This window comes from Cognataquiflexum aquatile (assembly GCF_003316845.1).
In the GTDB taxonomy this organism is placed as follows: Bacteria; Bacteroidota; Bacteroidia; order Cytophagales; family Cyclobacteriaceae; genus Cognataquiflexum; species Cognataquiflexum aquatile.
In genome coordinates, this window is record NZ_QMIK01000008.1 from 57,672 (window position 1) to 115,342 (window position 57,671).

At 41.8% G+C, this 57,671-nt stretch carries 49 protein-coding genes (2 of these 49 cut by a window edge); 25 read left to right on the forward strand and 24 right to left on the reverse strand.

The window, feature by feature from the left end:
* Positions 1 to 804, reverse strand: the start of a protein-coding gene (locus DQW11_RS19780) for a carbohydrate-binding protein (protein WP_113925853.1). It extends 1,338 nt beyond the left edge of the window; the window shows 804 of its 2,142 coding nt (coding positions 1–804); its start codon is at positions 802 to 804; its stop codon lies beyond the left edge, outside the window.
* A gap of 279 nt (positions 805 to 1,083) precedes the next feature.
* Between DQW11_RS19780 and DQW11_RS19785 the strand changes: the two genes are divergently transcribed.
* Both DQW11_RS19785 and DQW11_RS19790 read left to right on the forward strand, forming a co-directional pair.
* The gene (locus DQW11_RS19785; protein WP_113925854.1) at positions 1,084 to 2,040 is read left to right on the forward strand and encodes a DUF1295 domain-containing protein; all 957 of its coding nucleotides are present in this window, start codon (positions 1,084 to 1,086) and stop codon (positions 2,038 to 2,040) included.
* Between the two features lie 179 nt (positions 2,041 to 2,219).
* The gene (locus DQW11_RS19790) at positions 2,220 to 2,765 is read left to right on the forward strand and encodes a DsrE family protein (protein ID WP_113925855.1); all 546 of its coding nucleotides are present in this window, start codon (positions 2,220 to 2,222) and stop codon (positions 2,763 to 2,765) included.
* On the opposite strand, the gene DQW11_RS19795 is transcribed toward DQW11_RS19790, so the two are convergent.
* The 6 genes from DQW11_RS19795 to DQW11_RS19820 form a co-directional block, all read right to left on the reverse strand.
* A complete protein-coding gene (locus DQW11_RS19795) occupies positions 2,762 to 3,361 on the reverse strand; it encodes a ribonuclease HII (RefSeq protein ID WP_113925856.1) in 600 nt (199 codons plus the stop codon). The two genes, DQW11_RS19790 and DQW11_RS19795, sit on opposite strands and share 4 nt — an antisense overlap.
* Positions 3,336 to 6,008 (reverse strand): MGH1-like glycoside hydrolase domain-containing protein, encoded by a 2,673-nt coding sequence (locus DQW11_RS19800; RefSeq protein ID WP_113925857.1) that lies wholly within the window; start codon positions 6,006 to 6,008, stop codon positions 3,336 to 3,338. The genes DQW11_RS19795 and DQW11_RS19800 overlap by 26 nt, the downstream gene beginning before the upstream one ends.
* A 225-nt stretch (positions 6,009 to 6,233) precedes the next feature.
* On the reverse strand, positions 6,234 to 7,370 hold the full coding sequence (locus tag DQW11_RS19805) for a glycosyltransferase family protein (RefSeq protein WP_113925987.1): 1,137 nt from the start codon (positions 7,368 to 7,370) through the stop codon (positions 6,234 to 6,236).
* A gap of 1 nt (position 7,371) precedes the next feature.
* Positions 7,372 to 8,220, reverse strand: coding sequence for a UDP-2,3-diacylglucosamine diphosphatase (locus tag DQW11_RS19810; protein WP_113925858.1), 849 nt, complete (start codon positions 8,218 to 8,220; stop codon positions 7,372 to 7,374).
* Between the two features lie 165 nt (positions 8,221 to 8,385).
* Positions 8,386 to 9,729 carry a sensor histidine kinase gene (locus DQW11_RS19815; RefSeq protein ID WP_113925859.1) on the reverse strand — a complete coding sequence of 448 codons (1,344 nt, stop codon included), beginning with the start codon at positions 9,727 to 9,729 and terminating at the stop codon, positions 8,386 to 8,388.
* The gene (locus DQW11_RS19820; protein WP_113925988.1) at positions 9,719 to 11,101 is read right to left on the reverse strand and encodes a sigma-54-dependent transcriptional regulator; all 1,383 of its coding nucleotides are present in this window, start codon (positions 11,099 to 11,101) and stop codon (positions 9,719 to 9,721) included. Before DQW11_RS19820 ends, DQW11_RS19815 begins: the two co-directional genes overlap by 11 nt.
* A 217-nt stretch (positions 11,102 to 11,318) precedes the next feature.
* Here DQW11_RS19820 and DQW11_RS19825 point away from each other — a divergent pair, with 217 nt between their 5' ends.
* Positions 11,319 to 11,747: an FKBP-type peptidyl-prolyl cis-trans isomerase gene (locus DQW11_RS19825; RefSeq protein ID WP_113925860.1), complete on the forward strand. Its 429-nt coding sequence runs from the start codon at positions 11,319 to 11,321 to the stop codon at positions 11,745 to 11,747.
* Positions 11,748 to 11,807: 60 nt separating this feature from the next.
* On the opposite strand, the gene DQW11_RS19830 is transcribed toward DQW11_RS19825, so the two are convergent.
* From DQW11_RS19830 to rsfS, 4 genes are all read right to left on the reverse strand, one after another.
* Positions 11,808 to 12,638 carry a hypothetical protein gene (locus DQW11_RS19830; RefSeq protein ID WP_113925861.1) on the reverse strand — a complete coding sequence of 277 codons (831 nt, stop codon included), beginning with the start codon at positions 12,636 to 12,638 and terminating at the stop codon, positions 11,808 to 11,810.
* Positions 12,635 to 13,396 carry a UDP-2,3-diacylglucosamine diphosphatase gene (locus DQW11_RS19835; RefSeq protein ID WP_113925862.1) on the reverse strand — a complete coding sequence of 254 codons (762 nt, stop codon included), beginning with the start codon at positions 13,394 to 13,396 and terminating at the stop codon, positions 12,635 to 12,637. Before DQW11_RS19835 ends, DQW11_RS19830 begins: the two co-directional genes overlap by 4 nt.
* An 82-nt stretch (positions 13,397 to 13,478) precedes the next feature.
* Complete coding sequence (gene ftsH / locus DQW11_RS19840; RefSeq protein WP_113925863.1) at positions 13,479 to 15,536, reverse strand: ATP-dependent zinc metalloprotease FtsH; 2,058 nt, start codon at positions 15,534 to 15,536, stop codon at positions 13,479 to 13,481.
* A 59-nt stretch (positions 15,537 to 15,595) separates the two neighbouring features.
* Complete coding sequence (gene rsfS, locus DQW11_RS19845; protein WP_113925989.1) at positions 15,596 to 15,943, reverse strand: ribosome silencing factor; 348 nt, start codon at positions 15,941 to 15,943, stop codon at positions 15,596 to 15,598.
* A 90-nt stretch (positions 15,944 to 16,033) separates the two neighbouring features.
* Here rsfS and DQW11_RS19850 point away from each other — a divergent pair, with 90 nt between their 5' ends.
* Together DQW11_RS19850 and ahcY are read left to right on the forward strand one after the other, a co-directional pair.
* A complete protein-coding gene (locus DQW11_RS19850) occupies positions 16,034 to 16,789 on the forward strand; it encodes a biotin--[acetyl-CoA-carboxylase] ligase (RefSeq protein ID WP_113925864.1) in 756 nt (251 codons plus the stop codon).
* An 80-nt stretch (positions 16,790 to 16,869) separates the two neighbouring features.
* The gene (ahcY, locus tag DQW11_RS19855; RefSeq protein WP_113925865.1) at positions 16,870 to 18,189 is read left to right on the forward strand and encodes an adenosylhomocysteinase; all 1,320 of its coding nucleotides are present in this window, start codon (positions 16,870 to 16,872) and stop codon (positions 18,187 to 18,189) included.
* A 99-nt stretch (positions 18,190 to 18,288) separates the two neighbouring features.
* Here ahcY and DQW11_RS19860 read toward each other — a convergent pair whose 3' ends face one another.
* Positions 18,289 to 19,107, reverse strand: a complete 819-nt coding sequence (locus DQW11_RS19860) for a hypothetical protein (RefSeq protein WP_113925866.1) — start codon at positions 19,105 to 19,107, stop codon at positions 18,289 to 18,291.
* Positions 19,108 to 19,234: 127 nt separating this feature from the next.
* Here DQW11_RS19860 and DQW11_RS19865 point away from each other — a divergent pair, with 127 nt between their 5' ends.
* Complete coding sequence (locus DQW11_RS19865) at positions 19,235 to 20,107, forward strand: SDR family oxidoreductase (RefSeq protein ID WP_113925867.1); 873 nt, start codon at positions 19,235 to 19,237, stop codon at positions 20,105 to 20,107.
* A gap of 99 nt (positions 20,108 to 20,206) precedes the next feature.
* Here DQW11_RS19865 and DQW11_RS19870 read toward each other — a convergent pair whose 3' ends face one another.
* The 3 genes from DQW11_RS19870 to DQW11_RS19880 form a co-directional block, all read right to left on the reverse strand.
* Positions 20,207 to 20,731 (reverse strand): hypothetical protein, encoded by a 525-nt coding sequence (locus tag DQW11_RS19870; protein WP_113925868.1) that lies wholly within the window; start codon positions 20,729 to 20,731, stop codon positions 20,207 to 20,209.
* Between the two features lie 82 nt (positions 20,732 to 20,813).
* Positions 20,814 to 21,767 (reverse strand): sodium-dependent bicarbonate transport family permease, encoded by a 954-nt coding sequence (locus DQW11_RS19875; RefSeq protein WP_113925869.1) that lies wholly within the window; start codon positions 21,765 to 21,767, stop codon positions 20,814 to 20,816.
* Positions 21,764 to 22,252, reverse strand: coding sequence for a hypothetical protein (locus DQW11_RS19880; RefSeq protein WP_113925870.1), 489 nt, complete (start codon positions 22,250 to 22,252; stop codon positions 21,764 to 21,766). The genes DQW11_RS19875 and DQW11_RS19880 overlap by 4 nt, the downstream gene beginning before the upstream one ends.
* Positions 22,253 to 22,347: 95 nt before the next feature.
* Between DQW11_RS19880 and DQW11_RS19885 the strand changes: the two genes are divergently transcribed.
* The 10 genes from DQW11_RS19885 to DQW11_RS19940 all read left to right on the forward strand — a co-directional run bounded on the left by DQW11_RS19885 (position 22,348) and on the right by DQW11_RS19940 (position 36,961).
* Positions 22,348 to 23,262: a LysR family transcriptional regulator gene (locus DQW11_RS19885; RefSeq protein ID WP_113925871.1), complete on the forward strand. Its 915-nt coding sequence runs from the start codon at positions 22,348 to 22,350 to the stop codon at positions 23,260 to 23,262.
* A gap of 208 nt (positions 23,263 to 23,470) precedes the next feature.
* Positions 23,471 to 23,854, forward strand: coding sequence for an HYC_CC_PP family protein (locus DQW11_RS19890; RefSeq protein ID WP_113925872.1), 384 nt, complete (start codon positions 23,471 to 23,473; stop codon positions 23,852 to 23,854).
* A 215-nt stretch (positions 23,855 to 24,069) separates the two neighbouring features.
* Positions 24,070 to 27,942, forward strand: a complete 3,873-nt coding sequence (locus tag DQW11_RS19900; RefSeq protein ID WP_113925874.1) for an efflux RND transporter permease subunit — start codon at positions 24,070 to 24,072, stop codon at positions 27,940 to 27,942.
* Between the two features lie 205 nt (positions 27,943 to 28,147).
* Entirely contained in the window at positions 28,148 to 28,552 is a 405-nt protein-coding gene (locus DQW11_RS19905) for a four helix bundle protein (protein WP_113925875.1), read from the forward strand.
* 526 nt (positions 28,553 to 29,078) lie between these two features.
* Positions 29,079 to 30,515 carry a TolC family protein gene (locus DQW11_RS19910; RefSeq protein WP_232826807.1) on the forward strand — a complete coding sequence of 479 codons (1,437 nt, stop codon included), beginning with the start codon at positions 29,079 to 29,081 and terminating at the stop codon, positions 30,513 to 30,515.
* Positions 30,516 to 30,902: 387 nt separating this feature from the next.
* A complete protein-coding gene (locus DQW11_RS19920; protein ID WP_113925877.1) occupies positions 30,903 to 32,621 on the forward strand; it encodes an efflux RND transporter periplasmic adaptor subunit in 1,719 nt (572 codons plus the stop codon).
* A 487-nt stretch (positions 32,622 to 33,108) separates the two neighbouring features.
* Entirely contained in the window at positions 33,109 to 33,288 is a 180-nt protein-coding gene (locus tag DQW11_RS19925; RefSeq protein WP_157966159.1) for a hypothetical protein, read from the forward strand.
* Between the two features lie 86 nt (positions 33,289 to 33,374).
* Entirely contained in the window at positions 33,375 to 34,547 is a 1,173-nt protein-coding gene (locus tag DQW11_RS19930; protein ID WP_113925879.1) for a hypothetical protein, read from the forward strand.
* A 66-nt stretch (positions 34,548 to 34,613) separates the two neighbouring features.
* Positions 34,614 to 35,771, forward strand: a complete 1,158-nt coding sequence (locus tag DQW11_RS19935) for a DUF4221 family protein (protein ID WP_113925880.1) — start codon at positions 34,614 to 34,616, stop codon at positions 35,769 to 35,771.
* 113 nt (positions 35,772 to 35,884) lie between these two features.
* Positions 35,885 to 36,961: a 6-bladed beta-propeller gene (locus tag DQW11_RS19940; RefSeq protein WP_113925991.1), complete on the forward strand. Its 1,077-nt coding sequence runs from the start codon at positions 35,885 to 35,887 to the stop codon at positions 36,959 to 36,961.
* Positions 36,962 to 37,021: 60 nt separating this feature from the next.
* On the opposite strand, the gene DQW11_RS19945 is transcribed toward DQW11_RS19940, so the two are convergent.
* Positions 37,022 to 37,513 (reverse strand): PAS domain-containing protein, encoded by a 492-nt coding sequence (locus DQW11_RS19945; RefSeq protein WP_232826808.1) that lies wholly within the window; start codon positions 37,511 to 37,513, stop codon positions 37,022 to 37,024.
* 311 nt (positions 37,514 to 37,824) lie between these two features.
* Between DQW11_RS19945 and DQW11_RS19950 the strand changes: the two genes are divergently transcribed.
* Both DQW11_RS19950 and DQW11_RS19955 read left to right on the forward strand, forming a co-directional pair.
* A complete protein-coding gene (locus DQW11_RS19950; protein WP_113925882.1) occupies positions 37,825 to 38,031 on the forward strand; it encodes a hypothetical protein in 207 nt (68 codons plus the stop codon).
* A gap of 82 nt (positions 38,032 to 38,113) precedes the next feature.
* Positions 38,114 to 39,172, forward strand: a complete 1,059-nt coding sequence (locus DQW11_RS19955) for a 6-bladed beta-propeller (protein WP_198669934.1) — start codon at positions 38,114 to 38,116, stop codon at positions 39,170 to 39,172.
* 61 nt (positions 39,173 to 39,233) lie between these two features.
* Here DQW11_RS19955 and DQW11_RS19960 read toward each other — a convergent pair whose 3' ends face one another.
* Positions 39,234 to 40,271, reverse strand: a complete 1,038-nt coding sequence (locus DQW11_RS19960; protein ID WP_113925884.1) for a PAS domain-containing protein — start codon at positions 40,269 to 40,271, stop codon at positions 39,234 to 39,236.
* 119 nt (positions 40,272 to 40,390) lie between these two features.
* On the opposite strand from DQW11_RS19960, the gene DQW11_RS19965 reads away from it, so the two are divergent.
* On the forward strand, positions 40,391 to 40,990 hold the full coding sequence (locus DQW11_RS19965; protein ID WP_113925885.1) for a hydrolase: 600 nt from the start codon (positions 40,391 to 40,393) through the stop codon (positions 40,988 to 40,990).
* A 9-nt stretch (positions 40,991 to 40,999) separates the two neighbouring features.
* Here DQW11_RS19965 and DQW11_RS19970 read toward each other — a convergent pair whose 3' ends face one another.
* The gene (locus DQW11_RS19970) at positions 41,000 to 41,518 is read right to left on the reverse strand and encodes a DUF4494 domain-containing protein (protein ID WP_113925886.1); all 519 of its coding nucleotides are present in this window, start codon (positions 41,516 to 41,518) and stop codon (positions 41,000 to 41,002) included.
* Positions 41,519 to 41,814: 296 nt separating this feature from the next.
* Between DQW11_RS19970 and DQW11_RS19975 the strand changes: the two genes are divergently transcribed.
* Positions 41,815 to 44,094, forward strand: a complete 2,280-nt coding sequence (locus DQW11_RS19975; RefSeq protein ID WP_113925887.1) for a patatin-like phospholipase family protein — start codon at positions 41,815 to 41,817, stop codon at positions 44,092 to 44,094.
* Positions 44,095 to 44,192: 98 nt separating this feature from the next.
* Here DQW11_RS19975 and DQW11_RS19980 read toward each other — a convergent pair whose 3' ends face one another.
* Both DQW11_RS19980 and DQW11_RS19985 read right to left on the reverse strand, forming a co-directional pair.
* A complete protein-coding gene (locus DQW11_RS19980) occupies positions 44,193 to 46,208 on the reverse strand; it encodes a cation:proton antiporter (protein WP_113925888.1) in 2,016 nt (671 codons plus the stop codon).
* 159 nt (positions 46,209 to 46,367) lie between these two features.
* Positions 46,368 to 46,847, reverse strand: coding sequence for an Mpo1 family 2-hydroxy fatty acid dioxygenase (locus tag DQW11_RS19985; protein ID WP_113925889.1), 480 nt, complete (start codon positions 46,845 to 46,847; stop codon positions 46,368 to 46,370).
* A gap of 89 nt (positions 46,848 to 46,936) precedes the next feature.
* Here DQW11_RS19985 and DQW11_RS19990 point away from each other — a divergent pair, with 89 nt between their 5' ends.
* Genes DQW11_RS19990 through DQW11_RS20000 form a run of 3 tightly spaced genes read left to right on the forward strand, consistent with a single transcriptional unit; the run spans position 46,937 to position 50,201 of the window.
* Positions 46,937 to 48,064 carry an NAD(P)/FAD-dependent oxidoreductase gene (locus tag DQW11_RS19990; RefSeq protein ID WP_113925890.1) on the forward strand — a complete coding sequence of 376 codons (1,128 nt, stop codon included), beginning with the start codon at positions 46,937 to 46,939 and terminating at the stop codon, positions 48,062 to 48,064.
* A gap of 50 nt (positions 48,065 to 48,114) precedes the next feature.
* Positions 48,115 to 49,596 (forward strand): Na+/H+ antiporter NhaC, encoded by a 1,482-nt coding sequence (gene nhaC / locus DQW11_RS19995; protein ID WP_113925891.1) that lies wholly within the window; start codon positions 48,115 to 48,117, stop codon positions 49,594 to 49,596.
* On the forward strand, positions 49,593 to 50,201 hold the full coding sequence (locus DQW11_RS20000; protein WP_113925892.1) for a 3'-5' exonuclease: 609 nt from the start codon (positions 49,593 to 49,595) through the stop codon (positions 50,199 to 50,201). Before nhaC ends, DQW11_RS20000 begins: the two co-directional genes overlap by 4 nt.
* Here the strand turns inward: DQW11_RS20000 and DQW11_RS20005 are convergent.
* A complete protein-coding gene (locus tag DQW11_RS20005; RefSeq protein WP_113925893.1) occupies positions 50,185 to 50,790 on the reverse strand; it encodes an IMPACT family protein in 606 nt (201 codons plus the stop codon). The genes DQW11_RS20000 and DQW11_RS20005 overlap by 17 nt on opposite strands.
* Before the next feature lie 137 nt (positions 50,791 to 50,927).
* On the opposite strand from DQW11_RS20005, the gene DQW11_RS20010 reads away from it, so the two are divergent.
* Both DQW11_RS20010 and DQW11_RS20015 read left to right on the forward strand, forming a co-directional pair.
* Positions 50,928 to 51,368 carry a sugar 3,4-ketoisomerase gene (locus tag DQW11_RS20010; RefSeq protein ID WP_157966160.1) on the forward strand — a complete coding sequence of 147 codons (441 nt, stop codon included), beginning with the start codon at positions 50,928 to 50,930 and terminating at the stop codon, positions 51,366 to 51,368.
* A 94-nt stretch (positions 51,369 to 51,462) separates the two neighbouring features.
* Complete coding sequence (locus DQW11_RS20015; RefSeq protein WP_113925895.1) at positions 51,463 to 52,428, forward strand: glycosyltransferase; 966 nt, start codon at positions 51,463 to 51,465, stop codon at positions 52,426 to 52,428.
* On the opposite strand, the gene DQW11_RS20020 is transcribed toward DQW11_RS20015, so the two are convergent.
* The 3 genes from DQW11_RS20020 to porU all read right to left on the reverse strand — a co-directional run.
* Positions 52,415 to 53,584 carry a M16 family metallopeptidase gene (locus DQW11_RS20020; protein ID WP_317047902.1) on the reverse strand — a complete coding sequence of 390 codons (1,170 nt, stop codon included), beginning with the start codon at positions 53,582 to 53,584 and terminating at the stop codon, positions 52,415 to 52,417. The genes DQW11_RS20015 and DQW11_RS20020 overlap by 14 nt on opposite strands.
* Positions 53,585 to 53,676: 92 nt before the next feature.
* Entirely contained in the window at positions 53,677 to 54,894 is a 1,218-nt protein-coding gene (gene porV, locus DQW11_RS20025; RefSeq protein ID WP_113925897.1) for a type IX secretion system outer membrane channel protein PorV, read from the reverse strand.
* Positions 54,891 to 57,671: the 3' portion of a type IX secretion system sortase PorU gene (gene porU, locus DQW11_RS20030; RefSeq protein ID WP_232826809.1), read on the reverse strand. It continues 453 nt past the right edge of the window; the window shows 2,781 of its 3,234 coding nt (coding positions 454–3,234); its start codon lies off the right edge, out of view — the gene reads right to left on this strand; the stop codon is at positions 54,891 to 54,893. Before porU ends, porV begins: the two co-directional genes overlap by 4 nt.

Below are 57,671 nucleotides of genomic sequence, written 5' to 3' on the forward strand. Positions count from 1 at the left end.
AATGCTATAGGGATCAAAGGAAGTAGCTTTTTCCTTTATGGTGATGGTGCAGACGTCGTATACTGAACCGTCACTAAAGCTCGTTGCTGTGACTTGGATTTCTCCAGGGGCCTTTGCTATAAACTCGCCACTGAGATAATTTACACTAGTCCCATCGCTTGCAACGAAAGCAACAAACTGGTTTGTAGTGTTTGAAGGCGTAATAAGTACATCAAGATCAATGGTATCTCCTACTGTTAAGGCTGTTGTAGGACAGTTCGTAAATATGAGATCCTCAATGATTACATCCGAATCCTCAAAAATAAAATTATCCACATCAAGAAGGAACCCTGAACCTCCCCTAAAAACCAGATAAAGAGATTCATCTCCTAGATAAACTGACCCATTCTTGAAGCTTTCCGGATCGACTACTTCAATATCAAATTGTTGAAATTTTGTCCAGCCACCGGTATTGGGAATTTTAGCCGTAGCCATTAGGATGCCATTTGGGTTGCCAATTCTAAATTCTACGGTTCCTCCCGTTGTATTACTTGAAGCAATAATCTGACCTGACAAAGGACCTCGTCCAAAAGCCACATTATCGAATTGGATATAGTCGCCATTGTTTACATAACCCACGGCTGCACCGGAATTGCTAAGCTGAATACCGGTCTGGTTAGAAAAATCCTCTGCTTGCACAATACTGTAGGGATCCGTCTTTCCATCTATCAAGGTAAATGAGCTAATAGATTGTCCTTGAGCTATTTCGAAAAGTGAGACAAAAAGGATGAACAATCCGGAGAACTTTGAGTATGACGTTTTCATCGCATCGGTTTTGATGTAGAAACTAGTTAAAAAAAACTGTTTCTGGTAATTTTTTTGGAAATAAATGTGAACGAAATGTTAAATGGTTTCACCACATGGAATAAAATTCAGATGGGCTTTCTTAGAGACCTAGATGAACTTGAGATTTTTTAGCAAATACGAATCTTAATTTTTCCTGGGCTTTTTTCATTTATAACCGTTCTTCCAATTAGATTTCGAAGGAGATCTCAATTTTTATTTTTTGGATTAATTCTTATTTTGAAAGGAAAATCCTTTTCTATGAAAATTCTCCAAACGGCGATTCTTCTGATTTTCACCCTACTTGTTGTACCTGTTTTTACTTATTTGTTCGGAATCCCTTTGGGAGATCGTGAGTGGGAGGCACTTTGGGTATTGATCAAAATTTGTGGGGCTTCTGTTGCCTATTGTTTTTTGGTAGGTGAACTTACCAACAACAATAGTCAGGTGGATAAGTATTGGAGTATTTTGCCTATCATTTACGCTTGGGTAATGGCCTATTTCGGAGATTTTTCACCGAGGATGGTTTTGCTCGCAGTACTTGTAAGTGCTTGGGGTACAAGACTTACTTATAATTTTGCCAGAAAAGGCGCTTATAGATGGAAGTTTTGGGAAGGGGAAGAAGACTACCGTTGGGAGATTTTGCGCAAAAAGCCTGAATTCCAGCCCAAATGGAAATGGACTTTATTCAATCTCTTTTTCATTTCAGGCTACCAAAACGTATTGATTTTGTTGTTTACCCTGCCCATGCTTGTGGCGATGCAGTTTGATGACGGCGGAACAGGCCTTTGGGACTATTTTATTGCCGGAATCGCCTTGTTTTTCTTGGCCCTAGAAACTGCCGCCGATGAACAGCAATGGAAGTATCAAACTGAAAAATGGAGGCTGATAAAGGAAGGGAAGTTGTTGAGGGGTGATTTTGCAAAAGGATTTTTGGACAAAGGGCTTTGGGCTATTTCGAGACATCCCAATTACCTCGGGGAACAGGGGTTTTGGGTTTCTTTTTACTTTTTCTCAGTAGCTTCATCCGGTCAGTGGCTCAATTGGTCCGTAGTTGGGTGCCTCCTTTTATTGATCTTGTTTCAGGGAAGTTCCAATTTTAGCGAAGAAATCAGCGCTTCCAAATATCCTGAATATAAATCCTATCAGGTGCGTGTCCCCCGTTTTGTACCAAGGCCCCAAGGAAAAACTGAAGAAAGTCCGGCGCCAAGTTCCTGAGTCAAAGCATTAATTTTGGACGGTTGGGATTAATCTGATACTACCATTGGAAGGACAATAAATTTATTGTGTTGGGCATTGAAACCATGGATGGTCTTCCGAGGTATGTTATCCGAAAAATAGAAGTTTGAGACGGATTGTTTTTTGTGTATTTTTTCAGAATTAACCATTCCAAAATTATGTTCCGAGCTGCAAAAACGTTCCTAGCCACCCTTTTCCTGGTAGCATTGTCAATTTCTGCATATTGCCAAACACCACAATTTCCGATTGTAAAAGGTTTTGGTGGAATATATGAAATCCCTGAAGCGACAGAAAGACCCGATCCCAAGGCGGAATATAAAATCATTATTGACCTTGTTTCAGCTGCTGACGATCCAAAGCAAATCAACAGGATGGTGGACAATATCGCCCGTATGGTCAACCTTCACGGAATTGCAGGTGTCCCAAAGGAAAATATTAAAGTCAAGGTGGCTGTCCATGGAGGAGCGATCTTCAGCATGCTAAACGACGAGGAATACCAAAAAAGAAATGGTGTAAAAAATCCCAATTTGCCTGTTTTTGAGGCATTGAAAGAAGCGGGGGTGGAATTTTATGTCTGTGGGCAATCATTGATTGCGAGAAATATGAAGACAACCGATATGTGGGAAGGGACAGAAATAGCCTTATCGATGTTGACTACCCTTACAACCTACGTTCCTCAGGGATACATGTTGATGAGGTTCTAAATATCCAAAGTCAATTGATCCGGTAAATGCCTGAAAGACCTTCTATGAAGAGGTGTCAATCCTAATCTGATAATCCCTTCACGGTGGATTACTGTGGGATATCCTGCATTTTTTTCCCAGCCATATCCCGGGTATTCATCAGCATACCGCTCCATCATTTCATCGCGGTAGACCTTGGCAAGGATTGAAGCGGCCGCAATGCTTGCAAATTTGCCGTCTCCTTGGATGATACAGGTGAATGGTATTTCAAGGTGGGATTTAAACCTGTTGCCATCAATCAATAAATGTTGGGGCTTGGTATCCAACATCTGCACCGCCCGGCTCATGGCCAAAAAAGAAGCATGTAGGATATTGATCCGGTCAATTTCCTCCACGCTTGCCTCGGCAATAGCCCAGGAAATGGCTGATGATTTTATCTCAGAAACAAGATTTTGGCGGTTGGATTTTGTCAGTTTTTTTGAATCATTGACTAGCTCATTTGCAAAATCCGGAGGCAATATCACTGCGGCGGCTACTACAGGTCCACAGAGACAACCCCGGCCCACTTCGTCACATCCGGCCTCTAATCTGTCAGATTCTAAAAATGGAATCAACATCTTCTGGGGTTTTTGTTGCCGGTTTATAATATTTATAAATCATTTCTGCCACTAGGCCTGTCCATCCGGTCTGATGGGAAGCACCGATTCCCCGGCCATTGTCTCCGTGAAAATATTCATAGAATAGGATATGGTCTTTGAAATGGGGATCCTCCTGCATCTTTTTGTAATGTCCATAGACGGGTCGGTTTCCATCTTTGTCTTTCAGGAAAATTTTGATGCACCGAAGGGATAGTTCCTTGGCGATTAGGTCCATTGTCATATAATTTCCCGAGCCTGTAGGGTATTCGATGGAAAATTCGCCCCCATAGTAATAGTCGAACTTGCGCAGGGACTCAATAATAAGGTGGTTGATCGGAAACCAGATCGGTCCTCTCCAGTTGGAATTGCCTCCAAACATCAAGGAATCGGATTCTCCGGGTGTGTACCTGACCGTCAGTTGGTCTCCGTTTAACCTTACACTGTATGGTTTTTTGAGATGAAACTTAGATAATGAACGTACGCCATAATCACTCAAAAACTCCTGTGGATCGAGCATTTTGTTCAGAATACTTTTCATCCTGTGCCCCCTAAGCAAGGCAAATAGCCTTCTTTTTTCAAAACCAGGTTGGATCCAACTAGATACCAAAGCTGCGAGTTTTGGTTTTTCCTTGAGGAAAAAGTCAAGCCTTTCTTTGAATTCCGGCAAACTGTCAAACATGTCGACCCGGATAGATTCCACCGCAAACAAGGGAATGATACCAACGATTGATTTGAGCTTCATGACTTTCGGCTCTTTGCCGGGGAGGTGGAAAATGTCAAAGAAGAAATTTTCCTCTTCATTCCAAAGACTGATATTTTCCTCCGAAATGTTGTTCATCGCACCTGCGATATGGAGAAAGTGCTCCAGAAACTTCATGGCGGTGAATTGGTAGGTCTTGTTGAATTCGCAGAGATCAAGTGAAATCCGCATCATGTTCAACGAAAACATCGCCATCCAAGAGGTCGCATCCGCCTGTTCCAATTTCCCTTTGTAATGGTGGGCATGCGACCTGTCGATAACGGAGATATTATCAAGCCCTAGAAATCCTCCTTCGAAAATATTTTTACCATCACTGTCTTTTTGATTGACCCACCAGGTAAAGTTGATCATTAATTTGTGGAATGCCCTTTCCAAAAACTCCTGATCTCCTTTGCCTCCCATCATCTTTTTATCGATTTGATAGACCCTTTGGACTGCATAGGCATGGACGGGCGGATTGACATCGCTGAAATTCCACTCGTACGCAGGAATCTGTCCATTGGGATGCATGTAGGATTCATTCAAAAACAACAAGAGCTGATCTTTGGCAAAATCCGGATCGATCCTCGAAAGCGGGATACAGTGAAAAGCAGAATCCCACACGGCATACCATGGATATTCCCACTTGTCCGGCATGGATATGATGTCCTGATTGTATAAATGCCTCCAGTCACTGTTTCGGCCCTTTTTTCTCTCTTTTGGCGGGACGTACCGGCCTGCATCTCCTTCCAGCCATCGTTCTACATTGTAATAGTAAAACTGCTTGCCCCACATCATGCCTGCATAAGCCTGCCGCTGTATGGACCTCATGTCCTCATCCTTTACCCGATGCTGTATATCTGCATAGAATTCATCGGCATCATTTTTTCTCTCTTTCAGGATTTCGTCACAAAGTTCAGTTGCCGCGGTTGATTTTTGGTGCATCATCCTAAACTTCACCACGCTTGAACCGCCTGCCGGGATGGTCATTTTATATATTGCGGCGGCCTTGGTTCCGTAATTTGAGGGGTTCAAATATTGCGAATACCTGTGCACCACATAATCGTTGATGGCGTCTTTCAGGTACTTTTTATCGTTGGGAATGTGGTACAGCCGCTCCCGGTTGGTCTCGTTGTCACAAAACTTGATTTCAGGATTTCCCTCAAAGCTTATAAAATAGTTTCCATTGTTGGGTGAAAATGCCTTAATGCCATTTTCCTCTGTTTTGGAAAGCTTGGGCATAAAAGGTTCATGTCCGGTGTGCCAAGTTTTTCTAAACCAAAAGGTGGGCATTACCCATATTTCAGCATCTTCTTTGCCTCTGTTATGGATCGTAGCAAACCCTGAAATATCCTCAGGATCCCTTTTGGCATATTCTAGAAAAATATCAAAATAGGCATCATTATCAAAAATCCCTGTATCGATCAGTTCAAATTCAGGGTCAGTTTTTGTTCTTTTTTTGTTTTCTTCCTTAATATGGGAATAGGGGAATTCATTTTGGGGATACTTGTACAGCATTTTCATGTAGCTGTGCGTAGGGGTGGAATCCAGGTAATAATAGAGTTCCTTTACATCCTCACCGTGGTTTCCCTGCGGTCCGGTAAGACCAAATAGGCGCTCTTTAATGATTGGATCTTTCCCGTTCCAAAAAGCCCATGCGATACAAAGATTCTGTTTGTTGTCCGAAATACCACCAATTCCTTCTTCTCCCCATCGGTAGGCTTTGCTCCGGGCTTCATCGTGGGTAACGTTGTCCCAGGCGGCACCATTGGGACTGTAATCTTCCCTCACTGTGCCCCACTGCCTTTCAGTAAGATATGGTCCCCATTTTTTCCACTTCTTTTTGCCTTCCCGGTCTTCCTCAAGCCTTAATTTTTCTATATTCATTGATGCGATTTCCAAATTGCCAGAACCGAATTTACCAATTTTTGGGTTTCTTGGTTCAGGAAAACCGATTATGAAGGACTATTTCTGGAAGTTTTTTTACCGCAATCGTTTTAAATCAAACTTTTTCAAGGAATTAAATAGGGTCAATTTTCTTTGTTGGTCAAAAAAAAATCAGGCAATGAAAAATTCACCTCCATTCCAGGACAACAGAGTTTTTGCAGGAAGTTAAAGGGCAGGAATTTCCTCTGTGAAATCAATCAAGAAAACCTCTTTCTTATTTTGTAGAGAATGTCTCAGGAAATCATGAAAAATAAATTGAAAACTATCTATCCATTCTTTGTCCGTGGTCGTCGAAGGAGTTACTGCTTTTAGATAGGCATCCAATTTTTTGAAATCAAATTTTTCACCAATCAACCCCGCTCCAGATATTTGGGCATCAATGGCATTGCAGGCCTGTTCATATTGGCCTTTGACAGGAACCATCAAGACTTGCTTTCCCAAATACATAGCTTCGCACACTGACTCAAATCCTGCTGTGGACAATAATCCTTTGCAGGTTGCCATTTTTTCCAAAAACAATTTGTCATCCACCATGTGAATGGTCAGATTGGGCAAGGGCTTTTGGGAAATCGGTTCGTCTTTCTTATCCCAAAAGGCTTCAATTTGGATTTCAGGATTGTTTTTGGCTTCTGAAATCACTTCCTCTGCATACCCGGGATTGACCATATAGGCCAGGAAAAAGTCGCCTTGGGTGGGGTTTAGATTTCTGACCTCTTTTCTCAATAAAGGTGGTAGCACATGGAGATTGTGGATTTGATGTGCCGGCATAGGTCTGAATGAAAGTGCCAAAAGCAAATCCGCACCGAGTGAAGTGATATGGGTATTGATCTTGAAAAGCAGTTTTTGGAGTGGCTGTCCCGGGGCAAACGGGAACTCGGGATGATGGATCAGATATTGGTGACCGATCACCCAAAACTGACAATCAGGTCTGTAAAGCGCATTGTATACTCCGCCAAGGATATCATAGAAATTCAAAATGACATCCGGTTGGTGTTTTTTTACCAATTGGTCAATTTGCTCAAGGCTATTTTTAAAAGTCCTAAATTTTAACAGGTTTCTCCAAATGGTTTTTCCTAGATGGATAGACTTTTGTGATTTGTCTGTCACGAAGTTTGGGCTGTCAAAAAGATAGAGCGGAGCATGGATATTCCTTGAAACAAATTCTGGGATTGCTCTCCTATTACTTTTCCCAATACAGACTGCGCAGACCTCATGGCCCATTTCACTCAGAATCTGCGTCATGGAAATCGCCTGCGTCATATGGCCGCGGCCTTCCCCTTGGATGATGAATAAGAATTTCAATTTAGAAGAAATTGGGAATCTTGAGGTCATTTTCAAACTTATTGAAGGCCACGAATTTCAATTCTGGGATTACTTCCATCACAGGCAATGATGGTTCTGTTTTAACTTTGAAATCAATCTCATTGTAGAAAATCAACTGCCAATTGCCATCGTGGTCCTCTGCCAATGCACTCATGGTCTCCACCCAATCCCCGGAATTGAGGTAGGTGATGCCATCGATGGTTCTGTTTTCGGCTTTGTGGATATGGCCGCAGATGATCCCGTCACAACCTTTGGATTTGGCCATTTTTGCCAACTCTTCTTCATATTGATCGACGTAGGCCACGGCAGTTTTGACCTTTCCCTTGATATATTGACTTAAAGAAAAGTAAGGCATTCCTCTTTTTCTCCTGTGGTAATTGACCAGCCTGTTGAGCCAAAGAAGGAAAGTGTAGCCCACATCTCCGAGATAGGCAATCCACCGCAGGTTGGTCGTGACACTGTCAAAAATATCCCCGTGCGTGATAAAATATTTCTTTCCGCAGCTTTCATAAATCATGTCCGCCTGAATCGAAAGATTTCCAATCTGAAGAGGAAGGATTTGGTCCAAAAAATCATCATGATTGCCTCTCAGGTAATAGACCTTGGTATGGTCTTCTTCCATCATTTTGAGCATTCTGTTAAAAAAACGCGTATGTTTTCTTTTCCATGAGCCGGACTTTCTGAGCTGCCAGCCGTCGATAATGTCTCCGTTGAGGATGAGGTTTTCACAAGTATATTGCTTGAGAAACCGTGCCACCTCCTTGGCCTTAGATCCCTTAGTGCCGAGATGCACATCCGAGATGACGATAGTTTTAAAATTGGTTTTCAAATGGATTTGTTTTTCCCAAATCTAAAAACCGCTTATAAACTAGGTGTGAAAAGGATGTTATGAAAATGATATGATTTTGACTATAAGCGCTTTGAATGTAAAAGCAAAGTTAATTGGAGGTTAAAATCCCTAATGAAAGTGATAAAAATTTAAAAATTGATTTCATCATGCATTAAAAATCAGCTTAAAAGTAGACCCTTCCCCAAGCTTGGACTTGACTTGGATATTGCCTTTATGCCTGCGCATAATCTGCTTTGAAAGGCTCAGACCGATACCTGAGCCTTTCTTTTTTGTGGTAAAAAATGGAATGAAAATTTTTCCCAAAGCTTCTTCTTCGATCCCTTTTCCGCTGTCACTGATTTCAATGATGATTTTTCCGGATTCATCGATGAAGGCCTTCAGACTCACTATCCTGGTCACTGTATCTTCCACAGCCTGAATGGCATTTTGTATCAGGTTGATCAGCACCTGTTCGATCAATGTCTGATCTCCGAACAGAATCAAATCCTGTGGTTCCACACGCTTAATGAATTGGATTTGGTTGGCATCGAATTGGTTTTGAAGCAACACTTCCAACTGGTCAAAAAGAAGTTTCAAGCGAATAGCCTGAAATTTTGGTGTCGGGATATGGGCAAGACTTCTGAAATCACTGACAAAATTGATCATGCCTTCACTTCGCTTTTCGATCGTGGAGATGGCCATCAGGTAATCCTCCAAGTCGCTTGCTTCAATAGGGGCGTTGGCGTCGATTTTGGATTCTATGTCCCCTTTTACTGTGGAGGCCAAGGAAGAAATCGGAGCGATGCTGTTCATGATTTCATGGGTCAGGACGCGGACGAGGTTTTGCCAAGCTTCCATTTCCTTTTCTTCGAGTTCACTTTGGATATTCTGCAGGGATACCAATTTGAATTTAACATCCCTCAGGACAAGCTCGATCACATATACTGACAACTGCATGATCCCATCAGGATGGGCGATTTTGATCAGCTCGCTTCCTCCCGTCCTTAAAGTATGGATGGCGATATGGAGTTCTTTGTTGATTTTTTCAACCTCAGCGATGTTCCCCAATTGCTGTATGCTGAGCATTCTTTTGGCAGCAGTGTTGACAATCTGGACTTTTCCCTCCTCATCAAAAGTGATCAATCCTATACTAAGGTGCTGAAAGACGGAGCGGAAATATTGGTAGTTGGCTTCTTTCTCTGCTTGGTCTTCCTTCAGTTTGGCGAGGATGGCGTTGAATTCTATGTGTAGGTCATCGGTGTCTGTCCCGTCAAACTTGACAGGATAGACATTGGAATAGTTGTCCTGTTTGATGTTGTTGAGAAACTGACGGACTTTTTTGAAGGAACTTTCGGCATACCCCAACAGGAAAATAATTTGGGCCAAAACCAAAATTATAAAAAGGGAAATGGCAAAAACTCCGGCTCCATTGAGGATGAAGTAGGAAAGCAAAAACAAAGAAACCGCCAAGAGGATAATTCTCCCAAGCAGACCGACTTTATAATCCATATTTTTCTAATCTTCTGTACAAAGAAGCCCGGGTAAGCCCAAGCTCTTTTGCGGCTTTGGAGATATTGCCACCGTTTTTGTCAATGGCTCTCTGAATGGTGCTTTTTTCCATTTCGTCAAGGTTATAAGTAGCCGTGGCGGCAATTTTTTCATTGGTGGGTTTGGCAGAGAGAAAAAAGAAATCCCTGCTGTCCAGCATATCTCCCTCTGCCATGATGATGGCCCTTTCGATGGCATGCTGTAGCTCACGGATATTTCCCGGCCAATTGTATTTCTGCAATAGCTGAAGACCTGCGGGTGTAAAACCCTTGAAGTCTTTGCGGTATTTGTGCGAATAGGATTTCAGGAAATGGTTGGCAAGGGTAGGGATATCATCCTGTCTTTCACGGAGTGGCGGAAGGAAAATCTCTACGGTATTGATCCTGTACAATAAATCCTGCCGGAAAGTATTGTCCATCACCATCTCATGTACCGGCATATTGGTAGCGCAAATCAGTCTGATATCAATGGGTACGGCCTTATTGGAACCAATCCTCGTCACCTCTCTTCGCTGCAATACTGTCAAAAGTTTTGATTGCAGGGGCATGCTGAGGTTTCCGATTTCATCCAAGAAAAGTGTTCCGTTGTCTGCGATTTCAAACCTGCCTGCCCTATCGTCTTTGGCGTCTGTAAAAGCTCCTCGTTTATGTCCAAAAAGCTCACTTTCAAAAAGTGTTTCCGTAATCGATCCCATGTCCACCCCCACAAAAATCTCGTCCTTCCTGTTGGACCTGTCGTGGATTGCCCTCGCGATCAATTCCTTTCCTGTGCCGTTTTCTCCCAAGATCAAAATATTGGCATCTGTCTGCGCTACTTTGTCAATGATAGAGAATATATTTTTCATCGAGGCACTTGCTCCGATGATATCTGAATAAGGCTTTTTGAGTTCGGACTGAAGCTGTTTTTGTTTGGTGGAAAGTTTTTCGACCTGATTGTAACTTTCCTTTAACCGGGATGCTGCAGTCAGAGTGGCAAGGAGTTTTTCATTCTGCCAAGGTTTTAGGATAAAATCCGTAGCCCCTTCTTTGAGCGCTTTTACTGCCATCTCCACATCACCAAATGCCGTAATTAAAATCACGACAGCTTTTGGATCGATTTCTTTGATCTGCTTGAGCCAATGAAATCCCTCTTTGCCTGAAGTGGTATCATCCGTGAAGTTCATATCCAACAGGATTACATCAAAGGAATTGTTATTGACCAAAAAGGGGATACGTCGCGGATCTTTTTCAATGGTCACTTCCTTTGCATGTTTTTTAAGAAACATTTTCGCTGCAAAGAGCAAATCTTCATTGTCATCTATGATCAGGATTTTTCCTAGTGGTTGGTTTTCCATGTTGTTTGGATTATTTCTTAAAAACTTTAATGAGAAAATGATGCCATCAATCAAAACCACCATTCCCATGACTCAGGACAGTAAATATAGAGACTTTATGTCCAAATGTGAACACATGTATCACAATATCGGACACTGTCCGCCTCTTACCCAATTTGGTTTTTGATCCCTTACAAAAAGTCTTACCTTTGACGATTCTAAAAAAAACGATATAATTATGTCAGTTGCAACCAAAGGAAACGCTGTAAAAGTACATTACACTGGAAGACTTACAGACGGAACCGTATTCGATTCTTCATCCAACAGAGAGCCTTTGGGTTTTGTACTCGGAGATGGAAATATGATCAAAGGATTTGATGCCGCCGTATACGGAATGGCCATCGGAGAGATGAAAATTGTCACCATTCCTTCTATTGAGGCATATGGCGAAAAAAGAGAGGACATGATGATCGATATCCCTATGGATCAGGTTCCTGCAGATATCAAGCCTGAAATCGGGATGGAACTTTCCCTTCAGAATCAGGCGGGTCAGCCCGTTCCCGTGAAAGTGGTCCACGTAGATGAGGAAAAAATCGTATTGGATGCCAACCATCCACTTGCAGGTGAGGACCTTATTTTTGATATTACTTTGGTAGAAATCGGTTAATTCCTGGTTAAATTCATATAAAGGGAAAGCGTAAGATTCTGGTCTTATGCTTTCCTTTTTTTATTTTCCTTTGAGTGGCGTATTTTGTTTTTGATAAATCCGGATTTTGCTTGAATCAAAAAGTAATACCAATTGCTGGTTTACAAAAATCCCAAATGCTTTGAAATCATCCGGTAACGGGAAAGTTTCTTGTTTTTCCGATTGAAAGTCCAAAGAGGTGATTTCTTCTTTTTCAATGAAGTTGATGGTGTTTTTCCAAAAGCCAAAATTTTTCGCCGGATAGGCTTTTAGTTTTTTAATCAGATTCCCCTGATTGTCAAGGATAAAAATCCCCTCGTTTTTGATATTTAAGAACAACAGGTTTTGATATTCCCTTATGTCAGTTATTTCCAGAGAAGACCGGTCAAGGATCAGGTTTAAAGGCTGATGTTGGACCACTTCATTTCTCATATAATCAAATTGCTTCAGGGAAAGGTCGGCCTCATCAAATACCCAAATGATATTGTTGTTTCCGATGGTGGCAACTTTGGCAAGGATAATCAGGTTTAAAGGAATTCTGTTTTCTGCCACAGGATTGATAAACCTGTCCAAAATCCTGTATTCCTGCAGGTCAGAGGAAAAAGTAAAAATATTGATAGTCCAAGCCGCTTCCAATTGACTTACGCGGCCTTGCCTGTGTGGAGAAAAATTATTGATGACATTTCCTGATTTGCTGTATTGGTACAGATTCCCTTCCGGATCAGTCAAAAAAATGAATCCTTGATTGTCCATGGATACTTTATCTATCCTTGGAAAGTTGATTTCTTTATAATCTCCCCAATCCTTCTCCTGAGAAAAGGAATTTTGCCCAAGAAGCAAAAGGAGGGATAATATGAGCAGCCTAAGTTTCAAACGCCGTACTTTTTGATTTCAAATTCTTTTCCGTCAAATACACCATAAGTGAAATGGGTTACCCATTCGCCCAAGTTATAGTATCGGGCCTTGTTACCTACAGGCAAATTCAAAGGCAAGTGCCTGTGTCCGAATACATAGTAGTCAAAATGCTTGCTTTGCTCCACCTGTTTGCAATAGGCCCAAAGCCATTCGTCGTCTCCTTTGAAGTCATTTTCGTTTTTGGCAATGTTGGTGATTCTGCTGTTGCTTGACCATTTATTGGCAATGCGCATCCCAATATCAGGATGAAGCCATTTGAATGCCCACTGACAGACAGGATTGGTAAAAATCTTCTTAAGCACTTTGTAAGAGTTGTCACCCGGTCCAAGCCCATCCCCGTGACCAACTAGAAATTTATACTTTTCAACAGTTACTTCTATGGGATGCTGGAAAACCGGAATACCGAGTTCTTTGGTAAAGTAGTCCTTCATCCAAAGATCATGGTTCCCGGTAAAAAAGAAGATAGGAATGTTTTTTTCTCTGAGATCGGCGATTTTACCCAAAAATCTGATGAAGCCTTTTGGGATCACCTGATCATATTCAAACCAAAAATCAAAAATATCACCAACCAAAAATATTGCCGCTGCGTCATCTTGGATTTCATTGAGCCAACTGACAATTTTTTTTTCCCGGTCACGGCTGCTTTTTTCATCAGGTGCACCCAAATGGAAATCAGATGCAAAAAAAATCTTTTTTTCTTGAAGTCTAAGATTCATGTGATTGTAAGAATGCGGTAAAGGTAACAGGAAAATAAAAAAGCCTCCAAATTGGAGGCTTTTAAATAAGATTTAATGAAGATTAATCCTCTGTTTCTTTCACTTTGACAGGCTCTTTTTCTTCGGTATGTTCTGCTTTGCCATTTCCGTTTTCCTCCACCTTTGGTGCAGCAGGATCCTTTTTATCTACCTTTTTGGTATAAGCCTCATAGGTAGTTTCCTTTGCAAATGGCCTTTTTCCGATCAGGTTTTCCAAATCAGATTGGAAGAGAATTTCTTTTTCAAGTAACTCTTTGGCCAATGTTTCAAGTTCCTCTTTTTTGCCACGAAGCAACGTTTTGGTACGCTCATAGGCTGAAGCCACCAACTTCCTAACTTCCTCATCGATGGTTTCGGCGGTGGTTTCTGAATACGGCTTGGTCATTCTGTAATCAGCGGATTTGCTGTCATAGAACGAAACGTTACCAATCTTGTCATTCATGCCATACACAGATACCATAGAATAAGCCATTTTGGTAACCCTCTCCAAGTCGCTCAAGGCTCCTGTGGAGATTTTGCTGAAGATGATTTCTTCCGCTGCCCTGCCACCGAGGGTCATACACATTTCATCTATCAATTGCTCAGTCTGATAAAGGAACTGCTCTTTTGGAAGGTATTGGGCATAACCCAATGCCGCGATTCCCCGGGGTACAATACTTACTTTGACCAATGGATCTGCATGTTCCAAAAACCATCCAGCCACAGCGTGACCGGCTTCATGGTAGGCAACAATTTTCTTTTCCTCAGGAGAAATAATTTTATTTTTCTTTTCAAGACCACCGATGACTCTGTCAATGGCATCTTGGAAGTCCTGCATATCTACCGCTGTCTTGCTTCTTCTCGCTGCGATTAGAGCGGCTTCATTACATACGTTTGCGATTTCAGCACCTGCAAAACCCGGTGTTTGGGCGGCAAGTTTTTTAGGATCGATGTCATCACCGGTTTTGATAGGGGCAAGGTGAACTTTGAAAATAGCTTCCCTTCCCACAATATCCGGCTTGTCTATACTGATCTGTCTGTCAAATCTTCCAGGTCTCAATAGTGCACTGTCCAACACGTCAGGTCTGTTGGTCGCAGCTAGGACGATTACGCCCGAGTCAGTACCAAAACCATCCATTTCAACAAGGAGTGAGTTTAGCGTATTTTCTCTTTCGTCATTGGACCCCGGCATTTGGCCTTTTCCTCTCGATCTACCGATGGCGTCTATTTCATCAATGAAGATGATACAAGGTGCTTTTTCTTTGGCTTGCTTAAACAAATCCCTTACCCTTGCTGCACCTACACCGACAAACATCTCCACAAAGTCAGAACCTGACAGGGTAAAGAATGGCACACCTGCCTCACCGGCTACGGCTTTGGCCAACAAAGTTTTACCTGTTCCCGGAGGTCCTACCAGCAATGCACCTTTTGGGATTTTACCGCCTAGTTTGGTAAATTTTCCCGGGTTTTTAAGGAATTCTACAATTTCCTGAATTTCTTCTTTTGCTTCATCCAATCCTGCCACGTTGTCAAAAGTGATTTTGACTTTGTTTTCAGCATCGAAAAGTTGGGCTTTTGATTTCCCCACATTGAATATCTGTCCGCCCGGACCACTTGGTCCTGACATCCTTCTCATCATGATCCAGAAGAACACAAAAAGAATGATCAAGAAGCCAAAGCTACCGAACCAGTTGGACCAGCTTTCTTCATTTTTTACACTGTATCCTATGCGTTGTGCTTCAGGCACCTTGCTTTCCAATTCTTCAAAATCCTTTTCGAATTTTTCCGCACTGGCCACTTCTATTGAATAATGAGGACCTGTGGGATTAAAGAACGGGCTATTTGCCTCAAGCTCGCTTTTGTATTTTTCATTTTGAAGCGCGGTTTCCTTCAGGGTCACATCGATCCTGTTTTGGTTTCTGATGATCATAACCTTGGCCACGTCACTGGCTAGATAGATGTCTTCAAACCGGCTTTTTGTAATGTTGATTACTGTATTTCTCTGGTTGAACCAGGTGATCCCTACAAGCACAATCACAGCAGTAACAATCAGCCAAAGCTGAAAATTAGGCTTGTCAGGTGCCTTGGGCATGAAATTTTTACTCTTCTTGATATCAGCCATTATTTTTTGTTTCAAACTTTTTGTAAAACGATTTTAGATACTTAAGGTTCAAACTACTCTCAAGAATCTATTCTTTTGACTTTGGCATCTCCCCACAATTCTTCCAGACCGTAGAATTCTCTTTGTTCTTTGAGAAATATATGAGCCACTACATTGACATAATCCATCAATATCCACTGTTTATTTTGTCTTCCCTCATTCCTCCAAGGTTTTTCTTTGAAATTTTGGGTGACTTCTTCCACTGAGTCGGAAATTGCTTCGATTTGTGTATCAGAGTTCCCTGAGCAGACAACAAAAAAATCAGTGAAAGCATTCTTTACACCTCTTAAATCCATCACTACAATATTGGAAGCCTTTTTTTCCTGCATTCCCTTTACGATTATTTTGCTCAGCGCTTCTGCTGTCATCATTTATTTAAAGTAATTTTGCAAATAAAATTTTCTAAAGGTGAAGAGCCAACAAATTTCTTCATTGCTTTCCAAATTAGCTAATTTGAGATGTATAAAATCCTTGCCAATACCGTATTTCTTGGTAAAGATGTGATTTACCTGACAGAGTGTCACTCAACCAATGATGAAGCCCTTGAAAGATTACGCAGGCGGGAAATAGCGGAGGGCAGTATCGTCATTACTGACCACCAAACCAAGGGAAGGGGACAGAGAGGCAGTACATGGCAATCTGATAGTGGACAGAATCTCACCTTCTCACTTTTGCTCCAACCTAATTTCCTCGCGCCTTCCGAACAATTTTTCCTCAATATGATTATCAGTTTGGCAGTGGTTGAGTTGCTTTCTGACTATGCCGCTGATCTGAAAATCAAGTGGCCAAATGACATTGTCCATCAGACTGATGGAAAATTAGGAGGGATTTTGATTGAAAATATCATCAACCAAAAAGGGATAGAACATGCAGTTGTCGGGGTAGGTTTGAACATCAACCAAACGGAATTCAAATTACCAAGAGTAACTTCGCTTGTGCTGCTCGCAGGTCAACAGCAGGACAGGTGGGAGATTTTCAAGTTGTTGATTGCAAAAATCGAAAAGAGGTACATGTCCTTGAAAAGAGGTGAGTTAAATAAAATCAAGTCAGATTACCTGGCAAATTTATACAGGTTGGGAGAATGGTTTTCCTATGATGACGGCGGAGTATTTGAGGGGAAGATTACCGGAATCGACGAGTACGGGAAATTAGCAATTGAAAAAAGGAATGGGATGGTTTGCTGTTACGGACTGAAAGAAGTCGTTTTCTTGTAGCAGGCAAATTTTATTTTGGGCACAAAAAACCCTAACTTTGCATTTTCAAATTGAAATTCAATTCATTAAATAATCATACTATGTCTGAAATCAAATCAGAAAAATTTGTCCAGTTCAAGGTGAAAGACATTTCCCTTGCAGCTTGGGGAAGAAAAGAAATTAAATTGGCGGAAGCCGAAATGCCCGGCTTGATGGCCATCAGAGAAGAATATGGCCCTTCTCAGCCTTTGAAAGGCGCTAGAATCGCGGGATGTCTGCACATGACTATTCAGACAGCGGTTTTGATCGAGACTTTGACCGCCTTGGGCGCTGAGGTTACTTGGTCTTCCTGCAATATTTTTTCGACCCAGGACCATGCCGCTGCTGCAATCGCCGCAGCGGGGATTTCTGTTTATGCCTGGAAAGGCATGACTGCTGAGGAATTTGATTGGTGCATTGAGCAGACCATTTTCTTCGGCGAAGATAAAAAACCATTGAATATGATCCTGGATGACGGTGGTGACCTTACCAACATGGTATTGGACAACTATCCTGAATTGGTAGCCGGAATCAAAGGACTTTCTGAAGAAACCACCACTGGGGTCCACAGGCTTTATGAAAGAATGAAGAACGGTACCCTTCCCATGCCTGCAATCAATGTCAACGATTCTGTTACCAAGTCCAAGTTTGACAACAAATATGGCTGCAAGGAATCTTTGGTAGATGCTATCAGAAGGGCAACTGACATCATGATGGCAGGAAAAGTCGCTGTAGTAGCAGGTTATGGTGATGTTGGAAAAGGTTCTGCGGCTTCACTGAAAGGTGCCGGAGCAAGGGTGATCGTCACTGAAATCGATCCGATATGTGCTTTGCAGGCTGCAATGGACGGTTTTGCCGTGAAGAAAATGGCAGATGCTGTGAAGGAGGCTGATATCGTAGTCACTGCTACAGGCAATAAGGACATCATTACGAAAGAACATTTTCTTTCAATGAAAGACAAAGCCATTGTTTGTAACATCGGCCACTTTGACAATGAAATCGACATGGCTTGGTTGAACAAAAACTATGGTCATACCAAAGATGTCATCAAACCACAGGTGGATCTTTACACTTTGGAAGGAAAAGAGATCCTCATCCTTGCTGAAGGAAGATTGGTGAACCTTGGCTGTGCAACAGGTCATCCTTCTTTTGTGATGTCCAATTCATTCAGCAATCAGACTTTGGCGCAACTCGAACTTTGGATGAATACAGATCAGTATGAGCCGGGTGTCTATGTATTGCCAAAGCATCTTGACGAAAAAGTAGCAGCTTTGCACTTATCCAAATTGGGTGTGGAACTTGATGTTTTATCCGCAGATCAGGCAGCTTACATCGGTGTAACCGAAAATGGGCCGTTCAAACCTGAATATTATAGGTATTGATTTGTTTCGAAATTTTATAAAAAAGCCTTCAGGAGAGATTCTGAAGGCTTTTTATTTTGCTATCGGAGTAATCATGGGCTAAAAGTCAAAAAAAGAAACTCATTCGGTGAGTCTGAAAACCATCAAACGGCCATCTTCCAAAGTAATGGTGGCAATAGAATTACATTGATTTTCTAAAGTATAGACCATTCTGTGGTTGGTAGCTTGGGTTTCGTTTCTGAATATTTGCCAGTTTTCAGCTCCTTGGGTGGGTAGCAGGAACCCATCCTCGATGCAGTCTACAAAATAATTTTTTGCGGTTGATTGTGTCATTTTGATTGGCCTTCCTGCAATATTTCTCCCTTCCAATCCACCTGTACTTGAAAAACCTGTCAATATTCCATTTTGTATTCCCAATTCGTGGGTAAAATCCCCGTTTATTCGGGAAGAGGAGTTATTTCCATCTATGACAAAAAGATCTTGGAAAGATTCTGTTCTCCTGTTTGGATTGAGCAGACTGTTTACTTTCTTAAAATCCCTGGTTCCTTCGATTTTCATTCCCCTGACAGTATAATCCTCATATTCAACTTTGACGATGGATTCCAATACAGTTTTGGAAATATAGTGTAAATGGATTTTTCCGGATCTTGGCACATAAAGACTGTTGACACATTCTTTCTTCACCGAAAAGGCCAAGGTCACTTTCTTATTGTTTTCGTCAATGGTGACATCAGGACAACCCGGTATCGCAAGGCTCTCCGAAAGACGGAAATAGTCGATGGAATGAAAAGGGAAAATAAGGGATTCTTCGAGAGAAAGAGAGATGTTGAAAATCTCATTTCCCTCAAATTGGAGGTCTGTTTGGATGTCCTTGTCAATATCCCCAAAGCAAGAAGTCATCAGAATCAAAAGGACTAGAAAAAAGCCGGCGTTTTTCATTGGACAGGATTTTTTGCAAAGCTAACTCCATTGTTTTGTTTACAAAATGATGGGAGGAAGAAGGGCGTAGCTCTTTTTTATAGAGGTACAATTCCCTATCTTCAACGGTCATTAATCCCAAAATAATATGTCTTATACAGAAGGAATGCTTAAAGATGGCGCTTTGAAAGGAAAAACCATCCTCGTGACCGGAGGCGGTACAGGCCTTGGAAAATCCATGGGGCTTTATTTTTTGAAACTCGGAGCCAACCTTATTATTACAAGCAGAAAATTGGATGTTCTCCAAAACACTGCCAAAGAAATGGAATCCGCTACTGGCGGAAAAGTCCTGCCACTAGCATGTGATGTGAGAGAAATCGATCAGGTCGAAAAAATGTGGGCTGACGCTGTCGCCCATTTCGGAAAAGTGGATGTTGTGCTCAACAATGCCGCCGGCAATTTCATCAGTCCCACCGAAAGACTTTCTTCCAATGCTTTCAACACTGTCCTTGATATTGTGCTCAAAGGAACTTCCAATGTGACTTTGACAGCGGGAAAATATTGGATCAAAGAAAAGCAGGCCGGAACATTCCTGAATATTGTAACCACCTATGCTTGGACAGGATCGGGATATGTAGTCCCAAGTGCTGCTGCAAAAGCAGGGGTTTTGGCGATGACCCGATCTCTTGCAGTGGAATGGGCAAAATACAAAATCAGATCCAATGCCATTGCACCGGGGCCATTTCCTACAGAAGGAGCTTGGAGTAGGTTGCTTCCGGGAGATTTGGTAAAGAAATTTGACCCTGCCAAAAAAGTACCTGTCGGAAGGGTAGGAGACCATCAGGAGCTTGCCAATATTGCCGCTTATCTCGTTTCGGATTTTTCATCCTATGTCAATGGCGAAGTCATCACCATCGATGGAGGAGAATGGCTGATGGGAGCAGGTGAATTCAATAACTTAGACGCCATCCCCCAAGAATTGTGGGACATGATGGAAGCCTCAAGAGGAAAAAAAGGATGAGCCCCAAAGTGATTTGGGGCTATCTGAAAGCAAAGTGGAAAATTAGGAACATGTAAAAGCAAAAAACACCCTGAATTGGGTGTTTTTTGTTTTATTCAATTACTTATCCTCCCTAAAAACCGGTGCTTTCTTGAAAGGAATCAGCATGGTATTGTCCCAACTTGCCAAAACCTTATTGACATTTCCGTCATCAAGGGAAGTGGTTTCAATGATATACCACCTGGTATTTTTTTCTGTTCCGACGACAATGATATGGCCTTCAGTAATGACCTTGCCTCCGGGAACTTTCGAAACCGTAGTTACAGGCACGATGGCATGGGTTTCCTCACCGGTTTCTGTCAATTGGGTATGTGGTTTACTTTTGAATTCCTGCAACACAAACCCCTTTTTCCTTTGGGTTTCATGGATCAGTTCCAAGGCTTTGATGACGTTTTCCGATCCTCCTGCTTTTTCGACTACGTCAGGATATGTAAATCCCAAAAGTGTCTGGTAATCATCGCACATTTTGGCACTGTAGTAGGCTTTTGCTGCTTCCTGGATGTCAAATTCGATCTGAGCATGGGTTTGGAAACTGAAAAAAAGACATAGTAATAGCGTGCTGCTTTTTTGGATTGATTTTTTCATGAGATAGATAAACTTAGGGTGACAGGCGAAGTTATCTAAAACTAAGAATAGCCCAAACATCTGCAATGATTTTTTTTAATAATTACAGGCAAGCCACCATATAGTACAAAGGAAATCCTAAAGTGATGTTGAATGGAAAAGTAATTGCCAAGGCCATCGGGAGGAAAATTCCCGGATTGGCTTTTGGAACGGCGATTTTCATGGCAGCGGGAACGGCGATGTAAGAGGCAGATGCAGCCAAAATGGCAAACATGAACCTGTCTCCGATTTCAGCGGTAATAAATCCGCTCAGGTAAGCTACCAAACAACCGTTGATCAGGGGAACCAACACCGCAAACACCGCAGTAAATTTTCCTGAGTCAAAAAAGTCCTTTAATTTTTTTCCGCTTGTAATCCCCATATCCAAAAGGAAAATCGACAAGAAACCTTTGAAAATATCGGTGGTGAATGGCTTGATTCCTTCTGCTTCCTTTTCACTTGCCAAAAAACCGATCACAAGACTCCCCAAAATGAGCAAAACAGAACCGTTGGTAAAGGAATGACTCACTACTTTCCGCATTTTCATGGCATTGGTTTCACCAAAGGATTTTACCAAAAGGACGCCTATAATAATAGCAGGCGCTTCCATCAAGGCCATAATCGCAACCATATGTCCGCTAAAAGGCTGTTGTTGGATTTCAAGAAATGATACCGCGGTCACAAATGTCACTGCCGAAACCGACCCGTAAGCAGCCGCAATTGCGCCGGAGTTTTCGATACTCAGTTTCCTTTTCAAAATAAAAAAAGTATAAAGCGGGATCAGACTTGCGGCAGTAATCCCAAATAGGACAGCCCAAACTATACCCATATTGAACTCCGAGTGGGCAAGTTCTTGCCCACCCTTGAATCCAATGGCAAATAATAGGTATAGGGAGATAAATTTGGAGGAATTTTGGGGGATTTCAAGATCACTTTTGACCCTGACTGCGATGATCCCCAAAACAAAAAACAACAATGCGGGATTGGTGAAATTGTCAATCAATAATTGAAGATTCATAACTTCTGAAATGCCATTGTTAGATCAAATTGAATTGATTTTCTTTTCGATATTTGGGAAAGAAGGCCCTGCAAGGCAATTTTGTTTTCTATGATGAGGGAGGATAATCTTGGATGCTGAAGAATCAGGTTGGCTTGATGCTTCATGTGGAATAGTGCAAGTGAAGCGATTTTATTCGGCTCTTGGACGATTTCACTGTGGTTTTCTTTAAATATGGAGGATAAAAATTGATTTTGACCGGATCCAAAAGTAACTTCATCGTCCACAACCGACCTGAGAAACGGGGATTCAATATCATGGACATGAAAGATTTCGGTGATGTCCTCTTGGAGAAGAAGGTGGATCAGAGAGTCAGCATAAGCCATGTTGTGGAAGTCAAAAACAGAACCCAATGCAGTCAAAAAAAATGATTCATTCCCAAACCTTTCTTTTAGATAAATCTCCCCGTGAATCAGCGGGCAGAGTAAAAAGAGTTTTTTTGACATATTTCTTTTTGAATTTTTGAAACCTTTTGCAAAAATCCCGAGTATATATCATATATTTTTATTTATATTTATAATAAAATACATTAAAATAATTTATGCATTATACACTCCACCAATTACAGGTTTTTCTTAAGGTTTCTCAGACCGAAAGCATCACCAAAGCAGCAGAGGAACTCCATCTTACCCAGCCGGCGGTTTCTATTCAGCTCAAGAATTTTCAAGATCAATTTGAAATTCCTTTGACCGAAGTGGTCGGAAGGAAGCTTTATGTGACGGACTTTGGTAAGGAAATAGCCATTGCCGCCGAGCGGATAGTCGATCAGGTCAATGCCATAAATTACAAGACGATGGCATTTAAAGGCCAACTTACAGGGAGATTGAAAATCTCTGTGGTTTCAACCGGAAAATATGTGATGCCGTATTTTCTAGGCGACTTTATCCGAAAAAATCCGGGTATTGAACTCAAACTCGACGTGACCAACAAAGCCATGGTGGTCAACAGTTTGGACGAAAATGAAATTGATTTTGCGCTTGTTTCCATTTTGCCTGAGGCACTTCAGATTGAAACTGTTGAATTGATGGAAAACAAACTGCTTTTGGTTGCTGGAAAAGATTTTGAAATTCCGGGTCCTGCCTCAGGAAAACAGATTTTCGAACATTTAACATTGATTTACAGAGAAGTAGGATCAGGTACACGACTGACGATGGAGCGGTATCTCCGAAGTAACAACGTCCCTGTAACCAAAAAACTCGAACTGACCTCCAATGAAGCTGTCAAACAGGCAGTCATTGCAGGTTTGGGTTGCTCGATCATGCCGCTTATCGGGATCAAAAACGAACTCAAAAACGGCGATTTAAAGATCATACCGGTGGATGGGCTTCCGATCGTGACGAATTGGAATCTCATTTATCTCAAAAATAAAAAATTCTCCCCGGTCGCTGAGTCCTATCTTGAGTATATCAAAGAAGAGAAAAACAGGATTATGAAAGAGAATTTTGATTGGATTTGATTTTCGTGGAGTATGAATTGCTTACCACAATAAGCAAAAAGTATTAAAAATTGCTTACTCCAATAAGCAAAACAGTCATATTGAATTCTCGATTTTCTAAAGTAGAGCCGATAAAAGTGCTCCACTGCTTCCGAGGTATTAATCCTATCAAAAATTTTATAACTTTAAATTGTAAAACCTGATTACCTTTGAACCGTAAATCTCTCCTGTGAAGCAATTTATCAAAATAGCACTCCTTGTTTTCTATGTGTTTTTCAACGCAGGTTTGGGCTATTCCATGCATTTTTGTGGAGATGATTTTCAGTTGATCAATCTTTATGGGGAATCAAAATCCTGCTGCGCATCTCAGGAACCCATGCCTGGATGTTGTGATGATGTATCCAATTTAGAGCTCCCAAATACCGACGAGCAGCAAATAGACATTTTGAATTTTCATCCTGAATTAAATTTACTCTCGGTTATCGAAGTTGGATTTTTTGAATTTATCAGCAGCAAATTCATTGAAGAAACTATTTTAGAATTTGCGGATTCTTCTCCGCCATTTCTCCCAAAAACTCCTATTTTCATTACCAATCAAGTTTTTTTGATCTGATCTCTTTTTGGAGATTTCCTGTTTTGAAACGATTTTTCGTCTGTTTCCAGGTTTTTGACTTCTCCCTTTCCTGCATTTCGATTCCCTTTGAATAAGATAAGTGTTTTCTGAATTGGGTTATTCCTAAAATGTCTTACTAAATTGTTGGCTTTCAGGAACTTCAACCTTTTCTTCAAACCGAATTTCATTACAGCATCCTTTACAAAATAAAGATCATGTTAAACAGTATCATCAAATTCTTTCTTGAAAACAAACTGGTCACGGTGATCCTTTTGGTACTCATAGTCCTTTGGGGAATTGTCGTCGCTCCGTTCAACTGGAATACCGGTTTCCTTCCCAATGACCCTGTTCCTGTGGATGCGATTCCTGATATCGGAGAAAACCAACAGATTGTTTTTACCGAATGGATGGGACGCTCGCCCCAAGATGTGGAGGATCAGATTACATATCCTCTGACCACTTCCCTTTTGGGTATGCCAGGTGTGAAGACTATCCGAAGCACTTCCATGTTTGGGTTTTCTTCTATCTACATCATTTTTGAAGAAGATATCGAATTCTATTGGAGCCGATCAAGGATATTGGAGAAGCTCAACTCCCTGCCTTCAGGATTATTGCCTGAAAGTGTGCAGCCCAAGTTGGGACCGGATGCCACAGGTTTGGGTCAGGTTTATTTTTACACTTTGGAAGGACGGGACGAAAAGGGAAATCCTGTCGGAGGTTGGGATTTGAATGAACTGAGAAGTATTCAGGATTTTTATGTAAAGTATGGACTTGCCGGGACAGCAGGTGTGGCCGAGGTCGCTACCATTGGCGGACATGTCAAAGAATATCAGGTTGACCTGGATCCGGTGGCTTTGAAAGCCCACAATGTCACCATGATGGAAGTGATGAATGCCATCAAGCAATCCAACCTGGATATCGGTGCCAATACCATGGAAATCAACCAAGTGGAGTACATCGTCCGTGGATTGGGATATGTCAAATCCTTGGAAGACATCGAATTGGCGGTAGTGAAGGTAAGCAACAACGTCCCCCTTAGGATCAAGGACATTGCGAAGGTTAACATTGGTCCGGCAAGTAGGGCAGAAAGGGCGATCTTGGATAAAGGCGGCGCTGAAGCAGTAGGGGGTGTGGTTGTGGCCCGATATGGCGATAATCCACTTCAGGTAATCGACGCTGTAAAAGCCAAAATCGAAGAAATCACTCCGGGATTGCCAAGCAAAACCTTGGCCGACGGGACAGTTTCCAAAGTCACCATTGTGCCTTTTTATGACCGTTCAGGTCTGATCAAAGAGACGCTTTATACCCTCAACGAAGCCATTGTCCTGCAGATACTCATCACGATCATTGTGATCATGGTGATGGTTTTCAACCTGAGAGCTTCGCTTCTTATTTCCGCTTTATTGCCTTTGGCGGTATTGATGTGCTTCATTATGATGAAGTATTTTGAGGTGGATGCCAATATCGTAGCGCTATCAGGAATCGCCATTGCGATCGGGACCATGGTCGATCTCGGGATTATCCTGAATGAAAACATTCTCAGACACATCGAAGAATCAGGCGGTCAAAAGACCAAACTTCAGGTCATTTACGAAGCGACCACGGAAGTTGCCTCGGCGATAGTCACAGCGGTGATGACTACCATCGTGAGCTTTTTGCCTGTATTTACCCTGCAGGCGGCTGAAGGAAAGCTCTTTGGGCCATTGGCCTACACCAAGACTTTTGCTTTGGTTGCTTCCTTGATTTTTACCTTGGTATTCATGCCGGCTTTTGCCCATTGGGTTTTTGGCACCAATGTCAAATCCAAGTCATACAAAAACATACTCAATTTTGCCTTGCTTCTGTTGGGCTTTGTCCTGCTCTTTTTCTTTGCTTGGGCGGGATTGGTATTGATTGCCTTTGCCATCAATAACCTTGTTCATTCCTATTTTCCTGAAAAAACACAGCAGGGAAAATACAAAGAATGGGCTTCGATGGCCATTGCAGTGGTGGCAGTTTCCGTTTTGTTGGCGGAAATGTGGCGGCCATTGGGACTAAGTCAGTCCGTTTTTGTCAATTTTATTTTCATCGGGTTGGTGATTGGGCTAAACCTTGGCGGGTTTTCACTTTTCATCCGTTTTTATGCCCCGATTTTGAAATGGTGCCAAGAAAACACGAAAACATTTCTTGTGATACCTGCCTTCATTATTTTCCTTGGGGCCAATATCTGGTTGGGATTTGGGAAGATTTTTGAATTCTCTGCCATTGGATTTGATAAAATCGGATGGAATATCAGGACATCTTCGCTTTGGTCGGGGATGACGCATACTTTTCCGGGGATGGGAAAGGAATTTATGCCGGCTTTGAATGAAGGATCATTTTTGCTCATGCCAACGTCCATGCCCCATTCCGGGGTGGAGGCCAACATGCAGATCGTAAAGCAATTGGATATGTTGGTTCAGGCGATTCCTGAAGTGGAGATGGTTGTCGGCAAAGCAGGGAGGGCCGAAAGTCCGCTTGACCCTGCACCGATGTCGATGTATGAGAATATCATCAACTACAAAACCGAATACCTCCAGGATCAAGATGCCCAAAAATTAAGATTCAAGACCGATAAGGATGGTTTTTTCCAAATAAATGTTGAAGGGAAAGACCATTGGTATGACCGTGTCACGGGCAAAATCTGGGATGAAGATTTCAATTATTTGGAAGAAAATAGAACCAAATCCATTGTCAAGGAAATCCAAAAGCACCTGATCCTGGATGAGAAAAGCGGCCAATATTTCCGCCAGTGGCGGGATCAAATCCAATCGCCAGATGATATATGGGATGAGATTCAACTCAGAACCTCCGGTATTCCCGGCGTTACCTCAGCCCCAAAACTCCAGCCCATCGAAACAAGGTTGGTGATGTTGCAGACCGGAATGCGGGCACCTATGGGCATGAAGGTCTATGGACCTGATTTGGAGACGATAGAGAATTTCAGCTTGGAACTCGAAAAGCTGCTTCAGGAAGTTCCTTCAGTCAAAGCGGAAGCAGTTTTTGCAGACCGGTCATTGGGCAAGCCCTACCTGGAAGTGGACTTGGACAGGGTGGCTTTGGGGAGATATGGACTGAATGTCGCCGATGTGCAGGAGTTTATTGAGGTGGCGATCGGTGGAATGGCCCTAAGTACGACGGTCGAAGGACGGGAGCGCTATGCCATCCGTGCGAGATATGCAAGGGAGTACCGAGATGACCCCGAGGTGTTAAAGAAAATTCCGGTCAATAGCCCTACCGGAGCTCAGATTCCATTGGGTCAAATTGCAGAAATCACCTACCGCCCCGGTCCGATGATGATCAGGGGAGAAAATACCTTTTTGGTAGGCTATGTGATGTTTGACAAAAGGGATGGTTATGCAGAAGTCAATGTGGTCGAAAGTGCCAAAAACCTGCTGGATGAAAAAGTAAGAACCGGTGAGCTTGTGGTTCCTGCCGGGGTTTCATATGTTTTTTCCGGCAGTTATGAAAATCAGATCCGGGCCGAAAAGCGCCTTGCCTTGGTCATTCCGTTGTGTCTTGCAGCCATTTTCCTGATCCTTTATTTCCAGTTTAGGTCGACCATGTTGACGCTGATGGTTTTCTCTGCCATTGCGATGGCTTTTTCCGGAGGATTTATGATGCTGTGGTTATACGGTCAGAATTGGTTTTTTGACTTCAATTTCCTCGGAACCAACATGCGGGACTTGTTCCAAATGGGGACTGTCAATCTCAGTGTGGCGGTATGGGTTGGTTTTATTGCCCTGTTTGGGATTGCAACAGATGACGGAGTAGTGATGGGGACCTACCTTACGCAGAGTTTTGAAAAAATCAATCCAACAACAGTTCCTGAAATCCGAAAGGCAGTATTGGAGGCCGGCTTGAAAAGAGTGAGGCCATGTCTGATGACTACCGCTACGACATTATTGGCCTTGTTGCCTGTATTGACCAGCTCCGGCCGGGGATCCGACATCATGATCCCGATGGCCATTCCGGCATTTGGAGGGATGGCGGTGGCGCTGATTTCACTATTTATAGTTCCGGTTCTATATGGGAAGTATAAGGAAATAAGGTTGAAATATACTTCGTGAAATAGGGTGGAAATATGCTTTGCGAAATAAGCCTTTGGCGAAATAAAGTTGAAATATACTTCGTGAAATATGCCTTTGGCGAAATAAGGTGGATATATGCTTCGCGAAATAGAGTTGAAATATGCCTTTGGCGAAATATACTTCGTGAAATAAAGTAGAAATATGCTTTGCAAAATAAGGTTGAAATATTCTGAATAGATGAAATATGGAAGAAAAGAAAAGTTTTATACCTCTAAAAGATTTGGAGATTTATCAATTGGCTAGGAAACTTTCATCGATTGCTTGGAGGATATATAGCAGACTTTCTTACCAAGAAAAAAAGGTTTGGGGAGATCAGATGCTCGAATCTGTGGATTCGGTTGGAGCCAACATTGCAGAGGGATATGGGCGATTTCATTATTTAGAAAAGGTTCGCTTTTATTTTATATCTAGGGCCTCTTTATCAGAGGGAAAAGACCACTGGCTTGATTTGGGTTTGGAAAGAGGAATAGTTACCTCTGAAGAATGGGATGAAATCTGCATAATCCATAAACCCCTCCAAATCAAATTGAATAATACAATAACAAAATCTTACGAATCAAAGAAAGGAGGTACCAATGAAAGGCTTTAATCATTTTCCATTTAGATATTGTGGTAACGGCTCAGGTTTTACTATTTCAAAATTTTTCAACCCTATATCAATCGTATTTCTATCTATTTCTAATCAAATCAAAAATGTTATTAAAAAAGAAAATGGATTGGTGCTAAAACCTATTTCAACCTTATTTCTATCTATTTCTACCTTATTTCAATCAGTATCCAAATCAAAAAATGATGTAATTATTAGAAAAAATGGTCTGAAGCTAAAACCTATTTTAACCTTATTTCAATTTATTTCTACTTTATTTCAACCAATAACCAAATCAAAAAATGATGTAATTATTAGAAAAAATGGTCTGATACCAAAACCTATTTCAACCTTATTTCTATTTATTTCTACCTTATTTCAATCAATAACCAAATCAAAAAATGATGTAATTATTAGAAAAAATGGTCTGATGCTAAAACCTATTTCAACTTTATTTCTATTTATTTCTACTTTATTTCAACCAATATCGAACCAATTCAAAAATGTCAGAATAGGATATAAAGGTCTGATGCTAAAACCTATTTCAACCTTATTTCTACTTATTTCAACCTTATTTCATTCAAATTCCCAAACCCTAGATAACTACCTAGAAATAGCAATTGAAAACAACCCTGGGATAAGGGCTTCTTTTAAAGGCTACGAAGCTTCTTTGGAGAAGGTAAATCAGGCCAATTCATTGCCGGATCCGGAATTGAATGTCGGGTATTTTCTCAGACCGATGGAATTGCTCATGGGTAACCAAAGGGCGGAAGCTTCTGTCATGCAGATGTTTCCATGGTTTGGCATGCTCAAAACCCAAAAGGATGAAGCCACTTTGATGGCTGAGGCAAGGTACGAGGCTTTCAAAGAGGAAAGAAATAGGTTGATGCTGCAGGTGAAGGAGACGTATTTCCAATTGCAGCAACTTGAAAACACCATTGCCATCACCCAATCCAATCTAGAAATCCTGAAAAGTCTGGAGCGGTTGGCCATCATCCGGTATCAGGGAGGAAATACCTCCGAAGCGGTGTCATCGGTAAGTTCGGCCGTCAGGAAACCTGTCCAGATCCAATCTTCCGGAAGTTCTTCCGATGGCATGGGAATGGGAGGAGGCAGTCCTGCTGCAGGTACAACCCCATCCAGTCCATCCTCAGGAATGAATGCCATGGGCGCCACCGGCAGTTCAGGTAAATTGACGGATGTACTCAGACTCCAGGTTCAGATCAAAGCCCTCCAAAGCGAACTGATCCAGATGGAAGTCAACAAAAAACCTTTGATCGCCAAATTCAACCAACTTTTGGGAGTCGAACAAACTGAAAAAATCAACCTTTCCGAGAAGTTTGAGCCGATCAACATTGCCGGATTGGAAGAACTGATGTTGGAAGGAATTCTGACCAACAATCCCATGGTGCTGATGCTGGAAAAAGAAAGTGAGGCCTATTGGAAACAAGCCCAAATGGCCAAACTGGAAGGAAGACCGATGTTGGGTGCGGGTTTGAATTACATGGTTTTTTCCCCAAGACCTGAATCAGGAATGATCGGAGGAATGGATGGAATGGAATATATGCCATCCGGAATGGGCAACAACATGTTTATGGTTATGGGAACGGTGACCCTACCCATTTACAGAAAAAAATACAAGTCGATGGAAACGGAGGCGATTTATTGGAGAGAATCCGCCATCAAACAAAAAGAAGATCTTCAAAACAGTTTGGTCACTGAATTTGAAAGTGCCATTGCGCTGCTCAAAGATTCGCAGAGAAAACTTGATTTGCTGGAAGAGCAGATTGAACTGACCGAACAGACGATGGAACTTTCCGTGACCTCTTATGCAACTGACGGAAGTTCGTTTGAGGAGATTCTGAGTATCCAAAGAGAACTCCTGGACTTCAGGCTGGAATTGCTCAATACCCAGATCGAGCAGCAATTGAATTACGCAAGGCTTGAAGTCCTTACAGGTTATTAAAGGAGGGTAAGGTTCAATCTCTAAGTGTAGAATTATGGGCTTTAAAGAAGCTCAATCAGATATTAATTGATACTAGATATTTATGGATATTAATTCCAAAACAAGAGGCTTACTTGTTAAAAAGTTAACCACATCGGTCATCCGACATCGGTCATGGGTCATCGGTCATCCGACATCCGACATCGGTCATCGGACATCCGACTTCGGTCATCGGTCATCCGACTTCCGTCTTCTGTCTTCCAACTTCCGACTTCGGACATCCGACATCGGTCATCCGACATCGGTCATCGGTCTTCCGACTTCCGTCTTCCGTCCTGTTTGAAAACGAATAAAAGGTTGCTTTAAAAAAAGCGCAAAAATAAAAATGAACATTGAATCATATACGCCATGAATACAAGAAAAAATATCGTCATCATCATCTTAGGTTGTCTCCTCTTTGGAGGGATTTTCGGGTGGATTATCAGAGGTGGAGGAGAGCCTGTACCGGAAAATCAGGAAGCGCTTGCCTCCGACGGGGAAACAATCTGGGTGTCTCCTATGCATCCCCATATCCGACAAAACGAACCCGGCAAATGCCCGATCTGCGGCATGGACCTTGTGCCGCTGTCACAACTCAGCGGTTCTACCAACGAATACCAATTGGAAATGACTCCCGAAGCCATGGCGCTTTCCAACGTCATGACGACCAAAGTCACCTCTGGGTCTTCCGCTTCGAGACTGCAACTGTCCGGCAAAATCCAGCCCGATGAGCAAAGGATCAAAAGCCTCACTTCCAATTTTGCAGGAAGGATAGACAAGCTTTTTGTCAATTTTACCGGTCAGGAAGTGACCAAAGGCCAAAAATTAGCCACCATCTATTCTCCGGATCTGGTCAATGCCCAAAAAGAACTGTTGGAAGTGGCCAAGATCAAAGACCGTCAACCGGCATTGTACGAAGCTGCCAAGGAAAAACTGCGCCTTTGGAAAATCTCAGAAGGGCAGATTGCAGAGATCGAAAAGAGCCGCGCCGTTCAGACGCAGTTTGACGTCTATGCCGACGCTTCGGGTATTGTGAGTGCAAGGAATGTCTCCTTGGGAGAATTTGTCAGCAGGGGTTCTGTCCTGTTTGAACTCATGGATTTGAGTCAGGTTTGGGTAATCATGGATGCGTATGAATCTGACCTGGCCGGAATCAAAAAGGGTGATAACATCACTTTCCAGGCAGCCGCTTACCCGGGAAAGGAATTCACAGGAAAGGTAACTTTTATTGATCCGACTTTGAATCCCGAAACAAGGACAGTCGGAATCCGTGCGGAAGCTGTCAATACAGGCATGCAGCTGAAGCCCGAGATGTTTGTCAGTGCCACGATCAAAACGTCCGCTACAGCCAAGTCGGGCCTGATGGTTCCTAAGTCTGCCATCCTATGGACAGGTCCGCGGTCAGTGGTATATGTGCAGGTGGGCAACAGCGAGTCCCCGGCTTTTGAAATGCGCGAAGTGACTTTGGGTGCGCGCTCGGGTGACGATTATATGGTGACCTCCGGCATCAGCGATGGAGATGAGGTAGTCAGCAACGGGGTTTTTGCGATCGATGCCGCTGCCCAACTCTCCGGAAAATACAGCATGATGCTGAGGCCTGAGGCCAAAGCTGTTTCACAGAATCAGGACGTCCCCGAGCAATTCCGTAAACAACTTACCGCATTTGTAAAAAGCTATTTTACCATCAAAAATGCCCTTACAGCTTCCGATGTTGCTTCCGCCCAATCGGCGGTATCCAAATCCAAGGCCTCTTTGACCAAGGTAGAAATGGGGCTTTTGGATGAAAAATCACACGATGTATGGATGGGATTATTGAAACCGATCCAAGGAAGTCTGGACAAAATCCAAAGCACCAAAGACGTGGAAGTGCAGCGTTCCCATTTCGAAACACTCTCGGACAACCTGATTTCGGCCGTGGCTTATTTTGGTGTGGAGGAAAATACCGTCTACAAGCAATACTGCCCGATGGCCTTCAAAGACAAAGGGGCGTTTTGGCTGAGTGGAGAAAAGGAAATCAAAAACCCATATTTCGGAGAAGCGATGCTAAGTTGTGGGGAGGTGACGGAGACTTTTATTCCGGTTAATTGATATATTCTAGAAATAAGGTTGAAATACAATTGAAATAAAGTTGAAATACAATTGAAATAATTTAAGTCTTGAGGCTTTGTCCTACTCGCAACTGAACGCATTACTTGAGGCCTATTTCCATCTATATCGCATAGCCTATATCTCATAGCTATTTCAAGATATTTCGCGCAGCATATTTCAAAGTATTTCGCCAAGGGCTTATTTCAAAATATTTCGCGAAGCATATTTCTACCATATTTCACCAGAGTTATATTAATATTTTTTCAAAAAAGTTTTTAATTCCGTGAATCCATTTTTTACGGAGAGATTAGTTTGTTTAGGGAAGGGGCAACAGGGAGTTTAGAAGATTGTTTGGTTTTCAGGTAGTACAACAATTCAATTTTTTGATAAATGTGGAGTTGGTCATTTAACCGTATTTGTAGGGAAGAAGATTAAATTATACATTTAATAAGAGTTAGTTGTGCGGATAAAAACCTTAATCCCTGAAATGAAACAGACCACCATATTTCTGTCAGTTTTTGATTCAGATTTTAATCTGATCTCTGAAAAGGAAATCAAGGAGTTGACCGATAACCGATTCAAGTATTTTGCCAAAGACGGGAGGCTTTGGGTAGCTCATAATTTCTCAGATGAGTTGGGATTTATTGTCATTGATATTGAACAATAGAATTTGGTTAGCATCTTAATGACCTAAGTATTTAATACCTTCATTTTCTTAAAATAAAATAACATCTAAATAAAAAGACAATTTCCATGTTCAAAAATCGCCTGTACTTTCTATTAATACTTACTCTTAGTGCCTGTGGAACAGGACAAAAAAGTAATGAAATCACTTCAACTGAAGGAAAAGTTGAATTTGAATTTTTGGATTCTCTGGTAGTAGAATCTCTATCTGAACTTTACCTTGCTGACAAAAATGAGAATACAGGGCAACTCCTTTTCAATGAGAGACAGATGGAGGAGTTAATCATTACAGACCTGGAGGGAAAAATAATTTCACGTTTTGAACCAAAAGGGGAAGGTCCGAATCAAGTGGAAACGCCCTTGGAAGTAGCATTTTGGAAGGAGGGAATCGTATTAAAGGAAATGTCTTCAGAGAATAAGTTTAACTTTTTTGATCGGGACCTTAGAAAAATAGCCCAAAGTCCACCTCTTTCAAAAGGTTTAAGTTTTATTTCCATGTATAATTCCAATAGAAGTTTTTCAATTTTTGAAAAAGATGGCAAATCCTTGATTTTAGGTCAGGAGCTGAATATGCTTGACGAACAGCTTTTAGCCGAAAAATCTGAAAATCCGCTGATTTATGAAAAGGCAGAAATAGGTTATATCTATGATGTGGATTCTGAAGGTTTAACTAGGATCAACTTATATCCTGAAACATGGAAGCCAAGATTGGAGCAAAAGTGGGTGGGATTCAAAAGTTCCTATGTGCAGGTTTCTAAAACCGATCAAAAAGTTGCCGTGCTTCCAAGTGTTGGCAATGAGTTGTTTTTTTATGATTTAGATGACACCGGTATTTCACCTGTATCTCAAATTTCACTTTTTCACCCGGAGCGAAATGAGAATTTAATTTTTGATGTCAAAAATGAATATTTTTTATATCCGCAATTCACACAACTGATTAGCGGGGGGAATTACTTTTTGGTAGAATTTTACACTGAAGTGCCTCAGGATATCTATGATTCATTTCGGGCAAAAGGAGAGGATTTCCAAAGTGATCCTGAATATTGGGAAACGCTGCAGAAGCATTATAAAGTCAAATATATCCTGACAGATAAAAATGGCAACCAAGGAGCAATTTCAGAACTCCCTGTTCCTGGTGTGGTGCATTTTATGGATGCCAACGATATTTTATATGTAAAGCCTACTTCAAAAACGGAATTGGATTACAATGTCTTCTATCGGTATCAAATGACTTTGAAGTAGGATTTCAACAATCAAAAATCAATTATAGTAACCGATGTGATTTTAAAGTTTAAAAGAATTAAAGATATGCGGTACTGTTCCATTTTAGCCCTTGTTTTGTTTATCTCCTGTTCTGAAAAAAACGACAATACCGGTCATGGGTATTTTTCTGACCGTCAATTTTCTCTGGATACAGTTGTCATTGATCCTGGAGATGAAATCATTTTTTTGGAGCATGATTTATTTAGTGCAGATAAAAGTATGGACGATAAATACCTTTTTAATTTTAATGCACATGACCATACCCTTGAGAAAATCAACCTCGACGACCTCCGGCTTGAGGATAAGATCCCATTTGAGAAAGAAGGGCCAAACGGAACAGGATCAAGCGTAGGTAGCATAAGGATGCAAAACCTAAATCAACTGATTTTTGGTGGAATGGATAGGGCAACTCTTTTTTCTTTAGATGGTAAAAAACTCAGTACCGTACATTATGAGAATTTTTCTTTAGGGGGAAACTTTGTGGAAAGTGGGGAGATGATACAATCAAGTCCTGTGCTTGATATTGAAGCCAAGCGTATGTTTGTATTAATTGAAAAGATTAAGGATAGTGGATCTGCCTTAGGAATACTTGATTTGGGGGAGTATGAGATTTCAAGGAAGGAACTACAGACTTTTGAAAAATTGAATAATTATAGATTGACCTTGTGGATGGGAAAAAGTAGCCTGGGTTTCGGAATTGGAGTGAAAATAGAAAAATTTGGTTCAAAGGTGATTCTATCCAATCAAATTACGAGTTCGCTAATGTGGCATGATACCGAATTGGATTCTCTTTTTATGAAAACCTACAGCAGCCAACTTACAGCAAATGAAAAAGTGAATTCCTATAAATTAGAGCATGAGACGGAGGAAAGTGTAGAGACTGAATACACAAAACTTCATCAGGAAATCAATTTTTTACCTCCTTTTTGGGATGAAAAAAATCAGGTCTTTTACCGCTTTTCTTTTCAGGAGATTCCATCTGAATCAAAAGTAGAAGAAAACATCAAATCGAATATTTATCTGACAGCATTGGATAAAGACTTAAACCTTATAGGTGAAATTTTAGTCCCCCAATTGACAAAAAAACCATCTAAACCTTTTTCGGGGAAATTCCCCAGACATTTTGCCAAGGATGGTAAAATCTGGATTTATGAGAATATCAATGATGAGATGGGATTTGTGGTGCTGACGATTTCGGATTGAAACTTTATCCATAGGCTCACTTCTGATGATGTTTTGAGAAGAAGTGAGATAAAGAAGACTGCTGGAGGGTATTTAAGAGGATGGTTTACGGCAAAAAAAAAAATTATGAAACCATGCTAAAGAAAAAAATATCACAAAAAATTTGCACTTATTTAATTATAAGTTTAGTCATGGTAGGTTGTAAGGAAAGCCCTGATTCTGGCCTGGTGACCATACCAATACCCAACAGTGCATCTGCGCCTGTGCTTCTGTCTGAAATGTCTCAAGAAGAAGCTAGAATTCAATTAGAAACCAAAAACGGAGTTTTTTTAGGGCATATTTTTGAAGTGAAGATACATCGGGGCAAGATATTTATTTCAGATATCAAGAGTATTTCAATTTTTGATTTGGAGGGGAATTTTGTTCAACAATTAGGTAGACAGGGAGAGGGCCCTGGGGAGTACAAAAGCGTTACTTCCATGGATATTGATGAAGCCTCTGGTCTGATCTATGTTTCAGCATATAATAAGCTTTTGATTTATGGTCCGGACAATATGCTTATTGAAGAAAGAAAGTTAGGTTATCCAATTGGCTATTTAAAAATTTTGGAAGGTAGTTTATGGGTAGTTTCAGAAGAAATTGGTGTGGAGTTTGGGGATGAAATTGCTAACCAAACCAACATTTACAAGCTTAATCATGATTTAGAGATATCAGATACCATTCCCTTTAAGACGGTTATTTTGGATCAAATCCGTGTTGGAGGATATGGGTTTAGATATTGGTTGTCCGATATTAAGGAAGGACTTTTTATGTTTATGCCAGTACTTACACCTGAAAACATGATTCGGGATACTTTGTATCAGGTCAAGGACAATGTGGTAATGCCTGCTGTCAAGTTCCATTTTGAGAGGCCACAGTCATTTGACAAATGGGGTGTGCAAACACTAGCCCTATTAAACATATTTAATTCCCCTTCCTATTATATTTTAGAATATGATCAGGATTACAAACGGTTTATGTATTTATATGACAAGAAAAAAAAGAGAGGATATAATCTGAGAGGAGGGTTGATTGATGATGAAGGAGATCCAGTGTTTTTGAGGCCATTGGACTTGAAGGAAGACCTTTTTTACTATATCAAAAAATTTGAATTTGAAGACAAAACGATTGAAGAGAAAAATCCGGTAATCGGTATTGTGAAGTTAAAATGATGGAAATGCCGACCAGTAGGGAGAAAGAAGGTATTTCAGATTAATCCTTAAAAAAAACCTCTAAATCATCAATACCTGGTTTTCGGATTGGGGTGGGGTAATCTGCAGGCTGCTCGAGGCGGAGATGCTTTTCCTCAATTCCTCGTCCAGTTTTCTGGCTTCGGTTTTGATCATTTTGAGAAAGTGCAATGTTTCCATAGAGGGTTTTTTGGGATCGATGATTTCCAAAATCCCGATGATATTGGCCAGTTTGGCGCGCATCAGGTGTGTTTGGTTGAAAGTCACCGTCGTCAGGTATTGGCTTTGTTGCCGGAAAAGGGATTCTGTTTTTTTCCTTTCGGAGATGTCAAAGAAACAGCCCGCCATGACCAAGGGTTCGCCCTCAGGACTCCACTGCAGCACTTTGCCATATCCCAAGACCCAAATGTCTTTTTTATGGAGATTCTTGATCCTAAACTCACAGTGGAACGGAAGCTTGCCATTGCTCGCAAAATGCTCATTCAGATTTCCTTCCACTTTGGACCGGTCAGAGGGGTGAACATGTTTTTTCAAGAAGCGAATAAAGCTCTTTTTTGGATTTTTGTCCAAGAGTGATGGTACCCCAAAAGATTTTTAAAAAAAGAACTTAGAGTGCTGTATTTCTGGACTCTGTAAAAGTACCTTAGTTGAATTAATCCATACTGATAAATCTTGTCAAGAGACTGTATCGAGATTACATTAAAATCTAAAGAGAACCAGACCATGATCCCTTATTGATTGATTCAATTTCATGGTTATCAAACATATTCTATCGCGATGAATGGTCACATTCTCTTGGTGACCTTAATGTCAGGAGTTATAAATAACTTATAAATTTAAAAAACATGAAAAAGTTAAGTTTAGAAATACTGAGGCTCTCGTCAGATGAAGTGCTTCAAAGAAGTCAAATGAAGAAGATTACTGGGGGGTATGGGGCATGGGTTTGTAGATGTGGCAATTATCCCCCAATTACTGTCTGGGATGGAGGAGACGCATCCGAGATCTGCCCTAGGGTTTATAATGTAGGCTGGGGTACTTGTACAGGAGTTTAATAATGTATTCGAATCTAAAATCTTGATTAATGGAGTACCATTCGGTGCTCCATTATTTAGCTCCTCTTTTATGAAATGTAAAATGAAACAATCAATCCTTCCAATTTTTTTGGCGTTATTATTCTTAGGTTGTAGTAAAAGTCCAACCTCGCAATTGGTAACTATCCAAATTCCAAATAAAACTGATATTCCGCTTTCCTTGGCGAATGTATCAATGTCTATCAGTAAAATACAGTTGGAAACAAAAGACAATGTGTTACTGGGATTCATTAAGGATGTCAAACTATATAATGAAAGAATATTTGTAGTAGATCCGAATAGGATTTTGATTTTTGATTTAAATGGGATTTTCCTTCAAATATTGGGCAGACAAGGAGAGGGGCCGGAGGAGTACACTCGAGTTACATGTATGGAGATTGACGAAAAAACCGGAAACATCTATGTGTCGGCCTACAACAAAATTATTGTTTATAACAAAGATTTCGAATTTGTTGAAGAAAGGAAATTGGGATACCCAATTCAGTATTTGAAAATTTTAAATGGAAGAATTTTTATAGTATCTGAAGAAGTGGGAGTGGCTTTAGGAGAAAAATTTGGTAATCAATCCAATCTTTATGAGTTAAACTCTTCCTTTCAAATGTTGGACACAATTCCAGTGAGGACTGTTTTATTGGATCACCTACAGGTAGGAGGAAGCGCTTTTAGATATTGGTTATCATACATAGAAGATGGGTTATTTTTGTTTATGCCAGTCCTTACACCCGAAAATCTGATTAGAGATACTTTGTATCAGATAAAGGATGAAAAAATGCATCCAGCAATACGCTTTAATTTTGAAAGACCACAGACACTTGATGCAAGCGGTTTTCAAACTCTAGTGCTATTAAATATAGTTAATTCCACATCCTATTATATTTTGGAATATGATCAGGATTGGAAGCATTTTTTGTTTTTATACAACAAGAAAACCAATACAGGATATAACCTGAGTGAAGGTCTGATCGACGAGGAGGGAGATCCTGTGTTTTTAAGGCCATTGGATTTAAAGGAAGACCTTTTTTACTATATCAAAAAATTTGAATTTGAAGACAAAACAATTGAAGAGAAAAATCCAATAATCGGGATTGTGAAGTTAAAATGATAGAACTGCCGACCAGTAGGGAGAAATAAGGTATTTCAGATTAATCCATAAAAAAAAACCACTAAATCATCAATGCCTGATTTTCGGATTGGGGTGGGGTAATCTGCAGGCTGCTCGAGGCGGAGATGCTTTTCCTCAGTTCCTCGTCCAGCTTTCTGGCTTCGGTTTTGATCATTTTGAGAAAATGCAATGTTTCCATAGAGGGTTTTTTGGGGTCGATAATTTCCAAAATCCCAATGATATTGGCCAGTTTGGCGCGCATCAGGTGTGTTTGGTTGAAAGTCACCGTCGTCAGGTATTGGCTTTGTTGCCGGAAAAGGGATTCTGTTTTTTTCCTTTCGGAGATGTCAAAGAAACAGCCCGCCATGACCAAGGGTTCGCCTTCAGGACTCCACTGCAGTACTTTGCCATATCCTAGGACCCAAATGTCTTTTTTATGGAGATTCTTGATCCTGAACTCACAGTGGAACGGAAGCTGGCCATGACTCGCAAAATGCTCCTTTAGATTTCCTTCCACTTTGGACCGGTCAGAAGGGTGAACATGTTTTTTCCATTTCACATTCTTTTGGCCTTTGGTTTTTTGGATAGCACTGTATCCAAAAATCTCATTCAGAGAAAGGCTCAGCTGATCTGATTGCTGTGCTATATCCCAAATCCAAAATCCGATCAGGTTTTCTTCAAGCAATCCCTCCATCAGGGAATTTTTTGCATGTATATCATTGATGCTGTCGGGGAAATGCACCGATTTTTCGTTGACATTGTCGGAATTGTGTCCTATTCCGGTGATGTCGATTTTTCCGTCAGGACCTGAGGTGATGGTAAACTCCCATTTGGTCCAGCCAAAAGCCGACCCATCCGGTTTTATCTTTCTCATTTCCTGTGTAAATTTCCTTTCACCTTCCTTCAGACATTTTTCCAACAGAAACTGAAAATTTGAAAAGTCCTTATAATAAACCAATTCCGAAAAGGAAGATCCGGAGGCTTGGGTTTTCAAAAAGCCCGTTTCTTTTTTAAGATGTTCATTGCTATCCAATATATTAGCATCCCTATCCAGGTGGATAAAATAAAAGTAATCTGAATGCTTAAAAAAATTTTTCATGAGATAGAAAGGATTATAGGTTGAGTTGAATAACGAAAACGCATATTCATTATACAAATTACATATAAACTAATATAAAAAGCAAAAAAATTGTTTTTATCCGGAAACTGACCCAAAATATGGAATCTATTTATTTATTGAATCGCACAGAATTTGGTTCTGAATCGAACCTTGGACAAGTAATGACATTAGAGGAAGCGATGGAACTGTTGAGCCTTTGGGTCAAAAACGACAAGCTGCTTTTTCACATGAAGCAGGTGGGACATCTGATGAAAGCCTATGCTGCGGCAAAGGGAAATGACGAATCCATGCAGCACATGTGGCATTTGGCCGGATTGCTTCATGATGCCGATTGGGACCAATGGCCTGATCAGCATTGCCGCAAAATCATAGAAGAATTGGAGTCAAGGAATATCGATCCACGGATTATCCGGACCATCGCTTGCCATGGACCGAGGTATTTTGGTGTAGAGCCCGTGACCGAGATGGAAAAGATGCTTTATGCCTTTGATGAATTGTCAGGTTTTGTCCATGCCTACTCCCTGATGCGGCCACAGGGCTATGAGGGAATGGAAGTCAGCGGTGTCAAAAAAAGGCTAAAGGACAAAACCTTCGCTGCCCAAGTCAGCAGGGAAGATATTGCCGATGCTTCAGAAAGGGCAGGAATACCCGTGGAGGAATTGATCAGTTTTGTGATAGCGAATCAATTGAGGGCATAAAAAAAAGGACTATTCGTCCTTTTCTTCATATTCTCTCAGTTCTGCCTGAACCTCCCGAAGTGGTTTTAGATTTTCGGGAATCGGTGGATTCAGTTCCTCGTCTTTTTCATAAGGGAAAACTTCGACAATCGGACTTTCGGTCACCTCCGTCACCCGGAAAGAAACGAGCATGTTGTTCAGACTTTCAAAGATCCTTTCGTAGGCTTCCTTTACATCATGCGCCGTGACAATCATGAACTGCGTCACTTTCTTTTCCTTGCCGCTGTCGCCATCAGCTACGATATAGGTGATTTTGCATTTGTGCCAAATGTCGATATCCTCATAGAAAAACACGTCTACCAGATTGCTTTTGCTGATATTGGTCACCTGAAAGTCTCCACGGATAACAGATCCAAGCATGTCATAAATCCTCGCCTCAGCCTCTGTAAATGACACAGCATCTACCAGATATTGCTCGGAAACATTCTTGAGCAGGCCTTGCTCAGTTTCTTTGGCATATTTTACTTTACACAAAAACCAGGTTCTCATAATTCAATTTTTCAAATTCAGGAAGCGAAGGTAAGTCATATTGGCAAAAGCCACAATGAAAAATGTCGATTTAGAATTCAATTAAAATTCTCTTTGTATGTACGCTTTATTGCCACAAACCATATAAAAACTCGGATTGAAGTTCCATTGTAGTGGCTCCGCCACGGCGGACAGGTGTGGACTGTCGACCGTGGACTATGGACTGATTATCCGAACATTGAACCTTAATTTTCAGTGAGTGGCAAAGTAGCGGATAATCATAAAATTCCCTTATATTTTGACAGAACAATTCACCAATGTGGGACAAAATCATCTATAGTTTTCCGATCCAGCTGTTGATTTTGCATCTGAAAAAGAACCTTTTTCTGGTGGCACTGTGGGTTATGTTGGCGCTGATTATTTTGCAGAAGTTGGGAACGGTTTTGGGAATTCCCTTTCTTTTTCTTGATCCTGAGTATTTGAATCAGGTTTCCTGGCAGGGGTTTTTTCTGGTGGGAGTGACGCTTGCTATCTTCACCATGTCATTCCATATGACGACCTATATCCTTGATGGCTCCAAATTTAAATTCCTGGCGGTCGTCCCACGACCTTTTATCCATTATTGTGTCAACAATTCAATCATTCCTCTGATTTTTTATATCCTATACCTTGTGGCATTCATTACTTTTCAGTTTGACAATGAGCATGAGAACAATTGGATCATCCTGGTTTATTTCTTGGGATTTGCAGCCGGCACATTGACTACCTACACCTTGATATTCGTTTATTTTGCACTTACCAATAAAGACTTTTTCAAACTTTTTGCTGACAGTGTGGAAAAAAGACTCCGCAAAACTAAAATCCCACGGGCCAATATGCTCAGAAGGATCAAGGAAAGTCAAAAATCCAAAGACAAGGTGGTGGATTTTCTGGATATCAACCTGAGATTTAGGCAGGTGAGGCAGGATTTATCAAGATTTGAGACCCATCAGCTGCTCCGTGTCTTTGACCAAAACCACCTCAATATGGTTCTGATTCAGATTGCATTGATCGGTCTGATTTTGATTTTGGGTTTGTTTAGGGAAAATCCATTTCTTCAGATCCCCGCTGCGGCAAGCAGTATTTTGCTTTTTTCGATTTTGACGATGGTGGTAGGCGCCTTGGCATTTTGGCTGAGAGATTGGTCGACTCCCATTGTGATCGGCGGCATCTTGCTGTTCAATATTTTGTCGGGCAGCCGGATTCTCAACAGACCGCACACTGCTTTTGGGATGGATTACGACTCAAGTCCTGCGGTCTACGATATGGACCATCTCAATATGCTGCTCCATCCGGACAGTGTGGCAAAAGACAAACAATATGCCTTGAAGATTTTGGAAAATTGGAAATCCAAGTTTCCCGTAGGGTCAAAGCCAAAAATGGTTTTTGTTGCCACGAGCGGGGGAGGACAGCGGGCCGCTTTGTGGACTGTACGGGTTTTGCAGGAAGTGGAGAAAGCTAGTGATAACCAATTTTTCAAACATACCCAAATGGTCAGCGGCGCGTCGGGCGGGGTAGTAGGAGCAGCGTTTTTCAGGGAATTGTATCTCAGGGCTGCGGATCAAAAACTGGATTTGTTTGATCCCAAATACCTCGATCAGATCTCCGCTGACAACCTCAATCCGATCATTTTCACTTTATTGGTCAATGACCTCCTGATCAGAAACCAGTCTTTCCATTACAATAACCGAAAGTACCTCAAAGACCGGGGGTATGCCTTCGAAAACCAATTCAACATCAATACCAAAGGAATCATGGAAAAGCCGATAGCGGCGTACAGGATCCCTGAATTTGAAAGTAAGATCCCCATGCTTCCTGTCACGCCATTGATTACCAATGATGGGAGGAAATTGTACATAGCTCCATCTCCGATGGCCTATATGGGGATATCTTTGGACAGGTCAGATGGCGTGGAGGAGAAGAGTCAAGGGATAGATTTTCAGCGGTTTTTTGCCCATCACGGGGCCGACCAACTGCGGTTTATCAGTGCTTTGAGGATGGGCGCGACTTTTCCATTTATCACTCCAAACGTACAGTTGCCGTCTAGCCCAAGGATGGAGACGATGGATTCGGGATTGTCAGACAATTTTGGCGTGCAGGATGCCCTTCGGTTTATGTATGTTTTTCAGGATTGGATCAATGAAAATACCTCAGGCGTGCTCTTGATTACCATCAGGGATTCAGAAAAATTTTCAGAAATCCAACAAAAACAGCCTCCTACATTGTTTGAAAAGCTATTTACCCCGATCAAAAATATTTATATCAATTGGGACAATGTGCAGACCCTCAACAATGAAGTCACCTACAACAGGATGAAGGAATCCATGCCCTTCCTTTTGGAAAGGATTGAGTTTGAATATTCCACCTTGCAGTATCTGAAAGAAAGGGGATTGGCGGATCAGGAAGGGGTGTTTAATCCAAAGCAACAGGAAATTCTCCGGGCTTCATTGAATTGGCGCTTGACCGCAAGGGAGAAAAAATCCATCATTGACAATATCCACAGCTACAAAAACCAACAGTCAATGGAGAAATTAAAAGCCATTGATTTTCTCCAATAACCCCAGCGGGTTACTTCGGTCATCGGACATCGGTCTTTTGTCAATTATCTAAAGCAAGATGCCTAACTGACCTCTCTGAGGATCTCCACTCCACATTCTCAATCAATTTCAACTTCTTTTTCGAAGGCAAGCAAAGCTTCAGAATTCCCTACCACATAAACCAAGTCGCCGAGTTTGAGTTTCATCGTACCGCTGATGTTGGACATGGTGGTATCCCCGCGCTTGACTGCAACAATGTTTATGCCCAACAATTCCCTGATTTTGGCTTCTTTGAGAGGTTTGTTGATGAATGGTCCTGAATCTTTCTCAACTTTAAATCCCACTAGGTTGATCTCCGGAAGGGCTATCTTCAGTCGTCCTTTAGCAGCATCTGAGGGTTTTCTGAACATCTCATAATTGAAAGAGCGGACTTCTTCTGTAAAACTTTCAATGTCATGCCTTGACACAAGGTATTTGCCCAATACCCTGGTGAATATTTCGATAGAGGTTTCGAATTCCTCGGGGATCACTTCATCGGCGCCGAGTTTGTGGTTTTCCTCCATTTCATTGACATACCTGGTCCTGACGATGATGTAGGGATGGGTGGTCATATACCGGATGTTGGATATTATCCTTTTGGTCGCAGCCGCACTTGATATGGCGATGACGGCGACCCTGGCCTTGTGGATATTGACATGTTCAAGCACGGATTCATTGGAGGCATCCCCAAAGAAGATCGGTTCGCCATTGGCGGCTTCCTTTCGCACCGTGACGGGATTCATTTCGATGATTACATAAGGGATATTGGCTGACTTTGCTGCTTTGGCAAGGTTGTGGCCGTTGAGTCCAAAACCGATGATAACAAGGTGGTCTTTGAGGCCGGTTTCCATAGGCAGGTTTTTGGGCACATCCTCATTCCCGAATTTTTCATTGAGCTTGCTTGGCAGGGACAAGGCAAGTATAGATTTGGAAAGGGATTCCCTTTTCTTCAGAAAAAATGGAGTGATCGCCATTGTCAAAATGGAAATGGCAAGGAAAAACTGGTAAGTGGTCGGGTCCATCAGTTCATACTTCATTCCTTCTTTCGCCAAAAGCAAAGAAAATTCACCGATCTGAAAGATCGAAAAACCCACAATAAAAGCTTCTTTAAAGCCCTGTCCGATGGACCTCACAGAAATAGCCACAATGATGAATTTGACCAAAAAGGTCAAAGCTGTCAATCCCAAAATGAGCAGGATATTGGAAAACAGGAATCCAATGTCGAAGAGCATTCCCACGGATACAAAGAAAAAGCTCAAAAACACTTCTCTAAACGGGAGGATTTTGCCGGTAGCATGGTGGCTGTAGTCGGATTCGCTGATGATCAGTCCGGCCAAAAACGCACCCAAACCCAGGGAAAGTCCCAATAAAGAAGTCAGGTAAGCCACAGCAAAACAGATGACAATAATGCTGAGAAGGAAGAGTTCTTCGTTTCTTGTTTTGGCTATGCGAAAGAGGAGGGAAGGAATCAGGTATTTGGCGCTCAGGAATGTCAGGATGATTACCGCAATCCCTTTTCCGGCCAACAGAAGCAATGAAAGGGCAATATTGTCCGTCTCACCCGCTAGCATCGGAATGAAAAGCATCAATGGAACGATCACTACATCTTGGAAAATCAGGATCGCCAAAGTGGTACGTCCCGAAATAGTATTGACTTGCCCGCCTTCCTGAAGGAGTTTGAGGACGATGGCAGTGGAACTCAGTGAAATGAGAAACCCGAGAAAAACGGACACATTCCAATCAAATCCAAAAAAGTGAGTGATCAAAGTCGTGACCAAAATCGTAATAAACACCTGGAGTGACCCACCGATAAATACCGCTTTTTTGATGGAAAGGAGACTTTTTAGAGAAAACTCCATGCCGATTACAAACAAAAGCAGGATAACGCCGATTTCGGAAAGTGCCTCAACTGTCGTGGAGGCGGTGACCAAAGACAGGCCATAAGGTCCTGCTATTGCTCCTGTAAATAAAAATCCGATGATAGTTGGGATTTTGAACCTCATAAAGAGCAAAATCACCAAAGTGGCCAAACCAAAAATCCACACTATATCAGAAAGCATGGGTAGTTCAACTTCTGCAAAAATAAAATGAAGCATGTTTTTAAGCTTTGAAGGATTTTACTGTTTCACAAAATACAACTTAAAACCATAGAAAATTCCTGAAAGAAATTTTATTAGGCCGAAACAAAATGATAAAAAGTAGGGAATTGGTTTGGAATGACTATTTCACCATCCTGAGAATGAGTGCTTCACCCATCAATAGGCAAGTCCAAGTTTTTTGTAAATGAAGTGCATCAGCCATGCCGGACCAATCATCAGAAACTGTACATCCTTGAAGAAAGAAGGTTTTTTTCCTTCGATTTTATGTCCATAAAACTGGAATATCCAAGCCACAATAAAAATGGCGATACTGACTGCCCACAGGGGAACAGGAGAAACCAAATCGATCAGATTGGCGACGGCGAGGCACAATGCCGAGAAAAAAAACATGCCCAAAGCCAATGGAGGAGACAAAGAAACATAATAAAACAAGACAATAACCAGCGCCAGCGTAGCCCAATTGGCAAAATCACCCAAAAAAGGCATCAGCGCCTCAAGGGATCCGGAAGGAATACTGTAAATCAATCCCACAATGCTGAAAAAAATAGCCGGAACACATATCCAATGGATCGTTTTATTGGTTTCATTCTGGTGGCTTTGGCCATATTCCAATAGCAGGTCATCAATTTTTCTCATGGTATTTGGGTGGGGAGTGGTACTCGGTTTTGGATAATCTGCATTAAATTAATAAATAGCCTTTAAATATCTTCTTTGATTCTAAAATAATGTTGAGCTATTGGGAAAAGAAACATTTTGTCAACTATGATTTGATCGTCATCGGTGGAGGAATTGTCGGATTGTCGACCTCCATTCAGTTCAAAATCAAGTTTCCTGAATCCAAAGTACTTGTTTTGGAAAGGGGAATTTTCCCAAGTGGGGCAAGCTCCAGAAATGCAGGTTTTGCCTGTTTTGGCAGTTTGACCGAAATCCTCGATGACCTCAACTGCATGTCGGAATCGGAAGTCCTACAATTGGTCGAAAAAAGGTATCGAGGACTATTATCCATCAGGGAATTTTTTGGAGATGAGCGACTCGGTTATTTGCCCACGGGCGGATTGGAACTTCTGACCGAAAAGGAAATGTATGCCTTGCAATCCCTTGATAAAATCAACCAATTGCTTGATCCGGTTTTCAATGAAGCGGTTTTTGAACAAATGGAGGATATCACACCATTCGGATTTTCAGGCAAAGTGCAGGCAGTAATCAGGAATAAATTTGAGGGAGAATTGGACTCCGGAAAATTTCTGTTGTCCCTTTGGGAAAAATGTCAGGAGCTGAATATTAAAATACTGACCGGGTCAAAGGTTTCGAAAATTGACGTGGAAAGGAAAACGGTTTTTGTCCAAAACCCAACCGAACAAGAAGATATAGACTTCCATGCCGACAAAATAGCCGTTTGTACCAATGCATTTACAAACCTTTTGTTACCCGGATTGGACATTCAGCCGGGTAGGGGACTGGTGATGGTCACCAAACCGATTCTCAAGGAAATTCCCCTTTCGGGAACATTCCATTTTGACAAAGGGTATGTCTATTTCAGAAAAGTGGAGGATAGAATCCTATTGGGAGGTGGAAGGAATATTGACTTTGAGGGAGAAAACACCCTTTCCATGGAAGTCAATCCCAAAATCAAAGAATACTTACTGGATATCCTTCATGGAATCATTCTTCCTGATACCGATATTGAAATAGATCTATGGTGGACGGGAATCATGGCCTTTGGTAAAAACAAAAAACCAATTGTGGAAATGGTGGGAAAAAATGTTGGAGTCGCTGTCAGGTTGGGCGGAATGGGGGTCGCGATTGGCTGGCAAACAGCTGAAGAGTTGGTAAACATGCTGGCAGAGGTGTAATTTTCCAAAAAATTCTTAATTTCAGTTTTTTATAATTTTATAAAACATTAATGATAACAAAACACAAAAAGCCCTCTGTCCTAGAAGCCCTGTTTCCTATTGCTTTCTTAATTGTTTTGTTGGTCATCAATATCTGGATTTTTGGGACGGATGCCCTTTCAGGTTCAAACCAAATGGTACTCATTTTTTCTGCTACCATTGCTGCTTTGATGGCCGTTTACCGCTTGAAATACAGATGGGAAACTTTGCAGGATGGGATTGTCAAGAGCATCTCTTCTGCCATGTCGAGCATATTGATCTTGTTATTGATCGGAGCTTTGGCCGGAACATGGATGATAAGCGGAATTGTCCCGGCGATGATTTATTACGGATTACAGGTCCTGAATCCGACCATATTTTTACTGGCCGCATGCATCGTCTGTTCGGTTGTTTCGATGGCAACCGGAAGTAGCTGGACGACAGTGGCCACAGTCGGGGTGGCATTGTTGGGAATCGGCAAAGCGCTTGGTTTTGAAGAAGGGATTATCGGTGGGGCTATTATCTCAGGAGCATATTTTGGGGATAAAATGTCACCGCTTTCCGATACGACTAACCTTGCTCCGGCAATGGCAGGCACGGATTTGTTTACCCACATCAGGCACATGACCAAGACGACTGCTCCCACCATGACACTTACCCTGATTATATTTGGAGTTATCGGGATTTTTTCCGGTGCACAAGGCTCAGTTGATCAGGTGAAGGACATTTCAGCAGTTATTTTGGGACAATTCAATATTTCGGGATGGCTTTTCATTGTACCGATAGTAGTCATTGTCATGATTGTGAAGAAAGTTTCTGCGGTTCCCGCCTTGTTGGCCGGAGCCATTCTTGGGGGATTGTTTGCCATCATTTTCCAACCTCAGATTATTGAAATGATTGCGGGAAGTTCGGAATTTGGATATGCTTACCAATCATTCAAAGCTGTCATGATTGCTTTATATGGTAGTGTAAGTGTGGTCACGACCAATGAGGTTGTTAATGAGTTATTGATCACCCGGGGAATGTCGGGGATGTTGAACACCATTTGGCTGATCGTATGTGCCATGGCTTTTGGCGGAATTATGGAAGAAAGCGGCATGCTCAAAGTATTGGCCGAAGCCGTCATCAGGAAAGTTCACTCCGTAGGTTCCTTGATTGCCTCTACAGCAGCGACTTGTGTGTTTTTCAATGTCACCACCTCGGACCAATACCTGGCGATTTTGGTGCCCGGAAGGATGTACGCCAACGTCTATAGAAAGCGCGGACTAAAACCTGAAAATCTTAGTAGAACTTTAGAGGACAGTGCGACTGTTACATCTGTATTGATCCCTTGGAATACATGCGGGGCCACCCAAGCTTCGGTGCTCGGAGTTGCGACATTGGCTTATGCCCCGTATTGTTTTTTCAACATCATCAGCCCGATTATGACCGTGCTATTCGGTTACCTGAAATTGGGAATAAACTATTATAGTGAAGAAGAAATGAAGGAGATAAGAAAGGAGTTGGTAGCATGATACCGATGAAAATCTCAAAAATTGAAATCAACGATTTACCTCTTGGACAGTTTGAGGGTGATATCGTATTGGTGGACAAAAAGGAACAAATAAATGAAGTAATCGATGAAATCAGCCGACACGAATTGGTGGGATTTGATACAGAAACGAGGCCTTCATTTACCAAAGGGACCCAACATCAGGTGGCCTTGCTTCAATTGGCTACCGAAGATGTCGCGTTTTTGATCAGGTTGAATCAAATCGGGATGCCCGGAATCCTCAAAGAATTGCTTGAGGCAAAACATATCGTCAAAGTTGGTGCCGCCGTCCATGATGACCTGAAGGCATTGAAAAAAATCAGGGAGGGTTTCTTGCCCGAAAATTTCTTTGACCTCAATGAAGAATTGAAAAAAGTCGGTTTCCAAAATGTAGGAGTCAGGAACCTCGCCGCCATGGTTTTGAATGTGAGGATATCCAAATCAGAACAGGTGTCAAATTGGGAAGCGCAGACCCTTACCGAAAAGCAGTTGCTCTACGCAGCGACTGACGCTTGGATATGCCGGGAGATTTACAAAAAATTACATTACCAGGGTTACTTGGAGCCATTTCTCAATCCCCAACCATAATCACTCCCTCCAAATTCTTTGCTTTTGCAATCACCATTTCCCAGATTCCATCGGGTACAGATAAGGTGATTTCACAGATATTGTCAAATTTCTGAGCGGCAATTACCAGATCATATTCTTTTACCAATTTCATGACCTGATTCATTTCCTGATAACCAAAGTGAAGGGTCAGCTCCTTTTGGTCCTCCGTTTCGATGACTTTATTGTTTAAAATCGCCTCTGCGGCGGCGGTTTTGTAGGCATTGATCAAACCTCCCACCCCAAGCTTTGTTCCCCCAAAATACCGCACCACCACGATCAGGACATTGGTTAGGGAATGGGACCGGATCTGTCCGAGAATCGGGTCGCCTGCGGAATGGTTTGGTTCGCCGTCGTCATTGGTACGAAAAACATCTTTGTTTTTACCCAACATGTAAGCATAACAATGGTGCCTGGCATCGAAATACTTTTTGCGAAGCCCTTCCAAAATCCCCTTTATTTCCTGTTCGGTTTTGACCGGATAGGCAAAAGCCAAAAATTTGCTGCCTTTTTCTTTGAAAAGACCTTCTGATACAGTTGCTAAGGTGAGGTATGATGTGCTACTATTCAAAATAGATCAGGGAAGTGGATATGAGAATGACAGGTTCAATGACTTCTTTTAAAGCTCAGGCTGAAATAAAACCTTTCCGACAAATTAACCTACAAATAAAAATCTATTCAAGTTTAAGTGGTATTTTAGCATACCATATGAAGGATTTGTCAAAACCGGAATTGATATTCTTAAAGCCAAATAAGAATGAAAATGGACAGCTTCATTTCATGGAAGAGCCCACAAGCATCCCATTTGCAGTGAAGAGATTGTTTTGGCTTGACCGCATAACCGAGGATGTAACAAGAGGAATACATGCGCACCGTGAGGAATTGCAGGTGCTAGTCTGTTTGTCGGGTCGTGTCACCGCTTTGCTTGAAAATCTCGCCGGAGAAAAGTTTTCTTTTGAATTGGACTCTCCCTCCAAAGCGCTCTTTGTGCCTTCGATGGTTTGGACGGAATTTACATTTGGCAAAGGTGCGGTTTTGTTGGGGATTTCTGACAGGCAGTTTTCCGAAGAGGATTACATCCGGCAAAGAGAGGAATTTGATTCCTTTCAAAAAAATTTCGCTTTAAATTCCCAAACTATTGCCAATTAGAAAAAGTATCTTTTACTGAAAACCTGCTTTTTTGCAATCCTTTGAAGATTCTGAGTAAATAATGTATCGGAAATATTCCAAATACTAATTAGCCATGGAATCCAAACCTTTAGTCACTGTAATCCTGACTGCTTTCAATCAAAGCCCATTCATCGTGGAGACTTTGAACAGCCTCCTAAGCCAGGGTTATCCCAATCTTGAGGTTTTTATCATTGACAATGGAAGTAAGGACAAAACCAAGCAGTTGATCCTCGATTGGCTAGAGACCCATAAACCTTCATTCAAAGTTTCAACTTTTTTTAGGGACGAAACCATGCCTTATTGTCAATCTTTCAACGAGATTTTTTTGAAAAGCAAAGGCAAGTATCTCATCGACCTGTCAGGTGATGATGTCATTTTGCCGGGCCATATTTCCTCCTCTGTACAGAAACTTCAACAGTCAATTGGTGCTGCTTGCTGTTTTTCAGACGTGTTGATGGAATTTCCAAACGGTAAAAAAAGAACCTTCTATAAGAGGACAGCAGATGGCCACCTCAACCAGAAAGTTAAAATCGGGGATATTTACAGCAGCATAGTAGAAAGAAACCCGGTTTCGTCGGTGTCATTGGTTTTTGATTCATCCATCTTCACCAAAGTGGGGGGATATGATGAAAGCCTTTCCTATGAGGATTTTGACATCATGGTCAGATTGGCTAGGGATTATCAGTTTGTATATTCTAACCATATCGGGATCAAAAAAAGGATCCATTCCAAGTCTTTTTCCGCAGGTCAATATCTTCCAAAAAAATCCGAGATGTTGCCTTCAACTTTGAAAGTCTGCCAAAAGATCAAAAAGATGAACCGGAGGCCCAAAGAGGATAAAGCATTGCTCAGGCGGATCCTTTTCGAAACCAAGCATGCCCTTTTGTCGGCTAATTTTGAAACTGCCCGCGGTTTTATTTCATTGGCACGGGAACTAGGAGCCAAAGGATTGAAATTTTCCATGTACAATTCATGGGCAAATATGAAAATGGATATTTCGGGTCTCTACCTTCTTTTTAAAAAAATCAACCCACGATAACTTCTACCATTTTTTCCCGGTGAAGGTATTTGTTGGCCACTTCCATGACATCTTCGGGTTTTGCATGGAGGATGTAATCCAGGTTTTGTTGATAAAAGCCAAAATCCAATCCCGCTTGGTGGATGGATTTGAACCTTCCGATCAGTTCAAATCCGGAGCTGAATTGGGACAAAAGCTTGCCAATCATATAATTCCTCACGACTTCAAGTTCGTGGGCAGAAACAGGTTCGTTTTTTAACTTATCTATTTCCATATATACTTCATCGATCACCGCTTCATCGTGTTCTTTGATCACATCCGCCATCACTACCCAATAGTCCGCATTTTTCAATCCGCCGATACTGCTGTAGATGCCATAGGTGTGGCCTTTGTCTTCCCGGATGTTTTTGATCAGCCGGCTTCCAAAGTACCCACCCAAGATGGTATTCATCAGGTTCAATTTGAAATAATCGGGATGGTTTTTTGGGATCAGGTGACAACCGATTCTAATACTGCTTTGGACTGATTTTTCTTTTTCTTCAGCTACCCTTTGGTGTTTTTGATTTGGAAATCCTGTGGTTGGATTTTGAAAAAATGCCACGGGAATATTTCCGATCTCCCGGATGATATTTTCTAGCTGTGAATCATCCAGATTTCCGGTAAGGAATATTTCAGAATTTGTCCAAAGGTCTTTTTTATAAAATTCTATTAAGTCCTCCCGGTAAACCAAATCCACGTCTTTTTCTTCTGTAATCTGACCGAAGGGGTGGTTTTCACCGAACAGTGCTTTTCTGAATAATTGAGATGCCCTGTGGCTGTTTTTGTCCCTGTTGATATGGATACTCAGCGCCTTTTGTTTTTTTCGCTTGGTGAGTTCTTTATCGGGGAATATGGCCTCGGTGAGTAATTCCCTATAGACAGGCAAAACTTTGTCAAAGTGTTTCTTCGTAGTTAGAATGGAAAGTCCATGATTTTCAAATCCCGACTCTGTTTCCACTTCAGAGGCATAAGTATCAAAAAAATCATCCAAGGTTGCGGCATCTTTCGTCAGGGTGCCTTCCGTGACCATTTCCAGGGCAAAATAAGGAACCAATAATTTGCTGTTGGAGGTCTCGTTGATCGTCGAACTGATTTCGAGCTTGACAGCGTCGATTTCAGGGGTGGGTATAAAATACAAATGGACTCCGTTTGGAAGAGTCCTTTGTATTGGTGTGGGAAATTCTATTGATGAGGGTATTTTAAACTCAGGTGCTTTGGATCTGTCCAGCATTATTCTCTTCCTGCAATGGTATAAGTTAAAGACAATCTCAAAGTTTCGGCCAAAGGATGGTTTTGTACCTGAGGGACTAGATAAGAGAAATCAAAACCAAGTTTGTTGTAATCAATCCCAAAACCCATGGTAAAATATCTTCTGCCACCTTTGTTTGGGTTTTCGTAGAAATATCCTGTCCTCAATGCAAATACATTGTTATACTTATATTCCATACCGAAGGAAATCATCACTTCCTGCAATTCTTCGCTGAATCCATCAGGAGCATCAACGAATGACGTGAACATTCCATTGATCAAAGGTCTATTTGGGTCCCTACCTCTTTCAATGATGAAATCACCATTGTCGTCAGTCACCAAGACTCCATTTTCATCTCTTTTCAAAACCGGTGGAGAAGGCACCATCAGCTTGTTGAAATCCAAAGTGAAAGTCAATGAATTCATTTCATTGAGATTCATCAGGTAGGCAGTACCGATTCGGAAGTTGGTTGGGATAAAATCCAGATCATCGGCACTGTTATAAGTGATTTTTGGCCCGATGTTGTTGATGGAAACACCCCAAGAGAATTCTCCGGTTTTATTTCCCGAAAGAACTTCTGTCCTGTAGTACAATCCCACATCCGTTCCGATAGTGACTCCGGGTCTACTTTCAGCACCACCTGCAGAGGAGATATTTCCTGATAAGTTGGAATGGATAAACCTGGCGGATATACCCAAACCAAGTTTATCTGATAATTTTCTCGAATAAGTACCTCCGAATGCGATGTCTCTTGGCGTAAATTCTCCCAATTCATTTCCTCTGCCGTCTGTCAATTGGATATCACCCATATTGAAATACCTCAAGTCAAATCCCCATGCGGATTTGTCATCGATTTTGCGGTAGAAAGTCAGGTAACTCAATGACATGTCATTGACCAATCTTCCCAACCAAGGAGAATAAGAAAGTGAAACTCCCATATCGGTGTCGATAAAGGATAATTTTCCGGCGTTCCAATGTGCCGAAAATGCATCAGGACTTGTGGCCACACCTGCATCTCCCATGGCAGAATGTCTGCTGTCGGGTGCAAAATTCAAAAAAGGAACTGCTGTGGTGATTACCCGTCTGTTTGGGTCCTGTCCTGACACAATGGTTGAATTCTGTCCCAATACTGGTAATGTAAACAGGATTATCCCTGAAAAAATCGAGAGGGTGATAAGGGGTTTTATCTGTATTTTCATTGAATAATGATTTTTCCGCTCTTGGTTTCAGAAGAATTGTCTTTTTCTGAAATGAGCATTAGGGTGTAAATATAAGTTCCTTTTACGGGATATTTGGTTGTTGAACGGAAAAAATTCCATTCGATTCCATCCAGTAAAAAATCGGCTTCTACATAACGGCGCTTTAATGAAAATATTTCACTGCCGTAAATAGAATAAATTTTCAATTCAAGGTTGATAGTCTCATTTGACCTATTATGTGCGACTCTAAATTTACTGCTTTCCGTAGCCGGATTTGGGTAAGTCCCATACTCTAAGATCTTTAATTCCAAAGACCCCTTGATTTCGATTTCCTGGGTGACTTCAGAACGGTTTCCCACATTATCCCATGCAGATACAGTAACGGTGTTTTTACCTTCCCTGAGATCAGCCAACAATGTGTTGATTTCTCCCTGTTCAAAGCCGTTGTTTGCCGCCTTGAAATTTTGATTGAGAATGATCGGGTCTTGGTTGTTGATGACCAACTCAATATCCTGACCATTTACCTGAGAAGAAATGTTGATTCCGCTTTGGTCTTGTAACTGGATGGAAAGGGGAAGGTTCGAAAACGGGAATGATTGGCCTGCATCTGTTTTTTCCTGCCCATAAAACAAACCAATGCTTGGACCCTGATTGTCTGCAGAAGTGTAGTTTGCCGTGCCGCCAATCGGGATTTGGATGGCACCGATGGCTTCATCTCCGCCTTCATTCAAGCTTGAAAACAGCCTGATGTTACCGAATCCCACTTTGTTATCAATATTTCTGGGAACAAATACATTGGCTGTAAATGCCCCTTCTTTGACTTCACCTTTACCTCTGAACAGGACATTCACCTCCTCCAGAAAATCCGCGGGCGAACTCTCATCGCCAAGTGACTTGAGGGTTTGGGCTTTGTCTGTGATCTGGATGTCAAAGACGCCATTGCTTGTCGGCAACATGGCCCCTGTCAGCGGATCTATGATTTTTCCTTTGATCTGAACCTGCTGCATGGCCCTCAGCGTATCCGTTTCTGTTTCCAAAACAACATCCCAAATCCGGTCAGTTTGGGTGGTCAGCTCGGGCACGGCCAATTTTAAAGAAGGATCACCGAGAAGTGAAAAGTTCCTGTTGAAGGGTCCATTGAGGCTGTTGTTTTTTGTCAGCCTGAAAATTTCCCCCAAATCCCTTGTTTCACCGTTGTCTTTTTCAAATACCTCCTCAACAAAAGCGGTGTTGAGGGCAAAATTGACACTGCTGAAAACAGGCCTACCGGTAGTCAGCAGGCCGATTGCTCCTTTCTTTTCTGCAAAAAGAAATTCCTCTGCGCCGGATCGGATGAAAGGACTGTCATGTCGCCCAAACTCACAGGTTGCGGTCACAATCAAAGGAAGCAGTGGGTTTTCAGGCCAATCGTAAATGTCTGAAACAGTAAACACCCTTTCTGCAGTCAGGGTGGTTTCATTCCCATGGCCGATATAGTTGAGGATCAAAACGCCATCTTCTATAGTCGACTTTAAGGCTGACTTGGCTGCAGGAGAGCTTTGGGCATTTCCTGACCTGAGTTGCTCGTAGCGGTCAAGGTAGATTTTTTTGATCTGGTATTCGGGATGATTTTCTGACAGGTATTTGGAATGGACTTCCGCATCTCTCAGGTGGATATTGTTATCGGCATCATCTGTGAAGAAAGCAAGATTTCTTTTCCACTCACCACGGTTGTCATTTCCATTTTCGTAAGCAATAATCTTGTCAACCATTTCCCGTGCTTCGGGTACAGAAATGGCAGGAATCCTTCCTACCCCGATTTGTAATTGCTCGTCGCCGGCGTTGGTTTCTTCCCATTGCCCCTGACCCCAACCCAAGAACCCAAAGAAATCATCGGAACTGTAGGTGGTCAATGGATTTAGGCTGCTTCGTGAACTGTAGGTGGGTACCAAATTTGGCCTTCCTCCCTGTTTGGATTTGTAATCGTAAGTGCCTTTGCCAAAGAAAAGGACATTTTTCAATTTCCCCGATAGATGAAAATTGGATGCGATCATGTTTCGGATGGCTGTCACATCCGGATTTCCATAACCGAAGCTGTCATAGATATCTTCCAATACGACCACAGTGCTCTGTATTCCTCTTTGGTTTTTGTGGGAAGAAAGCCGCTGTGCCTGCGAAAGCAAGGACCTGTGGGTGACAATGAGTAATTGGGGTTCTGTGCTGTCCACTCTCAAACCGGTGTTTGCCAAGGAGAAATCAGTGACAGATTTAACTTGGCTTGGTTCAAAAACGGCCACTTTTTCTCCCTTGTCCAAAAAGACCTTTCCAACCACTTCAGATACGTCATAGGCATCGTTGATTTTCCATATGGTTTTGGAAGGTTGAAACTCAAATGTTTTTCCTTCCTCCAAATTAAAATATACACCTGTCCCAAGAGAGGAAAGGGAATAGGGTGTAGCCAAAACGGCATAATCCAAATATCCCGTCCCGTTGACATCACCGGTCTGAAAGATTACCCGAAAGTCGACAGCAGACGCGGTGGGCCGAGCAAGGGAAAGTTTTTCTGTTTTTACTCTGCCCTTGATCCCGTAGGTGGTATTTGGGATAGGCGGAATGACGCTCTGTCCGATGTTTTGACCGTTGGTGTTGATCCTGAAGGTACTTTCACTCAGCGATTGGGCCATCAAGCAGATCTGCAAAATGGGTGAACCTTCCGGTCCACTTGGAATATCAAATGAAAAGGTAGATGATTGTCCGACGAAAAGCGGGTTGGAATACCAATCTCTCCCGGAGTTCAG

What these genes read in the sequence shown, in the direction of transcription:
- DQW11_RS19950 (WP_113925882.1), top strand. Translation starts at nt 37,825, where the DNA reads ATGAAAAAGTTAAGTTTAGAAATACTGAGGCTCTCGTCAGATGAAGTG.
- DQW11_RS19980 (WP_113925888.1), bottom strand. Translation starts at nt 46,208, where the DNA reads ATGCTTCATTTTATTTTTGCAGAAGTTGAACTACCCATGCTTTCTGAT.
- DQW11_RS19925 (WP_157966159.1), top strand. Translation starts at nt 33,109, where the DNA reads ATGAAACAGACCACCATATTTCTGTCAGTTTTTGATTCAGATTTTAAT.
- DQW11_RS19905 (WP_113925875.1), top strand. Translation starts at nt 28,148, where the DNA reads ATGGAAGAAAAGAAAAGTTTTATACCTCTAAAAGATTTGGAGATTTAT.
- DQW11_RS19885 (WP_113925871.1), top strand. Translation starts at nt 22,348, where the DNA reads ATGCATTATACACTCCACCAATTACAGGTTTTTCTTAAGGTTTCTCAG.
- DQW11_RS19935 (WP_113925880.1), top strand. Translation starts at nt 34,614, where the DNA reads ATGCGGTACTGTTCCATTTTAGCCCTTGTTTTGTTTATCTCCTGTTCT.
- DQW11_RS19875 (WP_113925869.1), bottom strand. Translation starts at nt 21,767, where the DNA reads ATGAATCTTCAATTATTGATTGACAATTTCACCAATCCCGCATTGTTG.
- DQW11_RS19985 (WP_113925889.1), bottom strand. Translation starts at nt 46,847, where the DNA reads ATGAGAAAAATTGATGACCTGCTATTGGAATATGGCCAAAGCCACCAG.
- DQW11_RS19965 (WP_113925885.1), top strand. Translation starts at nt 40,391, where the DNA reads ATGGAATCTATTTATTTATTGAATCGCACAGAATTTGGTTCTGAATCG.
- DQW11_RS19795 (WP_113925856.1), bottom strand. Translation starts at nt 3,361, where the DNA reads ATGTTGATTCCATTTTTAGAATCTGACAGATTAGAGGCCGGATGTGAC.
- DQW11_RS19835 (WP_113925862.1), bottom strand. Translation starts at nt 13,396, where the DNA reads ATGAATCTTAGACTTCAAGAAAAAAAGATTTTTTTTGCATCTGATTTC.
- DQW11_RS19820 (WP_113925988.1), bottom strand. Translation starts at nt 11,101, where the DNA reads ATGGAAAACCAACCACTAGGAAAAATCCTGATCATAGATGACAATGAA.
- DQW11_RS19865 (WP_113925867.1), top strand. Translation starts at nt 19,235, where the DNA reads ATGTCTTATACAGAAGGAATGCTTAAAGATGGCGCTTTGAAAGGAAAA.
- DQW11_RS19825 (WP_113925860.1), top strand. Translation starts at nt 11,319, where the DNA reads ATGTCAGTTGCAACCAAAGGAAACGCTGTAAAAGTACATTACACTGGA.
- DQW11_RS20015 (WP_113925895.1), top strand. Translation starts at nt 51,463, where the DNA reads ATGGAATCCAAACCTTTAGTCACTGTAATCCTGACTGCTTTCAATCAA.
- DQW11_RS19790 (WP_113925855.1), top strand. Translation starts at nt 2,220, where the DNA reads ATGTTCCGAGCTGCAAAAACGTTCCTAGCCACCCTTTTCCTGGTAGCA.
- rsfS (WP_113925989.1), bottom strand. Translation starts at nt 15,943, where the DNA reads ATGACAGCAGAAGCGCTGAGCAAAATAATCGTAAAGGGAATGCAGGAA.
- DQW11_RS19815 (WP_113925859.1), bottom strand. Translation starts at nt 9,729, where the DNA reads ATGGATTATAAAGTCGGTCTGCTTGGGAGAATTATCCTCTTGGCGGTT.
- DQW11_RS20000 (WP_113925892.1), top strand. Translation starts at nt 49,593, where the DNA reads ATGATACCGATGAAAATCTCAAAAATTGAAATCAACGATTTACCTCTT.
- DQW11_RS19940 (WP_113925991.1), top strand. Translation starts at nt 35,885, where the DNA reads ATGCTAAAGAAAAAAATATCACAAAAAATTTGCACTTATTTAATTATA.
- DQW11_RS19960 (WP_113925884.1), bottom strand. Translation starts at nt 40,271, where the DNA reads ATGAAAAATTTTTTTAAGCATTCAGATTACTTTTATTTTATCCACCTG.
- DQW11_RS19880 (WP_113925870.1), bottom strand. Translation starts at nt 22,252, where the DNA reads ATGTCAAAAAAACTCTTTTTACTCTGCCCGCTGATTCACGGGGAGATT.
- DQW11_RS19990 (WP_113925890.1), top strand. Translation starts at nt 46,937, where the DNA reads ATGTTGAGCTATTGGGAAAAGAAACATTTTGTCAACTATGATTTGATC.
- DQW11_RS19785 (WP_113925854.1), top strand. Translation starts at nt 1,084, where the DNA reads ATGAAAATTCTCCAAACGGCGATTCTTCTGATTTTCACCCTACTTGTT.
- porV (WP_113925897.1), bottom strand. Translation starts at nt 54,894, where the DNA reads ATGAAAATACAGATAAAACCCCTTATCACCCTCTCGATTTTTTCAGGG.
- ahcY (WP_113925865.1), top strand. Translation starts at nt 16,870, where the DNA reads ATGTCTGAAATCAAATCAGAAAAATTTGTCCAGTTCAAGGTGAAAGAC.
- ftsH (WP_113925863.1), bottom strand. Translation starts at nt 15,536, where the DNA reads ATGGCTGATATCAAGAAGAGTAAAAATTTCATGCCCAAGGCACCTGAC.
- DQW11_RS20010 (WP_157966160.1), top strand. Translation starts at nt 50,928, where the DNA reads ATGAAGGATTTGTCAAAACCGGAATTGATATTCTTAAAGCCAAATAAG.
- DQW11_RS19975 (WP_113925887.1), top strand. Translation starts at nt 41,815, where the DNA reads ATGTGGGACAAAATCATCTATAGTTTTCCGATCCAGCTGTTGATTTTG.
- DQW11_RS19970 (WP_113925886.1), bottom strand. Translation starts at nt 41,518, where the DNA reads ATGAGAACCTGGTTTTTGTGTAAAGTAAAATATGCCAAAGAAACTGAG.
- DQW11_RS19850 (WP_113925864.1), top strand. Translation starts at nt 16,034, where the DNA reads ATGTATAAAATCCTTGCCAATACCGTATTTCTTGGTAAAGATGTGATT.
- DQW11_RS19860 (WP_113925866.1), bottom strand. Translation starts at nt 19,107, where the DNA reads ATGAAAAACGCCGGCTTTTTTCTAGTCCTTTTGATTCTGATGACTTCT.
- DQW11_RS19870 (WP_113925868.1), bottom strand. Translation starts at nt 20,731, where the DNA reads ATGAAAAAATCAATCCAAAAAAGCAGCACGCTATTACTATGTCTTTTT.
- DQW11_RS19955 (WP_198669934.1), top strand. Translation starts at nt 38,114, where the DNA reads ATGAAACAATCAATCCTTCCAATTTTTTTGGCGTTATTATTCTTAGGT.
- DQW11_RS19920 (WP_113925877.1), top strand. Translation starts at nt 30,903, where the DNA reads ATGAATACAAGAAAAAATATCGTCATCATCATCTTAGGTTGTCTCCTC.
- DQW11_RS19900 (WP_113925874.1), top strand. Translation starts at nt 24,070, where the DNA reads ATGTTAAACAGTATCATCAAATTCTTTCTTGAAAACAAACTGGTCACG.
- DQW11_RS19910 (WP_232826807.1), top strand. Translation starts at nt 29,079, where the DNA reads ATGCTAAAACCTATTTCAACCTTATTTCTACTTATTTCAACCTTATTT.
- DQW11_RS19800 (WP_113925857.1), bottom strand. Translation starts at nt 6,008, where the DNA reads ATGAATATAGAAAAATTAAGGCTTGAGGAAGACCGGGAAGGCAAAAAG.
- DQW11_RS19930 (WP_113925879.1), top strand. Translation starts at nt 33,375, where the DNA reads ATGTTCAAAAATCGCCTGTACTTTCTATTAATACTTACTCTTAGTGCC.
- nhaC (WP_113925891.1), top strand. Translation starts at nt 48,115, where the DNA reads ATGATAACAAAACACAAAAAGCCCTCTGTCCTAGAAGCCCTGTTTCCT.